At 72.7% G+C, this 57,671-nt stretch carries 35 protein-coding genes and 2 rRNA genes (2 of these 37 running past the window's edge); 25 read left to right on the top strand and 12 right to left on the bottom strand.

Annotated features, from left to right (window positions below; all coding sequences use genetic code 11):
• Both ACGH2B_RS17640 and rrf read left to right on the top strand, forming a co-directional pair.
• Positions 1 to 2,390: ribosomal RNA gene (locus ACGH2B_RS17640) — 23S ribosomal RNA — on the top strand (it extends 731 nt beyond the left edge of the window).
• Between the two features lie 73 nt (positions 2,391 to 2,463).
• Positions 2,464 to 2,580: ribosomal RNA gene (rrf, locus tag ACGH2B_RS17645) — 5S ribosomal RNA — on the top strand.
• Between the two features lie 473 nt (positions 2,581 to 3,053).
• On the opposite strand, the gene ACGH2B_RS17650 is transcribed toward rrf, so the two are convergent.
• The gene (locus ACGH2B_RS17650) at positions 3,054 to 4,340 is read right to left on the bottom strand and encodes a hypothetical protein (RefSeq protein WP_399090156.1); all 1,287 of its coding nucleotides are present in this window, start codon (positions 4,338 to 4,340) and stop codon (positions 3,054 to 3,056) included.
• 151 nt (positions 4,341 to 4,491) lie between these two features.
• Here ACGH2B_RS17650 and mtnA point away from each other — a divergent pair, with 151 nt between their 5' ends.
• The 7 genes from mtnA (at position 4,492) to ACGH2B_RS17685 (ending at position 13,055) form a co-directional block, all read left to right on the top strand.
• The gene (gene mtnA, locus ACGH2B_RS17655; RefSeq protein WP_399090159.1) at positions 4,492 to 5,640 is read left to right on the top strand and encodes an S-methyl-5-thioribose-1-phosphate isomerase; all 1,149 of its coding nucleotides are present in this window, start codon (positions 4,492 to 4,494) and stop codon (positions 5,638 to 5,640) included.
• Positions 5,637 to 6,314 (top strand): two-component system response regulator MtrA, encoded by a 678-nt coding sequence (mtrA, locus tag ACGH2B_RS17660; protein ID WP_004000747.1) that lies wholly within the window; start codon positions 5,637 to 5,639, stop codon positions 6,312 to 6,314. Before mtnA ends, mtrA begins: the two co-directional genes overlap by 4 nt.
• 1 nt (position 6,315) lies before the next feature.
• Positions 6,316 to 8,352, top strand: a complete 2,037-nt coding sequence (gene mtrB / locus ACGH2B_RS17665; protein WP_399090164.1) for an MtrAB system histidine kinase MtrB — start codon at positions 6,316 to 6,318, stop codon at positions 8,350 to 8,352.
• A 124-nt stretch (positions 8,353 to 8,476) separates the two neighbouring features.
• On the top strand, positions 8,477 to 10,258 hold the full coding sequence (locus ACGH2B_RS17670; RefSeq protein WP_399090167.1) for an LpqB family beta-propeller domain-containing protein: 1,782 nt from the start codon (positions 8,477 to 8,479) through the stop codon (positions 10,256 to 10,258).
• An 88-nt stretch (positions 10,259 to 10,346) separates the two neighbouring features.
• Positions 10,347 to 11,102 carry a ComF family protein gene (locus ACGH2B_RS17675; RefSeq protein WP_399090170.1) on the top strand — a complete coding sequence of 252 codons (756 nt, stop codon included), beginning with the start codon at positions 10,347 to 10,349 and terminating at the stop codon, positions 11,100 to 11,102.
• Positions 11,103 to 11,382: 280 nt separating this feature from the next.
• Positions 11,383 to 12,075, top strand: coding sequence for a ribosome hibernation-promoting factor, HPF/YfiA family (gene hpf / locus ACGH2B_RS17680; protein ID WP_399090172.1), 693 nt, complete (start codon positions 11,383 to 11,385; stop codon positions 12,073 to 12,075).
• Positions 12,076 to 12,299: 224 nt separating this feature from the next.
• Complete coding sequence (locus tag ACGH2B_RS17685) at positions 12,300 to 13,055, top strand: response regulator (RefSeq protein WP_399090175.1); 756 nt, start codon at positions 12,300 to 12,302, stop codon at positions 13,053 to 13,055.
• A gap of 89 nt (positions 13,056 to 13,144) precedes the next feature.
• Here the strand turns inward: ACGH2B_RS17685 and ACGH2B_RS17690 are convergent, their stop codons facing one another.
• Positions 13,145 to 14,329 (bottom strand): winged helix-turn-helix domain-containing protein, encoded by a 1,185-nt coding sequence (locus tag ACGH2B_RS17690; RefSeq protein ID WP_399090178.1) that lies wholly within the window; start codon positions 14,327 to 14,329, stop codon positions 13,145 to 13,147.
• Positions 14,330 to 14,503: 174 nt separating this feature from the next.
• Positions 14,504 to 15,106, bottom strand: a complete 603-nt coding sequence (locus ACGH2B_RS17695) for a GNAT family N-acetyltransferase (protein ID WP_399090181.1) — start codon at positions 15,104 to 15,106, stop codon at positions 14,504 to 14,506.
• A 238-nt stretch (positions 15,107 to 15,344) separates the two neighbouring features.
• On the opposite strand from ACGH2B_RS17695, the gene secA reads away from it, so the two are divergent.
• The gene (secA, locus tag ACGH2B_RS17700; protein WP_399090184.1) at positions 15,345 to 18,170 is read left to right on the top strand and encodes a preprotein translocase subunit SecA; all 2,826 of its coding nucleotides are present in this window, start codon (positions 15,345 to 15,347) and stop codon (positions 18,168 to 18,170) included.
• Between the two features lie 219 nt (positions 18,171 to 18,389).
• On the opposite strand, the gene ACGH2B_RS17705 is transcribed toward secA, so the two are convergent.
• The gene (locus ACGH2B_RS17705; RefSeq protein ID WP_399097089.1) at positions 18,390 to 18,788 is read right to left on the bottom strand and encodes an Rv3235 family protein; all 399 of its coding nucleotides are present in this window, start codon (positions 18,786 to 18,788) and stop codon (positions 18,390 to 18,392) included.
• Between the two features lie 1,038 nt (positions 18,789 to 19,826).
• Between ACGH2B_RS17705 and ACGH2B_RS17710 the strand changes: the two genes are divergently transcribed.
• From ACGH2B_RS17710 to ACGH2B_RS17720, 3 genes are all read left to right on the top strand, one after another.
• A complete protein-coding gene (locus ACGH2B_RS17710; RefSeq protein WP_399090188.1) occupies positions 19,827 to 20,321 on the top strand; it encodes a DUF6912 family protein in 495 nt (164 codons plus the stop codon).
• Positions 20,322 to 20,836: 515 nt separating this feature from the next.
• Complete coding sequence (locus ACGH2B_RS17715; RefSeq protein WP_399090191.1) at positions 20,837 to 21,499, top strand: HAD family hydrolase; 663 nt, start codon at positions 20,837 to 20,839, stop codon at positions 21,497 to 21,499.
• 476 nt (positions 21,500 to 21,975) lie between these two features.
• Positions 21,976 to 26,988, top strand: coding sequence for an NAD-glutamate dehydrogenase (locus tag ACGH2B_RS17720; protein ID WP_399090194.1), 5,013 nt, complete (start codon positions 21,976 to 21,978; stop codon positions 26,986 to 26,988).
• 124 nt (positions 26,989 to 27,112) lie between these two features.
• Here ACGH2B_RS17720 and ACGH2B_RS17725 read toward each other — a convergent pair whose 3' ends face one another.
• Together ACGH2B_RS17725 and ACGH2B_RS17730 are read right to left on the bottom strand one after the other, a co-directional pair.
• Positions 27,113 to 27,973, bottom strand: coding sequence for an ABC transporter ATP-binding protein (locus tag ACGH2B_RS17725; RefSeq protein ID WP_399090197.1), 861 nt, complete (start codon positions 27,971 to 27,973; stop codon positions 27,113 to 27,115).
• Complete coding sequence (locus tag ACGH2B_RS17730) at positions 27,966 to 28,904, bottom strand: ABC transporter permease (protein ID WP_399090200.1); 939 nt, start codon at positions 28,902 to 28,904, stop codon at positions 27,966 to 27,968. Before ACGH2B_RS17730 ends, ACGH2B_RS17725 begins: the two co-directional genes overlap by 8 nt.
• Before the next feature lie 274 nt (positions 28,905 to 29,178).
• On the opposite strand from ACGH2B_RS17730, the gene ACGH2B_RS17735 reads away from it, so the two are divergent.
• From ACGH2B_RS17735 to ACGH2B_RS17745, 3 genes are all read left to right on the top strand, one after another.
• Positions 29,179 to 29,805, top strand: a complete 627-nt coding sequence (locus ACGH2B_RS17735) for a TetR/AcrR family transcriptional regulator (protein WP_399090203.1) — start codon at positions 29,179 to 29,181, stop codon at positions 29,803 to 29,805.
• Positions 29,806 to 30,290: 485 nt separating this feature from the next.
• A complete protein-coding gene (locus ACGH2B_RS17740) occupies positions 30,291 to 33,173 on the top strand; it encodes a CDP-glycerol glycerophosphotransferase family protein (RefSeq protein WP_399090206.1) in 2,883 nt (960 codons plus the stop codon).
• Positions 33,170 to 34,318, top strand: a complete 1,149-nt coding sequence (locus ACGH2B_RS17745; protein ID WP_399090209.1) for a glycosyltransferase — start codon at positions 33,170 to 33,172, stop codon at positions 34,316 to 34,318. Before ACGH2B_RS17740 ends, ACGH2B_RS17745 begins: the two co-directional genes overlap by 4 nt.
• A gap of 68 nt (positions 34,319 to 34,386) precedes the next feature.
• Here ACGH2B_RS17745 and galE read toward each other — a convergent pair whose 3' ends face one another.
• The 3 genes from galE to ACGH2B_RS17760 form a co-directional block, all read right to left on the bottom strand.
• Positions 34,387 to 35,373, bottom strand: coding sequence for a UDP-glucose 4-epimerase GalE (gene galE, locus ACGH2B_RS17750; RefSeq protein WP_399090212.1), 987 nt, complete (start codon positions 35,371 to 35,373; stop codon positions 34,387 to 34,389).
• A 41-nt stretch (positions 35,374 to 35,414) separates the two neighbouring features.
• The gene (locus ACGH2B_RS17755) at positions 35,415 to 37,058 is read right to left on the bottom strand and encodes a glycosyltransferase family 2 protein (protein WP_399090215.1); all 1,644 of its coding nucleotides are present in this window, start codon (positions 37,056 to 37,058) and stop codon (positions 35,415 to 35,417) included.
• Positions 37,059 to 37,331: 273 nt separating this feature from the next.
• Entirely contained in the window at positions 37,332 to 41,237 is a 3,906-nt protein-coding gene (locus ACGH2B_RS17760; protein WP_399090218.1) for a CDP-glycerol glycerophosphotransferase family protein, read from the bottom strand.
• A gap of 447 nt (positions 41,238 to 41,684) precedes the next feature.
• Between ACGH2B_RS17760 and ACGH2B_RS17765 the strand changes: the two genes are divergently transcribed.
• The gene (locus tag ACGH2B_RS17765; protein ID WP_399090221.1) at positions 41,685 to 42,383 is read left to right on the top strand and encodes a class I SAM-dependent methyltransferase; all 699 of its coding nucleotides are present in this window, start codon (positions 41,685 to 41,687) and stop codon (positions 42,381 to 42,383) included.
• Positions 42,384 to 42,458: 75 nt separating this feature from the next.
• Here the strand turns inward: ACGH2B_RS17765 and ACGH2B_RS17770 are convergent, their stop codons facing one another.
• Positions 42,459 to 43,403, bottom strand: coding sequence for a class I SAM-dependent methyltransferase (locus ACGH2B_RS17770; RefSeq protein ID WP_399090224.1), 945 nt, complete (start codon positions 43,401 to 43,403; stop codon positions 42,459 to 42,461).
• Positions 43,404 to 44,447: 1,044 nt separating this feature from the next.
• Positions 44,448 to 47,696 carry an FHA domain-containing protein gene (locus tag ACGH2B_RS17775; protein WP_399097092.1) on the bottom strand — a complete coding sequence of 1,083 codons (3,249 nt, stop codon included), beginning with the start codon at positions 47,694 to 47,696 and terminating at the stop codon, positions 44,448 to 44,450.
• Between the two features lie 510 nt (positions 47,697 to 48,206).
• Between ACGH2B_RS17775 and ACGH2B_RS17780 the strand changes: the two genes are divergently transcribed.
• From ACGH2B_RS17780 to ACGH2B_RS17795, 4 genes are all read left to right on the top strand, one after another.
• Positions 48,207 to 49,838, top strand: a complete 1,632-nt coding sequence (locus tag ACGH2B_RS17780; RefSeq protein ID WP_399090227.1) for a serine/threonine-protein kinase — start codon at positions 48,207 to 48,209, stop codon at positions 49,836 to 49,838.
• 246 nt (positions 49,839 to 50,084) lie between these two features.
• Positions 50,085 to 51,392 carry a serine/threonine-protein kinase gene (locus ACGH2B_RS17785; protein WP_399090230.1) on the top strand — a complete coding sequence of 436 codons (1,308 nt, stop codon included), beginning with the start codon at positions 50,085 to 50,087 and terminating at the stop codon, positions 51,390 to 51,392.
• Positions 51,393 to 51,436: 44 nt separating this feature from the next.
• On the top strand, positions 51,437 to 52,555 hold the full coding sequence (gene prfB, locus ACGH2B_RS17790) for a peptide chain release factor 2 (RefSeq protein WP_399090233.1): 1,119 nt from the start codon (positions 51,437 to 51,439) through the stop codon (positions 52,553 to 52,555).
• A gap of 356 nt (positions 52,556 to 52,911) precedes the next feature.
• Complete coding sequence (locus ACGH2B_RS17795) at positions 52,912 to 53,802, top strand: hypothetical protein (RefSeq protein WP_399090236.1); 891 nt, start codon at positions 52,912 to 52,914, stop codon at positions 53,800 to 53,802.
• Positions 53,803 to 53,910: 108 nt separating this feature from the next.
• Here ACGH2B_RS17795 and ACGH2B_RS17800 read toward each other — a convergent pair whose 3' ends face one another.
• Positions 53,911 to 54,099 (bottom strand): hypothetical protein, encoded by a 189-nt coding sequence (locus tag ACGH2B_RS17800; RefSeq protein ID WP_399090238.1) that lies wholly within the window; start codon positions 54,097 to 54,099, stop codon positions 53,911 to 53,913.
• A gap of 251 nt (positions 54,100 to 54,350) precedes the next feature.
• Between ACGH2B_RS17800 and ftsE the strand changes: the two genes are divergently transcribed.
• The 4 genes from ftsE to smpB all read left to right on the top strand — a co-directional run.
• Positions 54,351 to 55,040 (top strand): cell division ATP-binding protein FtsE, encoded by a 690-nt coding sequence (ftsE, locus tag ACGH2B_RS17805; protein ID WP_030287586.1) that lies wholly within the window; start codon positions 54,351 to 54,353, stop codon positions 55,038 to 55,040.
• Positions 55,041 to 55,072: 32 nt separating this feature from the next.
• Entirely contained in the window at positions 55,073 to 55,984 is a 912-nt protein-coding gene (ftsX, locus tag ACGH2B_RS17810; protein ID WP_399090242.1) for a permease-like cell division protein FtsX, read from the top strand.
• 78 nt (positions 55,985 to 56,062) lie between these two features.
• A complete protein-coding gene (locus tag ACGH2B_RS17815; RefSeq protein ID WP_399090244.1) occupies positions 56,063 to 57,268 on the top strand; it encodes a S41 family peptidase in 1,206 nt (401 codons plus the stop codon).
• An 18-nt stretch (positions 57,269 to 57,286) separates the two neighbouring features.
• Positions 57,287 to 57,671: the 5' portion of an SsrA-binding protein SmpB gene (smpB, locus tag ACGH2B_RS17820; RefSeq protein WP_399090247.1), read on the top strand. It continues 116 nt past the right edge of the window; 385 of the gene's 501 nt are visible here — the first part of the coding sequence; the start codon lies at positions 57,287 to 57,289; its stop codon lies off the right edge, out of view.

The raw sequence follows: 57,671 nt of genomic DNA on the forward strand, positions 1-57,671 counted from the left end.
GAAAGCGAGTCCGAATAGGGCGTTTTAGTAGCATGCTCAAGACCCGAAGCGGAGTGATCTAGCCATGGGCAGGTTGAAGCGGAGGTAAGACTTCGTGGAGGACCGAACCCACCAGGGTTGAAAACCTGGGGGATGACCTGTGGTTAGGGGTGAAAGGCCAATCAAACTCCGTGATAGCTGGTTCTCCCCGAAATGCATTTAGGTGCAGCGTCGTGTGTTTCTTGCCGGAGGTAGAGCACTGGATAGGCGATGGGCCCTACCGGGTTACTGACCTTAGCCAAACTCCGAATGCCGGTAAGTGAGAGCGCGGCAGTGAGACTGTGGGGGATAAGCTCCATGGTCGAGAGGGAAACAGCCCAGAGCATCGACTAAGGCCCCTAAGCGTGTGCTAAGTGGGAAAGGATGTGGAGTCGCAGAGACAACCAGGAGGTTGGCTTAGAAGCAGCCATCCTTGAAAGAGTGCGTAATAGCTCACTGGTCAAGTGATTCTGCGCCGACAATGTAGCGGGGCTCAAGCACACCGCCGAAGTCGTGTCATTGCCATATGAGCCCTAACGGGTGTGGTGATGGGTAGGGGAGCGTCGTGTGCCGGGTGAAGCAGCCGTGGAAACGAGTTGTGGACGGTTCACGAGTGAGAATGCAGGCATGAGTAGCGATACACACGTGGGAAACGTGTGCGCCGATTGACTAAGGGTTCCTGGGTCAAGCTGATCTGCCCAGGGTAAGTCGGGACCTAAGGCGAGGCCGACAGGCGTAGTCGATGGACAACCGGTTGATATTCCGGTACCCGTTGTGAAGCGTCAAACATCGAATCAGGCGATGCTAAGTCCGTGAAGCCGCCCTGGATCCTTCGGGTGAAGGGGAGTGGTGGAGCCGACGGACCAGACTTGTAGTAGGTGAGTGATGGGGTGACGCAGGAAGGTAGTCCAGCCCGGGCGGTGGTTGTCCCGGGGTAAGGGTGTAGCCCGTCATCTAGGCAAATCCGGATGACATGGTGGGTGAGACCTGATGCCGAGCCGATTGTGGTGAAGTGGATGATCCTATGCTGTCGAGAAAAGCCTCTAGCGAGTTTCATGGCGGCCCGTACCCTAAACCGACTCAGGTGGTCAGGTAGAGAATACCGAGGCGTTCGGGTGAACTATGGTTAAGGAACTCGGCAAAATGCCCCCGTAACTTCGGGAGAAGGGGGGCCATTGCTGGTGATCGCATTTTCTCCGTGAGCTGGTGGTGGCCGCAGAGACCAGCGAGAAGCGACTGTTTACTAAAAACACAGGTCCGTGCGAAGCCGTAAGGCGATGTATACGGACTGACGCCTGCCCGGTGCTGGAACGTTAAGGGGACCGGTTAGTCATGATTCGTCATGGCGAAGCTGAGAACTTAAGCGCCAGTAAACGGCGGTGGTAACTATAACCATCCTAAGGTAGCGAAATTCCTTGTCGGGTAAGTTCCGACCTGCACGAATGGCGTAACGACTTCTCGACTGTCTCAACCATAGGCCCGGTGAAATTGCACTACGAGTAAAGATGCTCGTTTCGCGCAGCAGGACGGAAAGACCCCGGGACCTTTACTATAGCTTGATATTGGTGTTCGGTTCGGCTTGTGTAGGATAGGTGGGAGACTGTGAAGCGGCCACGCCAGTGGTTGTGGAGTCGTTGTTGAAATACCACTCTGGTCGTGCTGGATGTCTAACCTGGGTCCGTGATCCGGATCAGGGACAGTGTCTGGTGGGTAGTTTAACTGGGGCGGTTGCCTCCTAAAGGGTAACGGAGGCGCCCAAAGGTTCCCTCAGCCTGGTTGGCAATCAGGTGTTGAGTGTAAGTGCACAAGGGAGCTTGACTGTGAGACTGACGGGTCGAGCAGGTACGAAAGTAGGGACTAGTGATCCGGCGGTGGCTTGTGGAAGCGCCGTCGCTCAACGGATAAAAGGTACCCCGGGGATAACAGGCTGATCTTCCCCAAGAGTCCATATCGACGGGATGGTTTGGCACCTCGATGTCGGCTCGTCGCATCCTGGGGCTGGAGTCGGTCCCAAGGGTTGGGCTGTTCGCCCATTAAAGCGGTACGCGAGCTGGGTTTAGAACGTCGTGAGACAGTTCGGTCCCTATCCGCTGTGCGCGTAGGAGTCTTGAGAAGGGCTGTCCCTAGTACGAGAGGACCGGGACGGACGAACCTCTGGTGTGCCAGTTGTTCTGCCAAGGGCATGGCTGGTTGGCTACGTTCGGAAAGGATAACCGCTGAAAGCATCTAAGCGGGAAGCCTGCTTCGAGATGAGGGCTCCCTCCCACTTGATGGGGTAAGGCTCCCAGTAGACGACTGGGTTGATAGGCCAGATATGGAAGACCGGTAACGGTTGGAGTTGACTGGTACTAATAGGCCGAGGGCTTGTCCTCAGTTGCTCGCGTCCACTGTGTAGGTTCTGAAGTAACGACCTGTGTTGTGCCGGGTTGGTTAACTTCATAGTGTTTCGGTGGTCATTGCGTTAGGGAAACGCCCGGTTACATTCCGAACCCGGAAGCTAAGCCTTTCAGCGCCGATGGTACTGCAGAGGGGACTCTGTGGGAGAGTAGGACGCCGCCGAACAATTTTTGGGGAAGCCCCGCATCTTATGGTGCGGGGCTTTCCGCATTTCCGGGACCATTCGCTCCGGTCTTCGTAGCCTGTTTTGGGTTGCGGGGGCCGGAGCATTTTTGCGTTGTGCTGGTGATGGGACGGCCCTGATGGCTGTTCGGGATGCTTTTCGTGTTGCCGTGTGGGCTGGTTCTGAGGGGCTGGTTCTTCGGCCCTTGGTCCTCGCCTTCGGCCTTGTGGGAAGGCGTTGGGGCGGGTTCTCGCTGGGGTCTCAGAAGCGCAGAGGGGATGACAGGGCCGGATAGCTGGGGCCGGTGGCGTAGGGACCGGTTCGTCTGCGTACTCGGTTCGTATGTGCGAGGGAAGAGGTGGGGAAAAGGGGAGCGGATATGGCTCCGCCCCGGCTCCCTGGGAGGAGACGGGGCGGAGCTTTCTGGCGGTAGGGGGCCGGGAGAGGGGGTGCCTCCCGGGCTGTTTGGTGTGGGTCAGTTTTCCGTGGGTGAGGGGGACTGGGCGGGGACGGTGGGGGTGTCGTAGTCGGTGAGGCCGGCGGCGTGGGCGAGTTCGATGTCGAGGGACTCGCGGCGGATGCGCTGGTCCATGTAGAGGAGGGCCGTCACGCCCGCGCTGAGCGGGAAGGTGAGGGTGGAGCCGATGACGGCGCCGAGGCCCAGGAGGGTGAGGAACGTCCAGCCGGTCGTGGTGGCGGTGCCGTTCAGCCAGCCCATGAGGTTGTCGCCGTCGATGATGAAGGCGATCAGGGTGAGGGGGATCTGGACGATGAACTCGACGACGCCGACGAGCAGGTACATCAGCAGTTGGATGCCGAGGATGCGCCACCAGGAGCCGCGGACGAGTTTGGCGGAGCGGCGCATCGAGGCGATGACGCCCTGCTTCTCCAGCATCAGGGCGGGCGGGGCGAGGCAGAACCGTACCCACAGCCAGATGGCCGCGGCGCTGCCGGCCAGGAGGCCGAGCGAGGCGAGGGCGAATCCGGCGGGTGCGGAGCCGACCGCCACGAGGATCCCGCCCGGCACCGCGGCCACCAGGATCACGGCGGTGAGCAGCAGCATGAGCAGGAAGAGCAGGCCGCAGAGCCGGGGCAACTGAGACCGGGCGTCCCGCCACGCCTCCCCGGCGGTGACCGGGCGGCCGAGGACGGAGCGGCTGACGATCATGGTCAGCAGGCCGGTGGCGAGGATCGTGGCGAGCAGCCCGATCAGCGCGGTGATGCCGTTGCCGAGGACCGCCCGGCCCAGCTCGCGGAACGCCTTGGTGACGGCCTCGGTGGAGTCGATCTCCAGGACCGGGGCCCGGCCGGTGTCCGGGAACCACAGGCCCGTCACGAGAGTGATGGCGACCTGCGCCACTACGGCGATGACGAGGGAGATGCCGAGGACGGTGCGCCAGTGGAGGCGGAGCGTCGAGAGCGCGCCGTCCAGGATCTCCCCGACGCCCAGCGGGCGCAGCGGGATGACCCCGGGCTTCGCGGCGGGCGGGACCGGGGACCAGTTGCCGCCCCAGGGCGGGCCGGCGGGCGCCCGGCCGTCCGTACCGAGACCGGCGGTGGCGCGGCCGCGGGGGCCGGGGACACCGGCGGGCGTGGACCACGTACCGGCGGGTGGTTGCTGTTTCGACCACTGCGGGGGAGCCGGTGCTTCCTCGGCGGCGGGGCCGTCCGGCGGTGGGCCGTCGGGGTGCTCCCGGGCGCCGCGGTCCGGCTCGTCGGCGGGGGCGGATCCGGGCGAGGCCCAGCCCGGAGAGTTGTTCATCGTCGCTCCTTCATGCTTCCCGGCCGCCGCCGTGGCGGCCCGGGGACCGGCTTCCGCGGTGGCAGTCATCGTGTCATGGCAGGTGGTGCCCCGGGGCTGTGGCCTGGAGGGGCGGTTCTGCTCGGGCGGGGCGCGGCGGCAGACTGGGCGGATGGCCGAACGTGCTGAAGTACCCGAGACCGGCGCCGTGGCGCCCGTCGTCCCGTCGTTGCGCTGGGCGGAGCCGCCCGAAGGACCCGCTGTGGTGCTGCTCGATCAGACCCTGTTGCCCGCCGAGGAAACCGAGCTGGTCTGTGCGGAGGTGCCGGAGCTGGTGGCCGCGATACGGCGGCTGGCGGTGCGCGGTGCGCCGTTGCTGGGCATCGCGGGCGCGTACGGCGTCGCGTTGGCGGCGGCGCGCGGTGACGACGTGGGGGCGGCGGCCGACGCCTTGGCGCACGCCCGGCCGACGGCGGTCAATCTGGGCTACGGGGTGCGGCGGGTGGCCGCCGCGCACCGGGCCGCGGTGGACGCCGGTACGGGGCCGGAGGGCGCCGCGGCGGCGGCGCTGGCCGAGGCGCGCGCGGTGCATGCCGAGGACGCCGACGCAAGCGCGCGGATGGCGCGCCACGGGCTGGCGTTCCTCGACGAACTGCGGCCCGGGGGCGGACACCGGATCCTCACCCACTGCAACACGGGCGCCCTGGTGTCCGGTGGGGAGGGCACCGCGCTGGCGGTGGCGCTCGCCGCGCACCGGCGGGGCGCGCTGCGCCGGCTGTGGGTGGACGAGACCCGGCCGCTGCTCCAGGGCGCGCGGCTGACCGCGTACGAGGCGGGGCGGGCCGGGATGCCGTACACGGTGCTGGTGGACGGGGCGGCGGGTTCGCTGTTCGCGGCGGGGGAGGTGGACGCGGTGCTGATCGGGGCGGACCGGATCGCGGCGGACGGCTCGGTGGCCAACAAGGTGGGCAGCTATCCGCTGGCGGTGCTGGCCCGGTACCACCGGGTGCCGTTCGTGGTGGTGGCGCCGTTGAGTACCGTCGATCCGGTGACCGCCACGGGGGCGGACATCGTCGTGGAGCAGCGTCCGGGGCGTGAGGTGACGGAGTTCCCGGTGGCGGGCGGGCGGTCCCTTCCGGTGGCTCCGGCCGGGGCTCCGGCGTACAACCCGGCGTTCGACGTGACGCCGCCGGAGCTGGTGACGGCGATCGTCACGGAGGCGGGGGTGGTCTCGCCGGTGACCGGGGACGGGCTCGCCGAGCTGTGTTCCACGTCACGTTGGAGTACGTCACGATCAGGTAATGGGATGATGGCCGAATGAAGGGACGCGTCCTTGTCGTCGACGACGACACCGCACTGGCAGAGATGCTCGGCATCGTGCTGCGCGGCGAAGGCTTTGAACCGTCGTTCGTGGCGGACGGTGACAAGGCGCTCGCCGCCTTCCGCGAGAGCAAACCCGATCTTGTGCTGCTCGATCTGATGCTTCCCGGGCGGGACGGCATCGAGGTGTGCCGGCTGATCCGGGCCGAGTCCGGGGTGCCGATCGTGATGCTGACGGCCAAGAGCGACACCGTGGATGTGGTGGTCGGCCTCGAATCGGGGGCGGACGACTACATCGTCAAGCCGTTCAAGCCCAAGGAGCTGGTCGCCCGGATACGGGCCAGGCTGCGGCGGTCGGAGGAGCCGGCGCCGGAGCAGTTGGCCATCGGTGACCTGGTCATCGATGTCGCCGGGCACTCGGTGAAGCGGGACGGGCAGTCGATCGCGCTGACGCCGCTGGAGTTCGATCTGCTGGTGGCGCTGGCCCGTAAGCCGTGGCAGGTGTTCACCCGTGAGGTGCTGCTGGAGCAGGTGTGGGGCTACCGCCACGCCGCCGACACCCGGCTCGTCAACGTCCATGTGCAGCGGCTGCGCTCGAAGGTGGAGAAGGACCCCGAGCGGCCCGAGATCGTGGTGACCGTGCGCGGCGTCGGCTACAAGGCCGGGCCAAGCTGATATGAGCCGGACCGGTGCGGCCCCGGAGGAGAAGCGGGGGCGTTCCACCGACCCGGTACGCGGAACGTCGCTCTCGGCGCGGGTGTTCGCGCGGTTGCTGCGGGGCGGGCAGTTGCTGCCCGACGGCGCGGTCAGCGGCCCGGTGCATCCGTTGCTGCGGCTGTTCAGCCGTTGGGTGCGGCGGCCGTTGCTGCCGGCGCTGCGGCTGTGGCGGCGCAACATCCAGTTGCGGGTCGTCGCCTCGACGCTGCTGATGTCGCTGGTCGTGGTGTTGCTGCTCGGTGTGGTCGTGGTCGGGCAGGTCCGTAACGGGCTGCTCACCGCGAAGGCGCAGGCGGCGCAGAGCCAGGCGGCGGGCGGTTTCGGGGTGGCGCAGAAGCTCGCCGACGGCGCCGGTGCGGGCACCGGCGCCACGGGTGACGACGCCGCGCGCTCCGGGCGCGGCACCCAGGACTCCGCGACCTGGCTGACCGGTCTGGTCGAGCAACTGGCCAGTGGCGGCCAGGGCGTGTTCTCCGTCGTGGCGCTCAGCTCGGACTCCGACGAGCCGTTCGGCGACTCCAGCCGCGGCACCCGGGGGCCGCGCGCCTCCGGGGACGTCGATCCGGAGGCGAGCGTCCCGCCGGACCTGCGGCGGAAGCTGGACGCGCGGGCGGGCACGTTCCGTCAGTACACGCAGATCAAGCGGGTCGGGTCGGACGAGGGTCTGCCGGCGCTGATCATCGGTAAGCGGCTCAACGATGTGAACGGCAACCAGTTCCAGCTCTACTACCTCTTCCCGTTCACGCAGGAGGCGGAGACGCTGAAGCTGGTGACGGGCACGCTGGCGACGGCCGGGGTGTTCGTCGTGATCCTGCTCGGCGCGATCGCCTGGCTCGTCGTGCGGCAGGTCGTCACGCCGGTGCGGATGGCCGCGGGGATCTCCGAGCGGCTGGCGGCCGGGCTGCTCCAGGAGCGGATGAAGGTCACCGGTGAGGACGACATCGCTCGTCTGGGTGAATCGTTCAACAAGATGGCGCAGAACCTCCAGCTCAAGATCCAGCAGTTGGAGGAGTTGTCGCGGATGCAGCGCCGCTTCGTCTCGGACGTCTCGCACGAGCTGCGGACGCCGCTGACGACGGTCCGGATGGCGGCGGACATCATCCACGAGGCGCGCGAGGACTTCGATCCGGCGACGAAGCGCTCCGCTGAGCTGCTGCGCGGGCAGTTGGACCGTTTCGAGTCGCTGCTGGCCGAGCTGCTGGAGATCAGCCGGTTCGACGCCGGGGCGGCGGCGCTGGAGGCCGGGCCGGTCGATCTGCGGGATGTGGTGCAGCGCGTCATCGAGGGCGCCGAGCCGCTGGCCGAGCGGACCGGGACCCGCATCGTGGTGCGCGGCGCGGAGCAGCCGGTGATCGCCGAGGCGGACTCCCGGCGGGTCGAGCGGGTGCTGCGCAATCTCGTCGTCAACGCCGTCGAGCACGGTGAGGGCCGCGATGTGGTGGTGCGGCTGGCGTCGGCCGGCGGGCCCAGTGGCGGCGCGGTGGCGGTGGCGGTGCGCGACTACGGCGTGGGGCTGAAGCCGGGCGAGGCGTCCCGGGTGTTCAACCGTTTCTGGCGGGCGGATCCGGCGCGGGCGCGGACGACGGGCGGTACGGGCCTGGGCCTGTCCATCGCCGTCGAGGACGCCCGGCTGCACGGCGGGTGGCTCCAGGCGTGGGGGGAGCCCGGTGGCGGTTCGCAGTTCCGGCTGACCCTGCCGCGTACGGCGGGCGAGGCGCTGCGGGGCTCGCCGATCCCGCTGGAGCCGGAGGATTCGCGGCGCAATCGCGCGGCGGCCGCGGGCCGGGGGCCCGGCGGCCGTACCCCGGCGGCCCTCCCGGCGGTGTCCCGGGCGGCGCTGCCCGCCGGTCCCACCGGGCGCGGTGCGTCGGTGGCGGGCGTACGGGACGACGAGGCGGCGCGCGGGGCGCAGCCGCGCGCCGGTGAGGCAGCCCCCGGTGACGCGGCCGGGAACGGACGGGGCGGGGACCGGGAAGGTGAGCTGGGTGGGCGCTGAGCAGGGACGACGGCGGGAGGCCGCGGCCTCCCCGGCGCGCCGGGCCACGGCCGGGGGGCCGGACGGTACCGACGCTGGGGGGTCGCGCCCCCGGGCCGCGAGGGGCCGCCGGGGGGTCCGGGGCGTGGCGGTGCTGGGCAGTGCGGCGCTCCTGCTGGCCGGGTGTGCCTCGATGCCGGAGAGCGGGGACGTCAAGGCGGTCGATCCGTCGCCGCGCGCCGACGGCGATTCGCAGGTGCGGGTGTACGGCGTACCGCCGCAGGACGGTGCGCGGCCGACCAACATCGTCCGCAGCTTCCTCGACGCGACCACCAGTGATGAGGCGGATTTCCGGACGGCCACGCAGTATCTGGCGCAGTCGGCGCGGCGGACGTGGCGGCCGTTTCTGGTGACGAACGTGCTTCAGGAGCGGCCCAAGCCGGAGAGCGGGCCGCAGATCCGGGGCGACCGCGACGGATACACCGTCACGCTGTCGGGCAGTCAGGTCGCCACGGTGGACGCCGCGCACGCGTACACGCCGGAGGAGAAGCCGTACCACCGCACGATCCACCTCATCAAGGAGAAGGGGCAGTGGCGGATCGACCGGCTGCCCAACGGGCTGGTGCTGGGGCAGTCCGACTTCCAGCGCATCTACCAGTCCGTCAACAAGTTCTACTTCGCGTCCTACAAGACGGAGTCGCAGGAGCCCAAGGCGCGCCGTAACGTCCTGGTCGCCGACCCGGTCTATCTGCGGCGGCGGATAGATCCGATCACGGCGAGCGTGCAGGCGCTGCTGGACGGGCCGACGAACTGGCTGAATCAGGTCACGGTCTCGGAGTTCCCCTCCCGTACCCGGCTGGCCAGCCGCACCCTGGCGCTCGACGACTCCAACGCGCTCCAGGTGAAGCTCAGCAAGGAGGCGGTGAGCACGGACACCGGGCAGTGCCGGCGGATGGCGGCTCAGTTGTTCTTCACCGTCCAGGACATGACGCGGGCGTCGAAGATCAGCGAGGTGGAGCTGCAGGACCCCGACGGCGTCTCGCTGTGCGTCCTGAGCCAGAGCCGGGCGGAGCGGGACTTCGCGCCGCAGCAGCGTGCCGGGGGACCGGCCGATGAGTACTACCTCGACGCCGAGCACCGGCTCGTCGCGCTGTCGGACACGGCGACCGAGGCGGCGCCGGTGGGCGGTCCGTTCGGGACGGGCAAGACGCCGCTCGGCTCGGTCGCCGTCGCCCGGGACGAGCGCACCGCAGCCGGTGTGTCGACCGACGGCAGGTCGCTGTACGTCGCCGCGCTCCAGGACGGTACGGAGCGGGGCGGCCCGATGCTGACCAGCGGTGTCAGGGACGGTCTGACCGCGCCGAGTTGGGACGGTCTGGGCGATCTGTGGATCGCCGAGCGCACCGCCGGCGGGTCGCGGCTGCTGCGGATGCGGGAGGGCAAGGGCGATCCGGAGCAGGTGGCGGTGCCCGGCCTCGGTGACCGGCGGATAAAGGCGATCCGGATGGCCGCCGACGGTATCCGGATCGCGATCCTCGTGGAGGACGGTGGCCGGACGACGTTGCAGCTCGGCCGGGTGGAGCGGGGCGGTTCGTCGGCGCATCCGCTGCTGTCGGTCGAGGAGCTGCGGCCGATCGCGCCGCAGTTGGAGGACGTCGTCGCGGCGTCCTGGGCGGGCGGCAGCCGGCTGGTGGTCGTGGGCCGGGAGTCCGGCGGTGTGCAGCAGATGCAGTTCATGGAGACCGACGGGTCCGCGTCGAACGTGCCGAGCCTGCCCGGCGTCACGGGTGTCAAGGCGGTGGCCGCGTCCGAGGACGAGACCCGCCCGCTGATCGCCGACGCGGTCGACGGCATCGTCCGGTTGCCGCCGGACGCCAATTGGAAGACCGTGGCGAAGGACGGTACGGCGCCGGTCTACCCGGGGTGAGTGCGCGGCTACGCGGCCGGGGACCGGTGCGCCGGAGGGGTTTTCCACAGGGCTGGTGAGGGACCGCCCCGCGCGTGACAGTGGAGTCATGCGGGGGATGTGGCGGGAGCTGGCCGGGCTGGTGCTGCCGGTGGAGTGTGCCGGGTGCGGGCGGCCGCGTACGGAGCTGTGCGGGCCGTGCCGCCGGAAGCTGGCGCGCGGAGGGCGCGGCGCGGCCCGGGTGTGCCCGGACCCGCCGCCCGCCGGGCTGCCCGAGGTGTGGGCGGGCGCGGTCTACGCGGACGAGGTGCGGGCGGCGCTGCTCGCGCACAAGGAACGGGGCGCCCTCCGGCTGGCCGGGCCGCTCGGGGCGGCGCTGGCGGACGCGGTACGGGGGCTGTGCGGACGGCAGGGCGGCGTGGGCCCGCGGGCCGGTCCTGTGGTGCTGGTCCCGGTGCCGTCGGCGCGGCGGGCGGTGGCCGGGCGCGGCCACGACCCGGTCCGGCGGCTGGCGTACGCGGCCGCGCGTGAGCTGCGGGGTACGGGCCGGGCTGCGCGGGTGTGGGCCGGGCTGCGGCAGCGCGGGCCGGTGGCGGACCAGGCGGGTCTGGGCGCCCGGGAGCGGCTCGCCAACATCGCCGGCGCCCTGGAGATGCGGGGCGGGGCCGCCGGGCCCGTGGTGGGGCCCGTGGTGCTGGTGGACGACCTGGTGACCACAGGGGCGACGCTCGCCGAGGCGCGGCGGGCGGTGACGGCCGCGGGGTGCCGGGTGCTGGGGGCGGCGGTGGTGGCCGCTCCGGGGCTGTCGTTCGCCGTGCGTCCGCAACCGCGGCCCGGAGACGGACGTTCCAGGTGGGGGAGGTAAAACCACTCGAACGCAGCCGGTGGCCGTGAGGGGGTGCCGACAGAGGCCGGAGAGAGCTATGTTCGGTTGTGAGGACTTGGCAGACGCTTTGCCTCGTTTGTCGTGCTGGGTGCGTATGAGGCCGTTTGCAGCGACCCTGAAATCAGGAGAGTGGAGAGCCCGTCCCTGGGGGAGGAGGAGGTGAAAGTCGCCAAGTCCGAGGCTTCGGCACTCACCGGAGCCTGGTGCAAGAAGGAATCGCGCCGTCCTCGGGGCGGAGCGATCCGGAACGGAGTTCTGCGTGGACATCGTCGTCAAGGGCCGCAAGACCGAGGTGCCCGAGCGGTTCCGCAAGCACGTGGCCGAGAAGCTGAAGCTGGATAAGGTCCAGAAGCTCGACGGCAAGGTGATCAGCCTGGACGTCGAAGTGTCCAAGGAGCCGAACCCGCGGCAGGCCGACCGTTCCGACCGGGTGGAGATCACCCTTCGCTCCCGAGGTCCGGTGGTGCGGGCCGAGGCGGCGGCCGGTGATCCGTACGCCGCGCTGGATCTGGCCACCGCGAAGCTGGAGGCACGGCTGCGCAAGCAGCACGACAAGCGCTTCTCCCGTCGGGGCAGCGGCCGGATCCCGGCCAGCGATGTCGGGGCGAGCGTCCCCGACGCCGCGAGCCTGAAGCCCAACGGAGAGCTCGCCGCGGACGTGGTGTCCGAGGAGAAGGTACCCACCAAGAAGGTGGCGTCCCTGGACGTCCAGGGGGACGGTCCGCTGGTCGTCCGGGAGAAGACCCACTCCGCGGCGCCCATGGCGCTCGACCAGGCGCTCTACGAGATGGAGTTGGTCGGTCACGACTTCTATCTCTTCGTCGACGCCGAGACGAAGCAGCCCAGTGTCGTCTACCGGCGGCACGGCTACGACTACGGCGTCATCCACCTGAACCCCGATTCGTTCGGGGAGGAAGGGGCCGGGGGCGCGGGGGGCGCACTCGGCGGCTGACCTCATCCTCATGGTGCCCCGGGCGTGCGCCCGGGGCACCATCGTGCCTGCAAGGAGGAGGAGTTGAGGCCGTATAGAGTTGGTGCCGGGCCATGGCGCAGGGGCACCCGGGGGTGCCGGGGAGCGGCCGTATGGCGTTGATCGGGCTGGCCGCGGGGGCCGTTGTCAACCAGCCTTGTGTCCAAGCTCAGGCCGTCGGGCCGGGCAGCTGACGGGGAGGAACGATGGGGGACAGCTTCGGACCCGTGCGCGGCGACGCGGGCGACGGCGGGAACGGCGCCGGTGACGCGTTCGGGAGGGGAGCGGATCCGTCCCGCAAGGAGCCGATCCGGGTTCTGGTCGTGGACGACCACGCCCTCTTCCGGCGGGGGCTGGAGATCGTGCTGGCCCAGGAGGAGGACATCCAGGTCGTCGGCGAGGCCGGGGACGGCACCGAGGCGGTCGAGAAGGCCGCCGATCTGCTGCCCGACATCGTGCTGATGGACGTACGGATGCCCCGGCGCGGCGGGATCGAGGCGTGCACCGCCATCAAGGAAGTGGCCCCCAGCGCGAAGATCATCATGCTGACGATCAGCGATGAGGAGGCCGACCTCTACGAAGCGATCAAGGCCGGGGCCACGGGATATCTGCTCAAGGAGATCTCCACGGACGAGGTGGCGACCGCGATCCGGGCCGTCGCGGACGGACAGTCGCAGATCAGCCCCTCGATGGCGGCCAAACTGCTGACCGAGTTCAAGTCGATGATCCAGCGGACGGACGAGCGGCGGCTGGTGCCCGCGCCCCGCCTCACCGACCGGGAGCTTGAAGTCCTCAAGCTCGTCGCCACCGGTAAGAACAACCGCGACATCGCCAAAGAACTCTTCATCTCCGAGAACACCGTGAAGAACCACGTCCGCAACATCCTGGAGAAGCTGCAACTGCACTCCCGGATGGAAGCGGTGGTCTACGCGATGCGGGAGAAGATCCTCGAAATCCGGTGAGGCTCCGACCTCCCGCCGCTCTCCCGTGCGAGGGTGCGGGGCCGCCCGGCGTGCGGATGCCCCGGCGGCCACGCCTCTTACCCCCGCTCTCACCCGCCGAGGCGGGTCAGCTCCCGGTCCAGCGCGATGGCCAGCGCCGTGTCGTCGCAGCGCGCCACCCGGACGGTGTCGCACCCCACCCAGCCCGCCGCCTCATACAGTGCCTGGGCCATCGGGCCGACCGCCTTCGGCCCGTCCATCGACACCTGGCGGGCGACGAGGGTGGTGCCTTCGCGGGCCGGGTCGACCCGGCCGATCAGGCGGCCGCCGGACAGCAGCGGCATCGCGAAATAGCCGTGTATCCGCTTCGGGCGCGGGACGTACGCCTCCAGGCGGTGGGTGAAGCCGAAGATCCGCTCGGTGCGCGGGCGGTCCCAGATGAGGGAGTCGAACGGGGAGAGCAGCGTCGTACGGTGACGGCCGCGGGGCGGTGCCGCGAGCGCCGCCGGGTCGGCCCAGGCGGGCTTGGACCAGCCCTCGACCTCGACCGGCACCAGGCCGGAGCCGTCCAGCACGGCGTCGACCTGCGCGGACTTGAGGCGGTGGTAGTCCGCGAGGTCGGCTCGGGTGGCGACGCCCATCGCGGCGCCCGCCTGTGCCACCAGCCGGCGCAGGCACTCCTCGTCCGCCGGCTCGTCCGCCAGCAGCGGGGCGGGTATGGCGCGCTCGGCGAGGTCGTACACCCGCTTCCAGCCGCTGCGCCGGGTGCAGACCACCTCGCCGTACATGAGGGCGCGCTCCACCGCGATCTTCGACGCGCTCCAGTCCCACCACTCGCCGCCGTTCTTCGCGCCGCCGAGCTGGCTCGCGGTGAGCGGGCCGCGCTCGCGAAGCTGGGTGAGGACCGCGTCGTAGGCGGTGGGGGACAGCTCGTGGTGCCAGTGCGGGCGGGCGCGGTAGGCGCGGCGGCGGAAGGCGAAGAGCGGCCACTCCTCGACGGGCAGGATGCAGGCGGCGTGCGACCAGTACTCGAAGCTGCGGTCACCGCTCCAGTAGGCGGCCTCGATCTCCGTACGGGGGAGGGCGCCGAGTCTGCTGTACGGGACCAGCTCGTGCGAGCGGGCGAGGACCGAGATCGTGTCGAGCTGCACCGAGCCGAGGCGGCGCAGCAGCCCGCGCACCCCGGCGCGGCGGCCGTCCGCCCCCAGCAGGCCCTGGGCGCGCAGGGCCAGCCGCCGCGCCTCGTCGCGGGAGAGGGGGGTCACGGAGCGTGGTTGCCGAGTCACGGTGGTCATGTCGCACAGAGTAGGGGCGACCACTGACAACGCCCCGGCCCGGCGCCGCCCCGCGCCCCTGACCAGCGGCGGAGCGTGGCCGGACCGCACCCGCGCCGGTGGCGGAGCGGCGCCTTCCGGGCGGGCGGCGCCGTGCGGCGTCCGCCTCCGCGCGCCCCGCCGACCGAGCCCGGATCACTCCTCGTACGGCAGATACGGCGTCCGCCGCGCGCCCTCCCCGGGGGTGTCCGGCAGGTCCGAGGGGAGGAGTGAGCCGAGCCAGACGTCGCGGCGGGTGCCCTCGCGCACCAGCTCGCCGCGGAGGGTGCCCTCCCGGTGGAAGCCGGTGCGGCGGGCGACCGCCCACGAGCCGTGGTTGCCCGCCTCGGCGCGCCACTCCAGCCGCTCCACGCCCAGGTCACGGAAGGCCCAGCGGACCACCGCGGCGGCGGCCTCGGCGGTGTAGCCCTTGCCGCGCTGCTCCCGGGTGGTCCAGTACCCCAGCTCGGCCTGGCGCTCCGGGGTGCGCAGCCGGTCCAGGCGGACCAGGCCCACCGCGCCGACCAGCACCTCCGCGTCCCGGGTGAGCACGGCGAACGACAGGTCGGTGTCCTGGCTCCAGCCCTGCGGCGAGAACGCGCCCGTGAAGTGTTCGGCGTCCAGGAGCGTGTACGGGGACGGAACACTGGTCCAGCGCGGGATGTCCGGGTCCTGGCAGGCGGCGTACACCGCGGGGGCGTCCGAGGGCCGGAACGGGCGCAGCAGCAGGCGTTCCGTGGTGAGGGTGACGGGTCTCATGGGGGGATTCTCCGGTGCCCGGGGCGCCGCTGCGAAGGGATTTCACGGCCCGGCCCGGCACCTTCCCGCGGCCTCGCGCGTTCATGGGAAGAGGGGCCGGAGGGGTTCGCTGCGGCGGACCTCCCGACCGGACGGTGTCCTCCTTTACGATGGCCGTTGCGGCGGGGCCTGCCCCTTGGAAAATGCCGCGCCCGCGCACCCGACAGTGCAGGCCCGACCGGCAAGGAGACCAGCCCAAGTGTCCGTCTTCAACAAGCTCATGCGTGCAGGCGAAGGAAAGATCCTGCGCAAACTGCACCGCATCGCGGGGCAGGTCAACTCCATCGAGGAGGACTTCGCGGCCCTCTCCGACGCCGAGCTGCGGGCGCTGACCGATGAGTACAAGGAGCGCTACAAGGACGGCGAGAGCCTCGACGACCTGCTGCCCGAGGCGTTCGCCACGGTCCGCGAGGCCGCCAAGCGGGTGCTCGGCCAGCGCCATTACGACGTCCAGTTGATGGGTGGCGCGGCCCTTCACCTGGGGTACGTCGCCGAGATGAAGACCGGTGAGGGCAAGACCCTCGTCGGCACCCTCCCGGCGTATCTGAACGCCCTCTCCGGCGAAGGCGTCCACCTCATCACGGTCAACGACTACCTCGCCGAGCGCGACTCCGAGATGATGGGTCGGGTCCACAAGTTCCTGGGCCTGACGGTCGGTTGCATCCTCGCCGACATGACCCCCGCGCAGCGCCGTGAGCAGTACGGCTGCGACATCACGTACGGCACGAACAACGAGTTCGGCTTCGACTACCTCCGCGACAACATGGCCTGGTCGCAGGATGAACTCGTCCAGCGGGGCCACAACTTCGCGATCGTCGACGAGGTCGACTCCATCCTCGTCGACGAGGCCCGTACGCCGCTGATCATCTCCGGTCCGGCCGACTCCGCCACCAAGTGGTACGGCGACTTCGCCAAGTTGGTGCGCCGCCTGAAGAAGGGTGAGGCGGCCAACCCGCAGCGCGGCATCGAGGAGACCGGCGACTACGACGTCGACGAGAAGAAGCGCACCGTCGGCATCCACGAGTCCGGCGTCAGCAAGGTCGAGGACTGGCTGGGCATCGACAACCTCTACGAGTCGGTGAACACCCCGCTGGTCGGCTACCTCAACAACGCCATCAAGGCCAAGGAGCTGTTCAAGAACGACAAGGACTACGTCGTCATCGACGGCGAGGTCATGATCGTCGACGAGCACACCGGCCGTATTCTCGCCGGTCGCCGCTACAACGAGGGCATGCACCAGGCGATCGAGGCGAAGGAAGGGGTGGAGATCAAGGACGAGAACCAGACCCTCGCCACGATCACCCTCCAGAACTTCTTCCGCCTCTACAACAAGCTCTCCGGTATGACCGGTACGGCGATGACCGAGGCGGCCGAGTTCCACCAGATCTACAAGCTCGGCGTCGTCCCGATCCCGACCAACCGCCCCATGCAGCGGATGGACCAGGCCGATCTGATCTACCGCACCGAGCCCGCGAAGTTCGACGCGGTGGTCGACGACATCGTCGAGAAGCACGCGAAGGGCCAGCCGATCCTGGTCGGCACGACGTCCGTCGAGAAGTCCGAGTACCTCTCGCAGCAGCTCAAGAAGCGCGGCGTCGAGCACGAGGTGCTGAACGCCAAGCACCACGAGCGGGAGGCGTCGATCGTCGCCCAGGCCGGCCGTAAGGGCGCCGTGACGGTCGCCACGAACATGGCCGGCCGCGGTACCGACATCAAGCTCGGCGGCAACCCCGACGACCTCGCCGAGGCCGAGCTGCGCCAGCGTGGCCTCGACCCGGTCGAGCACGTCGAGGAGTGGGCGGCCGCCCTGCCGGACGCGCTGGAGCGCGCCGAGGCGGCCGTGAAGGCGGAGTTCGAGGAGGTCAAGGAGCTGGGCGGGCTCTACGTCCTGGGCACCGAGCGGCACGAGTCGCGCCGGATCGACAACCAGCTACGCGGCCGCTCCGGCCGTCAGGGCGACCCGGGCGAGTCCCGTTTCTACCTCTCCCTCGGTGACGACCTGATGCGGCTGTTCAAGGCCCAGATGGTCGAGCGCGTCATGGCCATGGCCAACGTCCCCGACGACGTCCCGATCGAGAACAAGATGGTCACCCGGGCCATCGCCTCCGCCCAGTCGCAGGTCGAGCAGCAGAACTTCGAGACGCGGAAGAACGTCCTGAAGTACGACGAGGTGCTCAACCGCCAGCGTGAGGTCATCTACGGCGAGCGCCGCCGTGTCCTGGAGGGCGAGGACCTCCAGGAGCAGATCAAGCACTTCATGGACGACACCATCGACGCCTACATCCAGGCGGAGACGGTCGAGGGCTTCGCGGAGGAGTGGGACCTGGACCGCCTGTGGGGCGCGTTCAAGCAGCTCTACCCGGTGAAGGTCACCGTCGAGGAGCTGGAGGACGAGGTCGGCGACCGCGCCGGGATCACCTCCGACTTCATCGCCGAGGCGGTCAAGGACGACATCGCCCAGCAGTACGCGGCCCGTGAGGAGCAGCTCGGCTCCGACGTCATGCGGGAGCTGGAGCGCCGCGTGGTGCTCTCCGTCCTGGACCGCAAGTGGCGTGAGCACCTCTACGAGATGGACTACCTCCAGGAGGGCATCGGCCTGCGGGCGATGGCCCAGAAGGACCCGCTGGTCGAGTACCAGCGCGAGGGCTTCGACATGTTCACCGCCATGATGGAGGGCATCAAGGAGGAGTCCGTCGGCTACCTGTTCAACCTGGAGGTCCAGGTGGAGCAGCAGGTCGAGGAGGTCCCCGTGGAGGAGGGCGCCGAGGCGCTGTCCCTGGAGAAGGAGGCCCCGGAGGCGGTGCCCGCCGGCGCGGGCCGCCCCGAGATCCACGCCAAGGGCCTGGAGGCGCCGCAGCGGCCGGACCGGCTGCACTTCTCGGCGCCGACGGTCGACGGTGAGGGCGGCGTCATCGAGGGCGACTTCACCAGCGACGACGATGCCCCGGCCCGCTCGGAGTCGGACGGCCTGACCCGCGCGGAGCGCCGCAAGGCCCAGAAGGGCGGCCGGCGCCGCAAGAAGTGACCTGAGCCGTGACGGCGGGGCCCCGGGAACGCGTTCCCGGGGCCCCGCCGTCGTCCGTGGGCGCGGCGCCTTCCGGACACGGGCGCGCGCCGGTCGCGGGTGCTCGCCGTGTGCGGTCGTCGGGTACGGCCCGCGGCCAGGGTGGCGAGTGTCCGCGTGGTCGTCGGGTACGGCCCCGGCCCGGGTGGCGGCAGTGTCCGCGCGGTCGGCGGTGGTGGGTCAGCCCGGGCCGGGGCCCCAGCCTGCCGGGGTCGGGCCGATGTCCAGGGCGGCGCACCGCCAGCGGGCGTCGGCGCCCAGCTCCAGCCGGAAGGCGAGGGCACGCAGCCGCTCCCCGTGGGCGATCCGGGCGAACGCCTCGATGACACCGTCCCGCGGCCTGCTCAGCCCGCATTCCCGGACGGTCGGTACGTCGTACGGCCGCGTCCCGGCTCCGCTCCGGGCCCGCAGCGGGGTGAGCGGCGCCAGCTCGATCAGCCGGTCGTACGCGGCGGGCAGCGCATGGCCGAGGAGGGCGTGGACGGGCAGCTCGCCGGTGAGTGTGCGCAGCAACTGCCGGGCGAACCACTGGTGCGGCCGGTGCTCCTGAGCGCGCCGCCGCGCGCCGGGCGACGGCAGCGCGGCACCGCCGGCCGCCCTCCTGCTGGCCGCGGCCGCAGTGCTCAGGGAGCGCCCCGGGAGAGCGTGTCCGGACGGCGGGGCCGAGCTTGTCCGGTCGGTCGGTGCTGAGCGTGTGCGGTCCGACGGAGCTGAGCCGGTGCGGTCGGCCGGGACCGGGGCTGTGCGGAAGGGCGGCGCGGGGTCTGCGGGGCCGGTCTGTGCCGGGCCTGGGCCGCTGGTGGGGCCGGTGCCCGCGCGGCCGGCCGGTGTCGAGCCCGCGCGGCCGGTGGGCCGGGAGCCGGCGCGTCCTCGGGGGCCGGTGCCCGGGCGGGAGCCTCCGGGGCGGCCCGGTGGCCTGCGGCCTGCGGGCGAGCGGGGTGGGGCACCGCCCGGGGCGCCGGGCGGCGGGGTGTCCGCCCCGGGTGCGGTGCGGGTGTGCGGGTGGTCGTCCGAGGAGGCCGCGACGGTGGCGGCCCGGGCCTGGTGGGCGGCCGTGCCGGAGGGGCCGGAGACCGGTGTGCCGGAGGGCGTGTGGGGCACCGGCGCGGGGAGGGCGGCGTTCCGGGCGCTGCCGGGATCAGGTGCGGGCGCGGCGCCGGTGTCCGTCGCCTGGCGGGGGCGGGGGACGGGCGGTAAGCCGCCGCGGCGGGAGCCGGGCGGAGCGGTCCGTGGTACGGGCCTCGGTACCGGCCGTGGTGGTGTGGTGGTGCGGGTCGGGCCGGTGGTCGTGGTGCTGGTCATGCGGTCGCCCCCGTTCTGCCGGGCCCGGTTTCTTACCGGGCAGTAGCTTCGGTGGGGCTCTTCTACCGACGGACCGGGACGCGGGCAACGCGCAGGCCGCGGCGGCGGGGGCTCCGGAAAGTTCACCGTTCCGGGTGGCGGGGGCCTGAACAAGCCTCGGGAAGGGGGTCCGGGCGGGGCGGAACGGCGTCGTCCGGGCTGTGGGGGCGCCCCTCGAAAGGGGACGCGCGCCCGTATGCTGGCTGGCGCCCTCCCGGGCGCCGGGTACCTCTCCGGGCTCGATGAAATTGCGTGAATTGAGTGAAAGCGGCCGTCATGCGCGTCTACGTTCCCCTGACCCTTCCCGGGCTCGCCGAGGCACACGGCAAGGGCGAGCTGGGCCCCGGCACGCTGGACGCGTACGCCGTCACCCCGGCGCTGCGGGAGTGGATCTCCGACGACATCGAGGAGCTGGAGTACACGGCGCTGGGCCAGGCGGCCCAGGCGTCGCTGCGGCAGCTCGCCGGGCTGCCGGACGCCGCCCGGCGGCGGGTGGTGGTCGCCGCGGACGTACCGGACGCCGCGGTGGCGGCCGGGCCCGACGCCGCGGAGGACCCCGCCGCGGTGCGGGTCAGCGGCCCGGTGCCGATGAAGAAGGCCGCCGCGGTCCATGTGGACGCCGCCGACGCGGAGGAGGCCGTCGCGGCCGCCGCGGACGCGCTGGCCGCCGCCGACGGGGGCGACGCGGCCGCGCGGCGGACGGTCGAGGGCGCCGAGGATCATGACCTGATGTGGTTCGGCGTGCAGGAGATCCCGGGCCTGCTGGGCTGAACCGGGCGCGGCGCCACTGGGCCGCACGGCTGCCCGTCCGCCCAGGCCCTGCCGCCTCGGGGCGCGCTGCTGGGCCCGGCGTGAGGGCGCGCCGCCGGGCAGCCCGGGTCCCGCCGTCGGGCCGCGTCGACGAGGCTGCTCAGAACCTCGCCGGGGAGCGCTGCCGGGCTGTCGGGCCGTGCCGCTGGGCCTGCCCGGACCGGGCTGTCGGGCCTGCCCAGGCCGGGCTGTCGGGCCGCGCTGCCGGGCCTGCCTGGGGGCGTACCGCCGGGGCGGCCCTGAGCGGCCGTTGGCCCTGCCCCGGCCCGGCCGCAGGGCGCCCGCCGTCCCTGCCTTTGCCGCTCGCATCCGCCGTTCGGCTCGTCATCCGCACCCGCAGCCCGCGCCCCGGGGCATGAGGCGTCGCGCCCGGCGTGTGCTTCCGGGGCGGGGCCGGGCGCGGAGGGTTTGTCAGTGGTGCCGGGTACGGTTTTTCGTGTGCCCGGCGCAGGGCCGTGAGCGGACAGGGGGCAGGTATGGGTGAGTGCACCACGCATCTCGTGTGGGACTGGAACGGCACGCTGTTCCACGACATCGACGCCGTGCTCGGCGCGACCAACGCGGCGTTCGCCGAGATCGGCCTGGAGCCCCTCACCCTGGAGCGCTACCGCGCGCTGTACCGCGTGCCCGTGCCGCTCTTCTACGAGCATCTGATGGGGCGGATGCCGACGGACGCCGAGTGGCTGGTGATGGACGAGGCGTTCCACCGCCACTACACCGACCGGCGGGCGCGCTGCGGTCTGACCGACGGCGCGGACGAGCTGCTGGCGGGGTGGTGTGCGGCCGGCGGCAGCCAGTCGATCCTCAGCATGTTCGGCCACGACGAGCTGATACCCCTGGTCCGGGGCTTCGGCATCGAGCCGCACTTCGTACGGGTGGACGGCCGTACGGGGCCCACCGGCGGCGGTAAGAGCGAGCACATGGTGCGCCATCTCGCGGCCCTGGAGTCCGTGGACCCGGGCCGTACGGTCGTGATCGGGGACGCGGTGGACGACGCGGTGGCGGCCCGGCACGCGGGGGCCCTGGCGGTGCTCTACACCGGCGGCTCGCACAGCCGCGACCGGCTCCGGGCGGCGGGCGTCCCGATCGTCGACACCCTCGCCGAGGCGGTCGAGGTGGCCGGAAACCTCACGGCGTGAGCCGGGGCGGTGCCGCGCGGCGGCGCGTCCGGAGATCCCGCTCCGGTGAGCCGCTTTCCGTCCGGAAATGACCGTCCCGTAACGGCTCGGGACCGCAGGGATACACCTGGCATAAAGGCGCCGGGAGGGCGTTGTCCGGAAGGGCTAAGTTCGGGGGAGAGATTTGGACGTGAAAGGCCGATGACGGCACCGAAGCGAAGAGCGATAGCCTTGCAGCGTGATCAGCGCGATAACCCGCGGGGGCATCGAGGTCCCCGTCGTGCGCCCGGGACACGTACGTGACCGGGCGGCCGCTGGTCTTTGCGGCCACGAGCGTGTGACGACTCCGTCAAAAGACTTCGCATGCGCCCCGGCCCTCTCTCAGCGCGGCATAGCGTCGGCAGCGACAGGACACCCCGCGTCACCGCGGCGTTGTGCAGCATCCACGGAGTTCTTCCACGACGTCACGCAACGGCGCGCGACAGGAGCCAGAGGACATGCAGAACAAGCTGGATGAAGCCAGGACCGAGCTGCTTGAGCGGGCGGCTCGGGTCGTTGAAAGCAGCCCGGCCGGGAGCAAGCAGCCGGTAAGAGGTCTCGACAAGGAGACCCTCGCGGGTTATCTCCAGCGTTACTACCTGCACACCGCCGTCGAGGACCTCGCGGACCGTGACCCGGTGGACGTGCTCGGCGCCGCGATCTCGCACTTCCGTCTCGCCGAGAAGCGCCCGCAGGGCACCGCCAACGTCCGGGTGCACACCCCGACCGTCGAGGAGAACGGCTGGACCTGCAGCCACTCCGTCGTCGAGGTCGTCACCGACGACATGCCCTTCCTCGTCGACTCGGTCACCAACGAGCTGTCCCGCCAGGGCCGCGGCATCCACCTGGTGATCCACCCGCAGGTCACCGTCCGCCGCGACGTCACCGGCAAGCTCCTGGAGGTCCTCGACCCGGGCGAGGCGAACGGCGCCGCCGCCAAGCCCGCGGCCAAGGGCAAGGGCCGGACCACCAAGGCCAAGGCCCCCGCCGCGAAGGCCGGCGCCAAGGCGGAGCTGCCGCACGACGCGGTCACCGAGTCGTGGATCCACGTCGAGATGGACCGCGAGACCGACCGCGAGGACCTCAAGCAGATCACCGCGGACCTCCTCCGGGTGCTCTCCGACGTCCGCGAGGCCGTCGAGGACTGGGAGAAGATGCGCGGCGCCGCGCTGCGGATGGCCGACGAGCTGCCGTCCGAGCCGACCGCCGACGACCTGCGCGACCAGGAGATCGACGAGGCCCGCGAGCTGCTGCGCTGGCTCGCCGACGACCACTTCACCTTCCTCGGCTACCGCGAGTACGAGCTGATCACCGCGCCCGGTGAGGGCGGCGCCGAGGAGGACGTGCTCTCCGCCGTGCCCGGCACCGGTCTCGGCATCCTGCGCGCCGACCCGGTGCACGCCGAGGACGACGGCCACCCCGTCTCGCCGTCCTTCAACCGGCTGCCCGCCGACGCCCGTGCCAAGGCCCGTGAGCACAAGCTGCTCATCCTCACCAAGGCCAACAGCCGCGCCACCGTCCACCGCCCGTCCTACCTCGACTACGTCGGCGTCAAGCGGTTCGACAAGGACGGCAACGTCATCGGCGAGCGCCGCTTCCTCGGTCTGTTCTCGTCGGCGGCGTACACCGAGTCGGTGCGCCGGGTGCCGGTGATCCGCCGGAAGGTCGCCGAGGTCCTGGAGGGCGCCGGCTTCACCCCGGACAGCCACGACGGCCGCGACCTGATGCAGATCCTGGAGACGTACCCGCGCGACGAGCTGTTCCAGACCCCCGTCGACCAGCTACGTTCCATCGCCACCAGCGTCCTCTACCTCCAGGAGCGCCGCCGGCTGCGGCTCTACCTGCGGCAGGACGAATACGGCCGCTACTACTCCGCGCTGGTCTACCTCCCGCGCGATCGCTACACCACCGGTGTCCGGCTGCGGCTGATCGACATCCTCAAGGAGGAGCTGGGCGGCACCAGCGTCGACTTCACCGCCTGGAACACCGAGTCGGTCCTCTCCCGGCTGCACTTCGTCGTCCGCGTCGCGCCCGGTGCGACGCTGCCGGACCTGACCGAGTCCGATGTGGACCGCCTGGAGGCGCGTCTGGTGGAGGCCGCCCGCTCGTGGGCCGACGGCTTCGCCGAGGCGCTGACCGCCGAGGTCGGTGAGGAGCGCGCCGCCGAACTGCTGCGCCGCTACGGCCACGCCTTCCCCGAGGGCTACAAGGCCGACAACTCCCCGCGCAGCGCCGTCGCCGACATCCAGCACCTGGAGAAGCTCGCCGCCGACCCGGGCAAGGACTTCGCGGTCAGCCTCTACCAGCCGGTCGGCGCCGCGCCCAACGAGCGCCGCTTCAAGATCTACCGCACCGGTGAGCCGGTCTCGCTCTCCAAGGTGCTGCCGGGCCTGAACCGCCTGGGCGTCGAGGTCGTCGACGAGCGCCCGTACGAGCTGCCCTGCTCCGACTCCACGCTGGCCTGGGTCTACGACTTCGGTCTGCGGATGCCGGAGAAGGTCAACGGCGACGACGCCCGCGAGCGGTTCCAGGACGCCTTCACCGCCGTGTGGACCGGCGCCGCCGAGAGCGACGGCTTCAACGAGCTGGTGCTCCGCGCCGGTCTCGACTGGCGTCAGGCGATGGTGCTGCGGGCCTACGCGAAGTACCTGCGGCAGGCCGGTTCGACCTTCAGCCAGACGTACATGGAGGACACGCTCGCCAACAACGTCCACACCACCCGGCTGCTGGTCTCGCTCTTCGAGGCGCGGATGTCGCCGGAGCGGCAGAGCGCCGGTACGGAGCTGATCGACGGTCTGCTGGAGGAGCTGGACGGCGCGCTCGACCAGGTCGCCTCGCTGGACGAGGACCGCATCCTGCGCTCGTTCCTCACCGTCATCAAGGCGACGCTGCGCACCAACCACTACCAGCGCGACGCCGAGGGCCGCCCGCACGCGTACCTCTCGATGAAGCTGGACCCGCAGGCCATCCCGGACCTCCCGGCGCCCCGCCCGGCGTTCGAGATCTGGGTGTACTCGCCGAAGGTCGAGGGTGTGCACCTGCGCTTCGGCAAGGTGGCGCGCGGTGGTCTGCGCTGGTCGGACCGGCGGGAGGACTTCCGTACGGAGATCCTCGGCCTGGTCAAGGCGCAGATGGTGAAGAACACCGTCATCGTGCCGGTCGGCTCCAAGGGCGGGTTCGTCGGCAAGCAACTGCCGGACCCGGCGCAGGGCCGGGACGCCTGGCTCGCCGAGGGCGTCGCCTGCTACCGCACCTTCATCTCCGGTCTGCTCGACATCACCGACAACCTCGTCGGCGGCGAGGTCGTGCACCCGCAGAACGTCGTCCGCCACGACGGCGACGACACCTACCTGGTGGTCGCCGCCGACAAGGGCACCGCGACCTTCTCCGACATCGCCAACGAGGTCGCCGAGTCGTACGGCTACTGGCTGGGCGACGCCTTCGCCTCCGGCGGCAGCGCGGGCTACGACCACAAGGGCATGGGCATCACCGCCCGCGGTGCCTGGGAGTCGGTCAAGCGCCACTTCCGGGAGCTGGGCCACGACACCCAGACGCAGGACTTCACCGCCGTCGGCGTCGGTGACATGTCCGGTGACGTGTTCGGCAACGGCATGCTGCTCAGCGAGCACATCCGCCTGGTCGCCGCCTTCGACCACCGGCACATCTTCATCGACCCGAAGCCGGACGCGGCCACCTCGTACGCCGAGCGCCGCCGCCTGTTCGAGCTGCCGCGGTCGTCGTGGGCGGACTACAACACCGAGCTGCTGTCGCAGGGCGGTGGCATCCACCCGCGGACGGCGAAGTCCATCCCGATCAACGCGCAGATCCGCGCGGCGCTCGGGCTGGAGGCCGGCATCAAGAAGATGACGCCCGCCGAGCTGATGAAGGCCATCCTCAAGGCACCGGTGGACCTGGTGTGGAACGGCGGCATCGGCACGTACGTGAAGTCGTCGGCCGAGTCCAACGCCGACGTCGGTGACAAGTCGAACGACGCGATCCGCGTCAACGGCGACGAGCTGCGCGCCAAGGTCGTCGGCGAGGGCGGCAACCTCGGTCTCACGCAGCTTGGCCGGATCGAGTTCGCCTCCAACGGCGGGAAGATCAACACCGACGCGATCGACAACAGCGCCGGTGTGGACACCTCCGACCACGAGGTGAACATCAAGATCCTGCTCAACGCCCTGGTCGCGGAAGGCGACATGACGGTCAAGCAGCGCAACAAGCTGCTCGCCGCGATGACCGACGAGGTCGGTGCGCTGGTGCTGCGCAACAACTACGCGCAGAACACCGCGCTGGCGCTGGCCCAGGCGCAGTCCGGCGCGATGATCCACGCCCAGCAGCGCTTCCTGCGCCGCCTGGTGCGCGACGGTCACCTCGACCGGGCGCTGGAGTTCCTGCCCACCGACCGGCAGATCCGCGAGCGGCTGAGCGCCGGCCGGGGCCTGACCCAGCCGGAGACCGCGGTCCTCCTCGCGTACACCAAGATCACGGTGGCCGACGCGCTGATCCGGACGGACCTTCCGGACGACCCGTACCTCCAGCACCTGCTGAACGCGTACTTCCCGTCCGCGCTGCACGAGAAGTTCGCCGAGCAGATCGAGGGCCACGCGCTGCGCCGCGAGATCGTCACCACGGTGATGGTCAACGACACCGTCAACACCGGTGGTACGAGCTTCCTGCACCGGATGCGGGAGGAGACCGGCGCCTCGCTGGAAGAGGTCGTGCGGGCGCACACCGCGGCCCGGGCGATCTTCCGGCTGGGCCAGGTGTGGGACGACGTCGAGGCGCTGGACAACCGCGTCGCGGCCGCCGTCCAGACCCGGATCCGGCTGCACAGCCGGCGGCTCGTCGAGCGCGGCACCCGCTGGCTGCTCAACAACCGCCCGCAGCCGCTGGCGCTGTCGGAGACCATCGACTTCTTCCGCGACCGGGTCGCCGCGGTCTGGGAGCAGCTTCCGAAGCTGCTCCAGGGCGGCGCCCGCGAGTGGTACGAGTCGAACCTCGCGGAGCTGACCGAGGCGGGTGTCCCGGAGGCGCTGGCCGTCCAGGTGTCCGGCTTCTCGTCGGTCTTCCCGGCGCTGGACATCGTCGCCATCGCGGACCGCACCGGCAAGGAGCCGCTGGCCGTCGCCGAGGTCTACTACGACCTGGCCGACCGGCTGCGGATCAACCAGCTCCTCGACCGCATCCTGGAGCTGCCGCGCGACGACCGCTGGCAGTCGATGGCGCGCGCCTCGATCCGTGAGGACCTGTTCGCCGCGCACGCCGCGCTGACCTCGGACGTGCTGGCGGAGGGCGACGCCTCCGCCACGCCGGAGCAGCGGTTCTCGGTGTGGGAGGAGAAGAACGCCGCGATCCTGGGCCGCGCCCGCGCGACCCTGGAGGAGATCCACGGTTCGGAGGGTTTCGACCTGGCGAACCTCTCCGTCGCGATGCGGACGATGCGCACCCTGATGCGGACGCACAGTTGATCCCCGGCTGACGCGGCGGGCCCGCCCCGCACGCACGGCGACGGCCCCGGAGCACCACGCTCCGGGGCCGTCGCCCGTTTCCGGGACGGGACCGGACTCACGTCACCATCCCCGTGTACGAGGACTACCTGTGCGCCTCGTACGCCCGGACGACCTCCTCCGTCGGGCCGTCCATGACGAGTTCGCCCTTCTCCAGCCAGAGGACGCGGTCGCAGGTGTCGCGGATCGACTTGTTGTTGTGGCTGACGAGGAAGACGGTGCCGGCTTCCTGGCGCAGTTCGCGGATGCGGGCCTCGGAGCGCTTCTGGAAGGCGCGGTCGCCGGTGGCCAGCGCCTCGTCGATCATCAGCACATCGTGGTTCTTGGCGGCGGCGATGGAGAACCGCAGCCGGGCGGCCATGCCGGAGGAGTACGTACGCATCGGCAGGGAGATGAAGTCGCCCTTCTCGTTGATGCCGGAGAAGTCGACGATGCCCTGGTAGCGGGCGCGGACCTCCTCGCGGCTCATGCCCATGGCGAGGCCGCCGAGGATGACGTTCTTCTCGCCGGTCAGGTCGTTCATCATGGCCGCGTTGACGCCGAGCAGGGAGGGCTGGCCGTCGGTGTAGACGCGGCCGGCGGCGGGTGGCAGCAGTCCGGCGATGGCCCGCAGCAGCGTCGACTTGCCGGAGCCGTTGGAGCCGATGAGGCCGATCGCCTCGCCTCTGTGGGCGGTGAAGGTGACGCCGCGGACGGCGTGCACCTCGCGGGTCCCGGCGGTGGTGGTGCGGCGGACGATGCGGCGCAGCGCGGAGACGGCGTTGCCGCGGCCGCTGCCGGCGCCGTGGACCTTGTAGACGATGTGGACGTCGTCGGCGATGACGGTGGGGACGCGGTCGTCGGGGGCGTCGGGGGCGTCGGGTGCGCCGGGTGCGCCGGGGGCCGGTGCGGCGTCGCCCGCCGCGGTGGTTCCGGTGGTTTCCGCGTACGCGGTGGTGTCAGCCACGGCCGTATTCCTCCTCCGCCTTCCAGAAGAAGACGTAGCCGACGGCGCCGGAGAGCAGCGCCCAGCCCAGGGCCATCGGCCAGACGTGGGCGGGCAGCGCGGTGGCGCGGACGGAGTCGATCAGGGCGTACCGCATCAGATCGATGTAGATCAGCGCGGGGTTGGCGTTCAGGGCCGCGGCGACGAGTGCCGGGGCGTGCCGGGTGAAGACCGAGAGGTTGTAGAAGACGCCCGAGACGTACATCCAGGTGCGCAGGATGAACGGCATGAGCTGGGCGGTGTCGGTGGTGCGGGCGCCGATCCTGGCCATGATCATCGCGAGTCCGGCGTTGAAGACGGACTGGAGCAGCAGCGCGGGGATCATCAGCAGCCAGTGCCAGGTCAGCGGCACCCCGCAGAGCAGCACGATGGCGGCGAGCACGCCCATGGAGAAGATGAGCTGCTGGAGCTGGATCAGGGTGTACGCGAGCGGCAGGCAGGCGCGCGGGAAGTGCAGCGCGCGGACCAGGCCGAGGCTGCCGGAGACCGCGCGGGTACCGGCGAGCACGGTGGACTGGGTGAAGGTGAAGACGAAGATCCCGGTGCACAGGAACGGGATGAAGTCCGGGATGCCGCGGTCGGTGTGGAGCAGCATGCCGAAGATCAAGTAGTAGACCCCGGCGTTGAACAGCGGCGTCATCACCTGCCAGAGCTGGCCCAGCCGCGCGGTGGTGTAGAGCGCGGTGAGCCGGGCGGTGGCGAAGGCGGTGATGAAGTGGCGCCGCGCCCAGAGTCTGCGGGTGTACTCCGGCAGGGCCGGGCGGGCGCCGCTGAGCGTCAGGCCGTGGCGCGCGGCCAGTTCCCGCAGGTGCGGATCGGGCGCGGCACCGGGTCCGGGGAGCCGGGCGGAGTCCGGCCCGGCCGGTGCGGGGGGAGCGAGGGTCTGGGTCATGGGGCCGCTTTCGTACGGGCCGACGGGCGCGGAACGGGTCCGGTGCGCACCGAGGGGCGACGGGGTCCGGCGCCGCACGGGACGCGCGGGGCGGACGGCGGAGGTCGGGGGAGACGGGCGGTCCGGGGCCAGGGCTGGGTGCGGTACGGGCTCGGTGTACGGCGGACCGCGGCGCTTGCGTCGGAACGGGACCGTTTCGTCGTGACGTCGGAGTGAGACTAGGACGAGTCGACGTCGAGACGCAACCGTAGCGTCGTGACGCTATGCTCAAGCCATGGCAAAGAACGGCAGCGACCACGCGTCCGCCACGGCACGCCGGGCCCCGGCCGGCGCCGCCGTGCTGCGGGAGGACAAGACCGCCGCGATCCGGGCCGCGGTCTTCGCGGAGCTGGCCGCGGTGGGGTTCGCCCGGATGTCCATCGAGGGCATCGCCCGGCGCGCCGGGGTCGGCAAGACGGCCGTCTACCGGCGCTGGCGCTCCAAACTCCACCTCGTCCTCGACGTGGTCTCCGCGCTCGCCGCCGAGGGGCTGCCGACGCCCGACACCGGCACCCTCCGCGGCGATGTCCGGATGCTGCTGGAGGTCGCCGCGCGGGCCCTGCGCCACCCGATGGCCTCGCAGATCATCCCGGACCTGCTGGCCGAGGCGGCCCGCAGCCCGGAGCTGGCGGACGCGCTGAAGGCCGCGCTCCACGACAGCCAGGAGGGCATGGCGGCGGCGATGGTGGCCCGCGCGGTCGACCGCGGCGAACTGCCCGCCCGCGCCGACGGCCGGCTGGCGCTGGACCTGATGACCGGCCCGCTGTACTGGCGCCTGGTGGTCGCCCGCGACGAACTGCCCGACGGCTACCTGGACGAACTGGCGGACGCGGTGACGGGGGCGCTCGGTGCGGGGCGGTAGCCGTCCGGGCACGGCGCTCGCGCCGGGCGGACCGGCCGGACGAAGCGGCCCGCGGCCGGTGCGCGGTACGCGCGGACGGCGGGGCCGCCGGCCCGTTCGCGTCGCAGGCGCCGGACGGCGGGGCCCGCGCCCGGCGCGTCCCGGCGCGGCCGCCCGGAACGCCCCGGCCGGTTCGTCCCCCTCGGCGGCGATGATGCCCGTACGCCCCGCTGTGCGCGTGGGCCACCTCACGGCGGGCGGCGGAACCGTGCGGGGGCCCGGTGCCTCTACACAGGAAAGGTGCCGGGCGTCCGGAGCGCCGCGCGCCCGCCCGCCGGGCGTGTCATCGGCGGGTGATCCCCGCGAGGGGGCATGCCACGGACGGGTGGCCCGGCGTACGAATAACCGTAGGAATCACCGCCGTTGCCCGTCCCCTGTGCCACGGCGTGAGCGGCCCGGCGCGGTAGTTTTGATGGCTCGTCCGGAAAAGGAAACAGAGGATAGGGGTGCCCGTGCCTGACGTCTCCGTAGTCGTGATCGTCTACAACGACGCAGAACGACTGCCGACCGCCGTCCGGTCCGCCGTGGACCAGACGCTGCACGGTGTCGAAGTGGTCATCGTCGACGACTGCAGCACGGACAGATCGTTCGCCGTCGCCCAGGAGCTGGCCGCGGCGCACCCCGGCAAGGTCCGCGCGCTCCAGCTACCGGAGAACAGCGGCGGCTGCGGCGCCCCGCGCAACCACGGCGTCGCGCACGCCCGCGGCACGTACGTGATGTTCCTCGACAGCGACGACGTCCTGGAGCCCAACGCCTGCCGGAACATGCTCGACGCCGCCGAGCGCACCGGCGCCGACCTCGTCTCCGGCATGTGCGTACGGGTCCACGCCGACACCCGCACCAAGAAGACCGTCGAGTGGTACCCGTGGCTCTACGCCCGCACCCGCACCCTCGAATCGATCTCCGAACTCCCCGACCTGCTGGTCTTCGACACCCTGTCGACCAACAAGTGCTACCGCCGGGAATTCCTCCGCGAGGCCGGACTGGAATTCCCCGTCGGTATCCACTACGAGGATCTGCTCTTCTCCGCGCAGGCGTATGTCGCCGCCCGCCGTATCACGCTGATCCCCAACCACGTCTATTTCTGGAACGTCTTCGAGAAGGCGGCCACGAAATCGATCAGCAACCGGCGCCATGAAATCGCGAACTTCGCGCACCGCATGGAAATCCACCGGCGCGTCGACGAACTCCTCGCCGCCGAGGGCCTGGACGACCTGAAGTTCCACAAGGACGTCAAATTCCTCAAGCACGACCTCGTCCTGCATCTGCGGGATCTGCCGCTGCTCGACGAGGGCTACCGCCGCGAATTCGCCGAAATGGCCAACGGCTATCTCGCCGGGATCGCCCCCGAGGCGTACGAGCGCGTGCAGCCGATACAGGCCATCTGCGCCTACCTCCTCGCCAAGGAGGACTGGGCGGCGCTGATGCCCGCGGTCGACACCCTCATCAACCGCGACAAGCTCTCCACCCCGCTCACCGAGCGCGACGGCCGCGTCTACTGGACCGACCGCCACCTCGACGACCCCGAGGGCCGCCGCGTCCTCGACGTCACCGACGCCGGGTACCACACCCGCCCGATCGGCAAGCTCTTCCTCCGCAACCAGCTCACCGGCTACTCCGACGACGGACTCGGCACCGTCGAACTGTCCGGTGCCGTCGTGAACCCGCTCGGCGCGCTGACCCCCGCCACCCGGCTGCGCGGCCGGATCGAGCTGAAGGCCCGCCGCCGCAGCCTGCAGACCTTCTCCTTCCCGCTGCGCGGTCTGCGGCTCGACGGCGACCAGGTCCTCTGGGACGCGGAGCTGGACCTCGCCCGGCGGCTGCGTCCGCTCGGCGTGATCGACGCGGTCTGGGACGTCCGGCTGATCCTCGACGCCGACGGCGAGATCACCCGCACCCGGCTGACCGTCGGCGGCGTCGACCTCGACACCGCGCACGCGCTGCGCGTCCGCCCCCGGCTGACCCGCCTGGTCTCCGACCGCATCGAGCCCGCCCCCTCCAAGCGCGGCCACCTCACCTTCGTGCTGCGCGCCGAGAGCCGCGCCACTCGCTCCACCCAGAAGCTGCTCGGCGAGGCGCTGCGCAGCCCCGCCGCCGCACTCGCCAAGACCGGTATCCGCAAGGCCCGCAAGGCCAAGCGGGAACTCAGCTCCGGCGAGACCAAACTCCGCGTGTACCACGAGGCGTTCAGCAAGCTCCCGGTCCGCAAGGGCCTCGTCGTCTTCGAGAGCCACCTCGGCAAGCAGTACAGCGACAGCCCCCGCGCGATCTACGAGGAGATGCGCCGCCAGGGCGTCGAATTCGAGGCGGTGTGGAGCTACGCCGGGAAGAAGCCCGACGGCTTCCCCGAGGACGCCACCCTCGTCAAGCGCTGGAGCTGGCCGTACCTGCGGGCGCTGGCCCAGGCGGAGTTCTGGATCGACAACCAGGGCTTCCCGCTCAAGCTCACCAAGCGGCCCGAGACCACGTACATCCAGACCTGGCACGGCTCGGCGCTCAAGCGGATGGGCTTCGACGAGCCCCGGCTGCGGCTCCAGCCGCGCGCCGCGAAGGACGCCTACCAGCAGGTCCTCGACCGCTTCGACCACTTCCTGCTCCGCTCCGAGCACGACGAACGCACCCTCGCCCGCGCCTTCCGGCTCCGCCCCGAGGTGCTGCTGCGCACCGGCTACCCGCGCAACGACGCGCTGGTCGCCGCCCGCCGCGCCGAGGAGGGCTCCGCCGCCCGCGCCCGCGGCCCGCTCGCCGAGGAGCTGGGCATCCCCGCCGACAAGACGGTCCTGCTCTACGCCCCGACCTTCCGCGCCGCCCCGGACGGCAAGGTCAAGGGCTTCGAGCTGCCCTTCGACGTCGACGAGTTCGCCACCCGCTTCGGCGACCGGTACGTGCTGCTGATCCGCTCGCACTACCTCAACCACGTCGTCCTGCCGCCGTCCGTCCGCGGCACCGTCATCGACGTCACCGGCCACCACGACATCACCCCGCTGATGGAGCTGTCCGACGCCCTCATCACCGACTACTCCTCGGTGATGTTCGACTACGCCCTCCTCGACCGGCCGATGGTCTTCTACGCGTACGACTACGACGAGTACGCCAACGAGGCCCGCGGCACCTACTTCGACCTCAAGGCCACCGCGCCCGGCCCGTTCGTCGAGACCGAGGACGCGCTCTTCGACGCCCTCGACCACCTCAAGTCCGCGGACGCCGAACACCGCGAGGCCCGGCATCGGTTCACCGCCACCTACGGCGAGTACGACCGGGGGGACGCGGCCCGCCGCGTCGTCGACCGGTTCTTCGGCACCGCGGAGCGCGAAGGAGACGCCAAGTGACCGGCCGCGACATCTACTTCGTCTGCAACAGCACCGATGAGCTGGGCGGGGTGACCACCTGGACCCACCAGATGGCCCGGCTCTTCGCGGAGCGCGGCCACCGGCCGCACGTCATCGGCATCGTCCCGGCCCCGGCCGAGCACCGCGCCACCCTCGGTGACCTGCCCTACCCCACCGAGACCCTCTACACCGAGCACCCGCCGAAGGTCGCCTCGGCGCGCGGCGTCAAGGGCCGGCTCAACCTCGCCGAGCGGCGCCGCCGCGCGGCCCGGGACACGGGGATGCGGGAGGCGGCCGACCGGCTCTCCGCCCGCTTCGCCACCGCCCGGCCCGGCGGCATCGTCATCTGCGCCCAGGTGTGGGCCATGGAGTGGGTGACGCTCGCCGACACCGCCGGGATGCCGGTGATCGGCATGACCCACGAGTCGTTCGCCGCCTGCCGCGCCTCCTCCCGCTTCGCCCGCGTCAAGCGGTACTACGCGGACGTCGACCGGCTCCTCGCCCTCACCCGCGAGGACGCCGACCAGTGGATCCGCGCCGGTATGGACAACGCCGACTTCATGCCGAACCCGCTGCCCGTCATGCCGGACGTCCCCTCGGCCCGTACGGAGAAGGTCGTCGCCAGCATCGGGCGGCTCTCCGACGAGAAGGGCGTCGACCTGCTCCTCGACACCTGGGCGCTGCTCGCCCCCCGCCACCCGGACTGGCTGCTGCGGATCTACGGCTCGGGCGAGGACGAGGAACTGCTGCTCAAGCAGCGTGAGGCGCTGGGCCTGGAGCGGTCGGTGGAGTTCATGGGCCGCACCGACGATGTGCCGGAGGCGCTGCGCGGCGCCTCCGTCTTCGCCCAGTCCTCCCGCGCCGAGGGCTTCCCGCTGTCGCTGATGGAGGCGATGGCGGCGGCGGTGCCGTGTGTGGCGTTCGACTGCGCGCCCGGCGTCCACGAGATCGTCAGCGACGGCGAGGACGGGCTGCTGGCCCGCCCCGGCAACATCAACGAACTCGCCGCCCACCTGGAGAGCCTCCTGACCGACCAGGAGCTGCGCGACCGGCTCGGCACCACCGCCCGGGAGAACGTCCGCCGCTACTCCACCGACCGCATCACCCGGCGCTGGGAAGACCTCTTCGCCTTCCTGGAGCGCTGACCCGGTACGACGAAGACGCCCCGCACCGGACTTCCGGTGCGGGGCGCCTTTCGCGTGAAAAGCGGGTCTCAGCGCGCCTCGGGGTGGTGGTGCTGCCACCCGGCCCACGCCGACGTGATCATCTCGCGGACGTCGTGGTGCGCCTTCCAGCCCAGCTCGGCGGCGGTCTTGTCGGCGGAGGCGACCACCCGCGCCGGGTCGCCGGGGCGCCGCGGCGTGACCTCGGCGGTGACCCCGGTGTGCCCGGTCAGCTCCGTGATCAGGTCGACCATCTCGCGCACCGACACGCCCTCACCGCGGCCGATGTTGAGCGTCAGATCCCGCACCGGGCCGTGCTCGGCGAGCTTGTGCGCGGCCACCACATGCGCGTCGGCGAGGTCCGCGACGTGGATGTAGTCGCGGATGCAGGTGCCGTCCGGGGTGTCGTAGTCGTCGCCGAAGATCCGCGGCGCGGCGCCCTCGGTGAGCTTCTCGAAGACCATCGGCACGATGTTGAAGACGCCGGTGTCGGCCAGCTCCGGGGTGGCCGCGCCCGCGACGTTGAAGTACCGCAGGCAGGCGGTGCTGATGCCGTGCGCCTTGCCCGCCGCGCGGACCATCCACTCCCCGACGAGCTTCGTCTCGCCGTACGGGTTGATCGGCACGCACGGCGTGTCCTCGGTGACGAGGTCGACGTCCGGCATGCCGTACACCGCGGCGGACGAGGAGAACACCAGGCGGCCCACGCCGCCGGCGGCCATCGCCTCCAGCAGCGTCTGGAGCCCGTGGACGTTCTCCCGGTAGTAGTGCAGCGGCATCTCCACCGACTCGCCGACCTGCTTCTTCGCCGCCAGGTGCACCACGTCCGTCACGCCGTGCTCGGCGATGGTGCGATCCAGCAGCGCCCGGTCCAGGGTCGAGCCGACGATCAGCGGCACGTCCTCGGGCAGCCGGGCGGCGACGCCCGTCGTCAGGTCGTCCAGGACGACCACCCGCGGCGCCTCGGCGGACTGCCGCAGGGCCCGTACGACGTGGGAGCCGATGTAGCCGGCACCGCCCGTGATCAAGTAAGTCATGCGCCCATCCTAGGGTTGGAGGTGGGGGAGTCCGGGTGAGTTCAGCGGCGGCGCAGCCGGGCCGCCGCGATCCGCCACACGCTGCGCACCCCGGCCGCGATCCGTACCGCCAGCGCCCCGCCGGTCGTCGCGTACGGCTGGACCAGCAGGACGGCGTGGCGGCGGCTGGGCAGGACCCGGCGGCGCAGCCCCGGGCCGCTCGCGCGCAGCGAGGCACGGAAGCCGGTTCCGTCGGTGCACTGCACCCGCGTCATCAGGTCCCAGGCCACCGGTCCGCCGTCGGGGGCCGGACCGTGGTCGGCGAGGGCCGTGAGGTCCATGGCGACCTCGGCGGTCCAGGTCTCCGTGGGTCCCGGCGTCAGCGCGGCGGTCTGCACCGGGCCGCGCCGGTCGTCGGCGCGCCGCCGCCACTCGATGTCGACGGAGACCGGACCGGCTTCGGCGAGCCGCCCGTACATGTCGTGCACCCGCAGCCGCAGCACCCCGCGGCGGCCGATGACCGGCTCCGCGTCGATGGTCACCGGCAGCCGGTGGGTGGGCTTGGAGTCCAGTGCGTCCAGTTCGACCTGGGGCAGTTCGGGCGACCAGACCGGGCGTCCGGCGTCGTCCCGGGCGTACGGCGGCAGCAGCCGGCCGGGCCGGGCGGCGAGCTGGGTCAGCCGGTCCAGGTCGGCGGGCGGCTCGGGCGAGGCCAGCACCACCCGGGCCAGCCAGCGGGCGGGGGCGCGGGCGGCCAGCAGCTCGGCCTCGTCGAAACCGTCCAGGTAGGCGCGGGTCAGCCGCCACCACTCGGCGCGGTAGGCGGCGTCGCGGGTGTGCAGTTCGCGCAGGTACATCCGCAGGTCGTGGTCGAGGAACTTGGTCCGCGCGGCCCGCGCCAGCTCCGCGCGGCCGGAGTCGCGCAGGATCGCCACGCTGTCGCGGTGCGCGTCGATCCGCGCCTGCCAGTTGCTGACGGCCTTGCGGTCCAGGGAGATCGACTGGCGGGCGGCGGCGCGGCGGACGTGCCAGATGTAGACGCTGTCGGGGATCGTCACCATCCGTGGCGCGGCGGCCAGGACCCGGGCGGTGAAGACGAAGTCCTCGTAGGTGAAGCGGCCCTCGGGGAAGGCGATGGCGTGTTCGGCCAGGAACGCCCGGTCGTAGAGCTTGTTGACGCACAGGGTGTCGCGCACGAGCTGGGGGCTGGCGCCCGGCGCGGTGTGCACGGCGCGGTCGCGGTAGAGCGCCGGCTGCCAGGGCACGTCGCGGCGGGCGGGCAGCTCCCGGCGGACGCAGGCGCCGGACGCCACCGGCGCGTCCTCGGCGAGCGCGGCGCGCAGCAGTGCCGGGGCGGCGCCCGGCGGCAGCACGTCGTCGCTGTCCAGGAACATCACGAAGCGGCCGGTGGCGGCGCGCAGCCCGTCGTTGCGGGGGGTGCCGCAGCCGCCGCTGTTCTCGGCGCGGTGCACCACCCGCAGCCGCGGGTGCTCGTCGGCCAGGGCGTCCAGTGCGGCGCCGGTGCCGTCGGTGGAGGCGTCGTCCACCGCGATCACCTCGACGGCCGAGCCGTCCGTCTCCTGGGCCAGCGCGGAACGCACCGCCTCGGCGACGTGGGTGACGTCGTTGAAGGCGATGACGATGATGCTGATCTGCGCGGCCGGAGTGAGGATGGGCCCCGGCGATGGCTCTAGGGCTTCTTTCACAGTCACTACATCTACATTCCGTGTCGACGGCATCTCTTTGCGCGGCGGGCTCCGGTCTCCCCTGTCTCTGCTTCAGAGGGGGATTCCCGCCCCGCGGTTGCGCCCGCCGCCGTGGTTTTCCGTGTCATTGCCGTCCGTTAACGGATACGACATTCCGCGTTGGCGGGTGCTTGGCCGCGGGCCACGCCCGTACCAGATGTAACGACGCGGCCGCCGCCCGATGCCGATGTCCGCCGAACCTTCATCGGCCCGACCACCGCCGGACATCTGCGCTCACCGCAGCAGCACCTCCGCGACGCGCGCCGCGGCCGCCCCGTCGTCGCGGTGGCAGAACGTCTCCCGGAAGCGCCGGTACGCCCCGGCGCTCGCCCGGACGACCGCGGGCAGATCGCGCAGCGCGTCGATCAGCTCACCGGTGGCGGTGAGCTGCGGGCCCGGCGCCACCGCCTCGAAGTCCACGGTGAACCCGCGCAGCGTGTCGCGGTAGTACGGCAGGTCGGGGGTGAGGAAGAGCATCGGGCGGCCGGTGTCGGCGAAGTCGGCGGCGAGCGCCGAGTAGTCGGTGACCAGCACATCCGCGGCGAGCAGCAGCTCGGTGGCGTCCGGGTACGCGGTGACGTCGACCGCGAAGGGCGCGTGCCGGGCCGGGAGCCGGTCGGCGACCAGCGGGTGCCCGCGGACCAGCAGCGCGTGGTCGTCGCCGAGCGCCCGCCGCGCGGCGTCCAGGTCCAGCGGCAGGTGCAGCCGGTGGTGGCGGCGGTCGTAGGCGAGGTGGCCGCGGACGGTCGGGGCGTACAGGACGACGGTGCGGCCGTCGTCGACGCCGAGCCGGGCGCGGACCGCGGCGGCGCGTGCGGCGCGGTCCGGTGCGAAGAACGCGTCGGTGCGCGGCAGCCCGCTCTCCAGCGGCTCCCCGGGGAAGCCGAGCGCCCGGCGCAGGACGGGCGTGCTGTGCGCGTTGGGCGACAGCAGCACGCTCCACTGGCGGGCCGCCTCCGGGTCCGACGGCCCGCGGCCGCCCGGCGCGTCCGCCCCGATCCGCTTCAGCGGCGTCCCGTGCCAGGTCTGGACGACGAGCTGGCCCTGCCGGCGGCGGAAGAAGCCCGGCAGCGGGGTGTTGGCGACCACCCAGCGGCTGTGCGCCAGCGCGCCGTGCCACTCGGCGCTGCCCACGACGACGGCGCGCGCGGTGTCCGGTACGGCGGTCTGCCCGTCGCGTACCGCCCACAGGTGCTCCGCGTCGGAGCCCCGGCGCACCAGCTCCTCGTGGACGGCGCGCGGCGAGTCGCCGTAGGCGCGGCCGCCGAAGCTGCTGTAGAGGACGGTGTCGCGCAGCGGCCGCCCGCGGTGCAGCGGGTAGTGCGTCTCGCGCAGCACCCGCCGCCGGTACGGTCCCCGGTCGGTGACCGGCAGCGTCGCCCCGGCGGCCAGGAACGCCTCGTCGTGGTCGCGCCGGTCGAGGGTGAACGGTTTGCCGCGGACCGCCCGGGAGGCGGGCAGCCCGTCGAGGACGGACGGCGCGAAGCGGACCGGTACGTCCGGCGCGGCCGAGCCCGCCGCCCGCAGCCGCAGCGCCCAGCGTCCGGCGGGCAGCGGCAGCGGTCCGCCGGGCGAGGGCAGGGCGGCCAGCGGCAGCGCGCAGTGGAACCGCTCGCCGTCGTGGGTGGCGGGGAAGGCCCACTCGGCGGCGTGCGCGGTGTGGGCGAGCACCAGCTCGGTGGCGGGCGGCGCGGCGGCGGGCAGCGTCCCGGCCAGCAGCAGGGTGCCGTCGATCCGCCACACGACGCGGTCCGCGTACGGCTGCGGGACCCGGTCGTGCACCACCAGATGTCCGGCGGCGGTGGCCGCGGCGATCAGTTGCCGTCCGCGCACCGGCGCGAGCGCGAGCGGTGCCAGCGCGGGCGAACAGGCGATGGGCGCGGTGGCCCCGCCGGGGAGGACGAGGGCGGCGGTCCAGGTGGCGGAGCGGGGGGCGCTGCTTCCGGGCGCGTCCCCGGTGGCGGGTGCGGCGCTTACGGGTGCGCCGGAGCGGGGTGCGCCGGTGGCGCTGCCGTGGGGTGCGTCGCCCCCGGTGGCGCCGCTCGCGCCGTCCGGGGCGGGGCGGGCCGCCGCGAGCGCGCCGGGCAGGATCCGGACGGTGTGACCGGGAGCCGGACGGCGGGGCTTCCAGGGAGGCGGCGGAACGGGGTTCGGGGGCCCGGGCTCCCCACCGGTCTCAGCCACAGGTTCCTCGTGGGGCCCCGGCTTCCCGTTCGGCGCGTGCGCCGTGCCGGGTGCGGGCTCCGGCTTCCCGTTCGGCGCGGGCTCCGTGCCGGGTGCGGGCTCCGGCTTCCCGTTCGGCGCGGGCTCCGTGCCGGGTGCGGGCCTCGGCTCCCCGTTCGCCGCGTGCGCCTTGCCAGGCGCGGGCTCCGGCTCCCCGCCCGGGGCGGGATCCCCGCCGTGCGCGGGCTCCCCGCCGTGCGCGGGCTCCCCCTCCGGCGGCCGTGCCGGGAAGGACACCACCGTGCCGCTCTCCGTATCGGTCAGCCGCAGCGCGGTGGGGGTGGCGGCGCCGGGCGGGGCGGCGACCGTCAGGCGCAGTGCGCCGCCGGTCGCCTCCCGGGCGGTCAGCCGGTACCCGATCCGTTCGACGGTCAGCCGCAGCAGTCCGTCCACGTACCGGGGGGTGACGCGTACGCCTTCCCCGGTGTCGTGGGTGCGCGGCGAGGTGCCGGAGCCGGACTCCGGCGGGCGTAGTCCGGCGGTGCGCACCACGCCCGCCGCGGTGCGGGTGACGGTCACCCGCCAGTCGCCGTCCGGCCACCGGCCGAGCCGCCGCAGCCGCTGCGGATCGAGCACCGCCGTGAAGCCCGACCAGTCGTAACAGTGCAGGTCCTGGCCGGATTCGGCGGTCGCCGCGGCCGACTCCGCGGGCCGCAGCGGCAGCACGATCCGGCGCCGCCCCTGCGCCAGCGTCAACGTCCCCAGATAGCTGTGCCGGTGCGGTGCGCCGAGGTTGCGGAGATAGGCGTAACCCCGCAGGAACAGCAGGTCGTCCCGCCAGAGGGCCTCCTGGAGGTGTGCCCGCAGGGGGAAGTCGTCGCGGCCCAGCCGGGTGACGGCGGACGGCAGCCGCAGCGGCGGGTCCAGCGGCAGCGCGGCCCGGCGGCGCAGCGGCACCCCCGTCACCAGGAACGCCGTCGCCTGCCGCCGCTGGTACGCCAGCAGCCGCAGCAGATCCTCCGGCGGCCCGGTCCGGACGAGGTACCAGCGCATCCGTGTCTGCACCGGCAGCGCGGCGAGCAGCCGCGGATCGACACCGGCGAGGTAGGCGCGGGCGTGCTCCAAGAACGCGTCGAGGACCTCGGGACCGGCGTCGGGAACCGCCGCGACGAGGTCGTCCAGCCCCTCGGTGAGCTGCGCCCGGTCGTACTCCGCGCGGCAGGGCACCCCGCGGGTGCGCTCCGGGTCGGCCAGGAACTCCGCGGTCCGGCCGAGCGCCGCGAACCGCTCGGCGACCGCCCGTACGCCGAGCGGCGGCCGGTCCCCGTCGCCCGGTGTCCGCAGCCGGCAGACGGGCGCGCGCAGCACGTCCACGGCGTCGGCGAGGAAGTGGGCGGGCAGCGTCAGCGCCGCGTCGTCGCAGGTGGTGCCCTCGGGAAAGGCCAGGCGGTGGCGGTCCCAGAAGGCGCGCCGGAACACCTTGTTGGCCGCGGGCGTGTCCGACAGCAGCGTCCGGTCCTCGGCGATGTGGGTGCGTGACGCGCCGGTCCGGGCGGCCGGCTGCCGCGCCGCGGGCCGCCCGTCCGGCCCGAGCACCTGCGCACCGCCGGTCGCCAGATCCGCGCCGGACGCGTCGAGCAGCGCCGTCAGCTCCTCGTACGCGCGCGGCAGCAGGACGTCGTCGGGCCCAGGGAAGGCGAGGTACGGCGTGTCCGGGTAGGCGTGCCGGGCCCCGGCGTTCCGGGCCGCACCCGGGCCCGCCCCGGCGGCGCGGACCAGCCGGAAGCGCGGATCGCGGGCGGTGAAGCGGCGGGCCAGCGCGGCTCCCGGCCCGTCCGCCTCCGGCCCGCCGTCCACCATCACCACATCCAGCGCGGCCGAGGTCTGCGCCGCGACCGACTCCAGGCACTCCTCGGTGTGCCGCGGGGGCCCTGCGGTGCGGTGCACCGGGACGACGACGGTGAGCCGTGGCTTCATGCGCGCGACCAAGCCTTTCCGAACGGGGTACCCGGACGGCCCGGCCCGCGGAACCGGACGCCCGGGACGGAAGCCCGGACCGGAACCGGGGCGGGAACCTCCGGGGCGGGGAACTGAGGTGGACAACTCACCCGCCCCCGCCCCGGTCACCGGATCTGCGCTGAAAGGGTGAGAGGACGGGGCGGGGCCGGGCCGGTGCGGGCGTGTCCGGCTGCGGGCCCGGGCCGCGGTACGGCTCCGGGCGCCGGGGACCGGCCGGGCGTTTGGCGCCGGACCCCGGCCCCGGCACACGCCTCCGCCGTGGCCCCGCCCCGACACCTCCGTGCCGGGGAGCCGCGCCGGGCGGTCGGCGTGGTGTGCGTCGTGGCCCGGGGGGATGCCGTAGACCGGAGCCGATGCCGTAGCGGGCCCGGCCGGTCGCCGGGCCCCCAGGGAAAGGTGACCTCGATGCCCGGGATGTCCGGACGGACCGAAACCCCCGCCGCCCCCACCGCTCCCGCCGCCCGCCGCACACCGGTCTCCCGCCGTACCGCGGCCGCCGCCCCGCCGGTCCGCACCGGCCCGCCGGCCGGCGCGCAGGACCCGCCCCGGCCGCTGCTGCCCTGGCTGCGTCCGCCGCGTACGCCCTACCGCCGGGCGCTGCGCCGCATCGGCGCCGGGCGGGTGCTGGACATCGGCTGCGGCACCGGCGACACCCTGGCCGGCTGCGCGCCGGGCAGTGTCGGGATCGCCCACGACACGCACTCCGCCGACATCTGCCGCGCCCGGGGCCTGACCGCGTACACCGCCGACGCCTTCCTGACCAGCGCCCACGCCCGGCCCGGCGGCTTCGACACCCTGCTGTCCGCGCAGGTCCTCCAGCACCTCGACGACGAGCAGGTCGAGGGCCTGCTGCGGGCCTATCTGCCGTACGTGCGGCCGGGCGGCGGTGTCGTCCTGATCACCCCGCAGGAGGCGGGCCACCGCGCCGCCCCCGCGCCCGGCCGCTTCACCGACTTCCGTCTGCTGCGCGCCTACGCCGAATCCGCCGGTCTGTCGGTCCGCCGCACCTACTCCTGCCCGCTGCCGCGACCCGCCGGGAAGGTCCTGGGCGCCAACGCGTTCGTCCTGGCCGCGCGGGTGCCGATGGAGCGGCTGCCCGGCTGACCCGGGCACGCCCCGGGCCCGCCGGGGCGCGCGGGTGCCCGCGTGCGCCGGGCCGGTTCAGGGGCGCGCCGGGGTTCAGCGGCGTGCGGCGCGCGCCCGCCGGGCCTCCACGAGCGCCCGGGTGACGGCCGGGGGCAGCCAGTCCGCCGCCAGCCGCCGCAGCGGTCCCCGCGCCGGACGCGCCGGACGCCGTCCGCCGGCCCCCGGGACGTGCTCCGGCGCCCGCGCCGCCGTTGCCCCGCCGGCCGGGCGGTGCCGGGAGACCGGATGCGCCGGTTCCGTCGCGCCCTTCGCGCTGATCCGGATCAGCGGCGCGCCGTTGACCTGCTGCACCTCGTGCCAGACACCGTCCCGCCCGGCCAGCCACGCCAGCAGCGCGCTCCGCAGCGGCTCCGGGTCGCCCCAGGTCCCGTAGAACTTGGTGCCGGTGATGCACACCGGGTGCAGCCCCTCGTTGGCCACCGCCTGCCAGGTCGCCGCGGCCACCCCCGGGCAGTGCTCGGCGCGGAAGTCGTCCAGGACGACCACACCGGTGCCGGTCAGCAGCTCCCGTACGGCCAGGATGTCGCCGTGGACGTGCTCGTACAGGTGCGAGGCGTCGATGTGCGCGAAGCGGACGCTGTCCGCCGTGACGTGCTCGCGCACCCGGGAGCTGAGGCCCTGGACGATGTCCGGCAACGTGTCGTGGAAGGCGAGGTAGTTGGCCTCGAAGGCGCGCCGGGTCAGCGTCGCGTAGGACTTCGCCATCTCCTTGGTGTTCGACGCGTCCTCGGCGGGCGAGTCGAACAGATCGCAGACGGTGAACCGTTCCCCCTCCCCGAGCCGCGCGCCCAGGAAGATCGCGCTCTTGCCCAGATAGGCGCCGAGTTCGAGCAGGTCACCGCGGTGTCCCGCGCTCCGCTGGTACGCCAGGAACCAGTCGAAGAGCAGTTGATCCGCGGTGAAGAACCACCCCTTGACCTCGGAGAGCCGGGTGGGGCGCGGCAGCGGTGCACGGGGGTCCGCGAGGGGAGCAGTCATGGCGGTCCGTCTCCAGACGGTCGGAATCCGACGGCTTTACGGCAGCGGTCTGACGGCGCGCGACGTGCGGCACAGGACGTACGGCACACGCCCCCAAGGGCCCGCCACCTCGCACGGCGCCGTCATCGTAGGCGGCCAGAAGTGAACGGAAGGTGGCGAAAAACGGGTCGTACGGAACCGGAAGAGGAGAGGCGCCTGGTGAAGGAGGTGCGCGGCCACGCGGGCAAACAGAAGGCCCCGGATTCCGATTCCTCCTCAACTCCCGTGAAATGAAGGCGTGTTGATGATCGATGGCCGTAATGTCCGTCCGTCGCCCGGTGGTTGTGTACGAGTCGGGTGGCGGACGGCCGTGCGCGGCCCGGGGCCAGCGGGGATCGGACGCGGGCGGGCGGGGGCGGGCCCGTACGAGCCCGGGGAGGGCCCACGCCGGGACCACCTCGGCGGGCCCGGCCCGGGCAGGGGTGGGTGAGGCTCGGTGGACGGGACGGGCCCGCTCCGGGCAGGGAGGGATGAGTGCCCGGGCCGGGGAGAGGCGGATGAGTGCCCGGGCCCCGGGCAGGGGTGGGCGAGGTCCGGCGGACAGGGCTGGACGGGTCCGCTCCACGCAGGGAGGGATGAGCGCCCGGCCCCGGGCAGGAAGACGGGCTACGGCCCGGCGCCGGACAAGCCGGGCCGGGCCCGACGGTCTGGGGGGATCAGCGCCCGGCTTGTACTCGACCCGGGACAACCGGGCCGACTCGCTCAGGCGGGAAGGGGGAAGTCGCCCGGCCCGTGCCCGGGCGGGGAAGCCGGCCCGGCGCCGGACAAGCCGGGCCGGGCCCGACGGCCTGGGGAGATCAGGGCTCGGCCTGTACCCGACTCGGGACAACCGGGCCGACTCGCTCAGGCGGGGAGGGGGAAGTCGCCCGGCCCGTGCCCGGGCGGGGAAGCCGGCCCGGCGCCGGACAGCCCGGCACCCGGCAGCCAAGCCAGGACGGCCGGGGCCCGCGCCCCGCACCGCCCGGCACCCCGCACCCAAGCCGGGACGGCCGACCCCCGCGCCCCTCACACCAGCGGTGGTCCCGCCGCCGCCCCCGACGACTGGGCGGCGCGTTGCAGGGCGCTGGCCAGGAGCGCCAGGTCCGTCGGGCCGTTGCCCAGCTCGCGCAGCGGGCGGCGGGTCGGCGGGTCGCCCATCCGCGGCCATTCCAAGGGGACGACCGTCGGGCGGAGGGTGGCCGTACGCGGTATCCGGCCGGTCACCCGGCCCGCCTGGAACGGGGCCGACGAGCCGTCACGGGTGCGGTACAGCCGCCCCCGGCCCGGCGGGACCGGCTCCGCCGGATCGTCCGGCTCGCCCAGTACGGCCCGCAGTGCGGCCCGCTCGCCGGTGGCGGTCTCCGCGGTCCGCTCCGGGTGGCCGGTCGCGGCGATCAGATGGACGCCCAGCTCCGCACCGCCCCGCGCCACCGCCTCCAGGGCCCGTACGACCGAACCCGCCGACGGGCGGCCCGTGCTGCCCAGCGCGGGCGCGACCAGCGCGTCGAAGTCGTCGACCAGCACGAACAGCCGTGGCATCGGTGGCACGTCCGCCGCCTCCCCGGGAGCGGAACCGGCCCCGCCCCGCGTGCGCAGCCGGAGCGTGCCCGTGGCCGACGGGTCCGGCTCGGCGGCGCCCTCGGGCGTGCGCCGCTGCGCGACGATCCGCGGCGCGGGCAGATGCTTCGCCCGCCACTCGGCGAACGGCGTCCCGCCCAGCACCTCCGCGCGCCGCTTCAGCTCCGACGACAGCGCCTGCGCGAACTCCCGCATCCGTACCGGGTCCGACGCCGCCAGATACGTCGTGACGTGCGGCAGGTCGGTGCAGAGCCGCAACCCCTCACCGCGCTCGCTGCCCCCGCCGTCCACCAGCACCAGCGACAGCAGATCGGGCCGGTCGGCGGCGGCCAGCGAGGCGGCCAGCGACCGCAGCAGCTCCGTCTTGCCCGAGCCCGGCGCGCCCTCCAGCAGCAGCGGACCACCGCCGTCGGCGGCGAGATCGGCGGCGAGCGGACCGCGCGGCCCGGCGCCCAGCACCGCCGCCGCCCCGGACGCCCCGCCGTCCAGCGCCGCCGCCCACCGGGCCATCAGCGACGCCGGGGTGGCACGGGCCAGCCCCAACTCGTCCAGCAGCCGCGCGGAACCGGGCAGCGGGGCCGACACCCGGGGCGCCGCCCGTCCGCCCTCCGCCGTCTCCGCCTCCCGCAGCGGCGCCAGCGCCCGCGCGCACCGCTCCGCCCACGCGCCCGAGACCGCGTCCAGCGTGGCGACCGTGCCGTTGGGCCCCGAACCGGGCTGGACCACCCGCAGCGCCGTCGCCACATCGCCGCTGAGCACCGCGACCGCCCCGCACTCCCCGAACGCGGGCGACGCCACCCGGGCCGCCTCGTACGTCGCGGCCAGCGGGAACGCCGGGGACGCCGCGGGCGTCTCGGCCAGGCACAGCAGATGGACACCGGCCGCCGGACCACCCGCCGCCAGCCGCGCCGCGGTCTCCCGCAGCGCCGACGAACCGAGATCCCCGTCGACCAGCACGACCGTGAACGGCCCCTGGTGCTGCGCCGCCGCCGCGGCGATCTCCGCCCGCTCGGCGCTCGCCCAGCCCGGACCCAGCGGCCCGTCGTCGAGCCGCCGCACCAGCTCCGCGGTGCGCGCCGCGGCCTGCTCCCTGTCGTACGCCAGCAGCAGCCGGCAGTCCTGGCCGTGGGCCGGGCGGACGTGCGGCAGCCAGCCCAGCCACGACCAGTCGGCGACCCGCTCCTCGGCGGGTCGCGCGCGGTCCGTGCTGAGCAGCACGATCTCCAGGGTGCCGGGGGAGTGCCAGGTGGCGAGCTGGGCGAGGACCGAGCGGGCCAGCCCCGTCAGCCGCTCCCGCGGCCCGGCCAGCCCCAGGGAACCGGCCCGCCGCAACTCCACGGCGACCGGCTCCGCCACCCGGCCACCGGCGCGCGAGGCCGTCCCCAGGCGGACCGCCAGCGCGTCCGGATGCGCGCGGTCGCGCTCCCACAGGCGCGGCCCGGGGCCGAGCGCCGTCAGCAGCACCGCGGCGGCGTCCGGCCACCGCTCCGCCTCCGCCCCGGACACCGGCGGCACCGGGGCGGCCGGGGCCTCGGCGCCCGCGAGCGCCTCCGGGGCGGCGGGCTCCTCCGGCCCGTCCACCGGCCGGCCGCCCGCCAGCCGCCGCGCCCAGGCACCGATCCCGCCGCGCCGCCCGGACCGCCGCGCCGCCTCGTCGGGCGGGGCCAGCGACACCTGCCCGCCGTGCGTCCCCGCCCCGGACGAGGTGGCGTCCGACGGCCCGAAGGCGTCCGGCGAGGTGCCGTGCAGCGGGGTGTCCCGCCGCTGCCGGGAACGCTCCGGCCCGTCCGCCGCCGCGCCGTAGGGGTGGTGCACGCCGTACGCGTCGTAGTCGTACGCGGAGGTCGCCCCGGGGGCGTCGCCCGCCACGGCGGCGGGCGGCTCCGGCTCCGGGCGGCGGCTGCCGGGGACGAACGGCACCGGGCCGCCCGGGGCGCCGTGCCCGGACGCGGCCGTGCCCCGGCCGTACACCGTCGGGGCCGCGCCGCCCCCGGGGAGGACGGGACCCTGCCCGCCCGGGGCGGAACCGGCGGGCCCGGACGGCGCGCCCGGACGCAGCCGCAGATGGCCCTCGCCGTCCGGGGTCGTCGCCAGCGCCGGATCGGGGGCGGCGGTCGGCGGCCGCAGCCGCAGCGCCGACTCGCCGACGCGCAGCAGAGCACCGGGGGCCAGCCGCGCGGGCCCGGCGGTGACCTCGGCGCCGTCCACGGTCGTGCCGTTGGTGGAGCGCAGATCGGCGACGAAGACGGAACCGTCCGGCTCGACCGTCACCGCGCAGTGCATCCGCGAGACGTCCGGATCGTCCAGCGGCACATCGGCGTCGGCGGACCGGCCCACGCGGATCTGGCCGCCGTGCAGCAGATGAACGCCGCCCGCGTCCGGCCCGGAGATCACCCGCAGCCGCGCCGGGCCGTGCGGCAGACCGTGCGCGGGATCGGGGCCGGGGGACTGGAGGGAGAGGACCGCGCCGTCGATCAGCGGCGGCTCGCCGAGCGCCGCCCGCTGCGGGTCGAGCCGCTCGGCCCCGGCGTACAGCACGACCGGGCCGCCGGTGTCCGCGCCGGGCCCGGCGACCGCCGCGGCGAGCGAGGTGGCCACCGCCGCGAGCGCGGTCCCGGCGGGGGCCGTCACGAGCACGTCGCAGGCGCGCGCGGGGTGGCCGCCGCGCGGCCCCAGGACGGTCAGCCGGATCTGCATCGCCGTCAACGGTCCCTTCTGCCCGGGGAGTTCGGCGACGGGTCCGCTCAACCCCCCACCGCGCCCGAGCGCATCGGCTCGTACAAGTCCCACCAGCACGCCGCGGACGGGAACATCCACCACGGCATGTGTGCTGTGTGCATCCTCGCACCTGCCACCGACAACCCGTCCGCCGACCGGGGCCCAACGATCTTGCTCGGGGCCCGCGGTACGGCGGGCCGCGGGCGAACGGCGGGCCCCGGCCGCACCCCGCCCGCCCGGTCCGGCCGAAAACCGCCCCCCGCCGCGCAGCCCGCGCCCCGGCGCGGCCCCCGCCGACGGCCCCCGGCCCCGCCGCGCAACCAACCGCGGGCGCCTCGCGTCTTCCCACGAGCCACCACGGGTGACCGGGCCCTTCGGGCGACGCGGCAGCGCGCCGGCGGCGGGATCCGCGGCACTACAGTGGGGCGACGGGCCGCGGACGACCCAGCGGACCGGCAACAGTTGATCACCGACCAGGGAGCGCATGACGTGCGGCCGGTAGGCAGCAAGTACCTGCTCGACGAGCCGCTGGGACGCGGCGCCACGGGCACCGTCTGGCGTGCGCGCCAGAGGGAGACGGCAGGCGCCGAGGCGGCCGTCGCCGGTGAGCCCGGCGAGACGGTCGCGATCAAGGTCCTCAAGGAGGAGCTGGCGAACGACGCGGACGTGGTGATGCGCTTCCTACGGGAGCGCTCCGTCCTGCTGCGCCTGACCCACCCCAACATCGTCCGCACCCGCGACCTCGTGGTCGAAGGCGATCTGCTGGCCCTGGTCATGGACCTCGTCGACGGCCCCGACCTGCACCGTTACCTCCGGGACAACGGCCCGCTCAGCCCGGTGGCCGCCTCCTTGCTCACCGCGCAGATCGCCGACGCCCTCGCCGCCAGCCACGCCGACGGCGTCGTCCACCGCGACCTCAAGCCCGCCAACGTCCTGCTCTCCGGGGCCGACGGCGACGGCGAGATGCACCCGATGCTGACCGACTTCGGCATCGCCCGCCTCGCCGACTCCCCGGGCCTGACCCGCACCCACGAGTTCGTCGGCACCCCCGCCTACGTCGCCCCGGAGTCCGCCGAGGGCCGCCCGCAGACCTCCGCCGTCGACATCTACGGCGCCGGAATCCTGCTGTACGAGCTGGTCACCGGCCGTCCGCCGTTCGCCGGCTCGACCGCCCTGGAAGTGCTCCACCGCCACCTCAGCGAGGAGCCGCAGCGCCCCGGATCCGTCCCCGAGCCCCTCTGGACGGTCATCGAGCGCTGTCTGCGCAAGCGCCCCGAGGAGCGGCCGAGCGCCGAGAACCTCGCCCGCGCGCTGCGCACCGTCGCCGCCGGTGTCGGCGTCCACGCCACCCCGCAGCAGGCCGAGGCGGCGCTCGGCGTCGCCGCGCTGCTCGCCCCCGACCCGTCCCCGGCGCAGGTCCCCGGCACCGAAGGCGGCAGCGGCGACGCCGAGCCGACCCAGGTGCTGCCCACCGGATCCGCCGTCGACCCGGCCGCCGCCACCAGCGTGCTGCCCGCGACCGGCGCCCCCGGCGGGCCCGCCCCGACCCGCGCCATGCCGCCCGTGCCGCCGATGCCGGGCGGCCCGCCCGCGGGCGGACCCCAGGAGCCCGACGGGCCGCACCCCTGGGAGTCCCAGATGCGGGCCGCGCGCGACCGCAACGACCAGACGCAGGTCCAGTACCTCGACCCCGCCGAGGACCCGCTGCGCCGCCGCCCGCAGCGCCGCCCGTCCCCGCAGCAGCAGCCGCCGCAGCCCCAGCAGCCGTACCACCCGCAGCCCGCGCCCGTGCCGTACGCCCAGCAGCAGCCCCCGCAGCAGCGTCCCCAACAACAGCGCCCCCCGCAGCGCCGCCAGGAGCCGCCGCCGCAGCGCTACGAACCGGAGCGCCCCCCGGCCCGCGAGCCCCGGGAGCCGCGCCGCCGCAGCGCCAACCCGATGCGGATCCCGGGCCTCGGCTGCCTCAAGGGCTGCCTGTTCACGCTGGTGATCCTCGTCGTGGCCGGCTGGCTGATCTGGCAGATGATCCCCCAGGAGTGGATCGGCACCACCCAGAGCTTCTTCGACTGGATCGGCTCGGCCTACCGCGACGTCAAGCACTTCATCAACAACCTCGGCTAGCGACGGCGGCCGGCAGCGGACCGCGTGCCCCGGGTGACACACCCGGGGCACCGCGCTGTCCACGGCGCCCTTCCCGGACGCCACACCCCGGTCAGCCAGTGGATTTATCGACTTCCGGCGGTGATTTCTCCCCCAGAACGGAAGGTTGCCGCCGTCCCGGGCACGGAACGCCCCGCCGTCCGCGTAGCTTTGACGTCAACCTCAGCCCCCGCAGGACGCTCGGGGGCCCGACACGTCGGAGCAGTCTTGGCACGGAAGATCGGCAGCCGGTACACCGCCCACCAGATCCTGGGGCGCGGCAGTGCGGGCACGGTATGGCTGGGCGAGGGCCCCGACGGGGCCGTGGCCATCAAGCTGTTGCGTGAGGACCTCGCCTCCGACCAGGAGCTGGTCGGCCGCTTCGTCCAGGAGCGGACGGCGCTGCTGAGCCTGGACCACCCGAGGGTCGTCGGCGTACGCGACCTGGTGGTCGACGGCAACGACCTGGCACTGGTCATGGACCTGGTCCGCGGCACCGACCTGCGCACCCGCCTGGAGCGCGAACGGCGGCTGGCCCCGGAGGCGGCCGTCGCCATCGCCGCCGACGTCGCCGACGCGCTCGCCGCCGCGCACGCCGCCCGGATCGTCCACCGCGACGTCAAGCCGGAGAACGTCCTCCTGGACATGCAGGGCCCCCTCGGCCCCGGAGGCGCGCACCCCGCGCTCCTGACCGACTTCGGCATCGCCCGCCTCGTCGACACCCCGCGCCGCCTGCCCCAGCCCGCGTCCGGCTCCGGCCCCGCCACCCTCCGCTCGGCCAAGGTCATCGGCACCCCCGACTACCTCGCCCCCGAGATCATCGAGGGCCTCCCGCCGCGCGCCTCCGTCGACGTCTACGCGCTGGCCACCGTCCTGTACGAGCTGCTCGCCGGGTTCACACCGTTCGGCGGCGGCCACCCCGGAGCCGTACTGCGCCGCCATGTCACCGAGCGGGTGGCGCCGCTGCCCGGCATCCCGGACGAGCTGTGGCAGCTTCTCGTCCAGTGCCTCGCCAAGGCGCCCGCCTCCCGGCTGCGCGCCCCCGAACTGGCCGCCCGCCTGCGCGAGCTGCTCCCGGGGCTGGCCGGGATGCCGCCCCTCGACATCGACGAGCCGGACGACGAGGAGGGCCCGGACGGCGCCGCCGAGGACGAGGCCGCCGCCCGGACCGCCGACGCCGGTACGGCCACCGTGGGCGAGGCCACCCCGGCGCGCGGCTCCGTGGCGCTCGTCCAGGGCGCGGCGCCCGACTCGAACCGCGAGACGCACACCAGCATGCGGGTCCCCGGCCCGGACGAGCTGGCCGGCGGCGCGCACGGCACCGCCCGCGCCCCCCGGGCGCCGGGCGAGCGCCGCGCGGGGTCGGCCCGTCACCGGTCGTCACCGGAGGCGGTGCGCCGCCGCCGTATCCGGCTCGGCGCCGCGGCCGTCGCGCTGCTCGCCGCGGTGGGCCTGGGCACCTGGCTGACCTCGGGCGACGGCGATACGGGAGACACCGGCCCCGGTATCGAGCAGTCCGGTCCGGCGGCGCCCTGACGGGGCCGGGGCACACTGTCGGCGTCAGCCGTTAGGCTGGGTGCGTGGCAGTCGTCGATGTTTCCGAAGAGCTGAAGTCCCTCTCCTCGACCATGGGGTCGATCGAGGCCGTCCTGGACCTCGACAAGATGAGGGCCGATATCGCCGTGCTCGAGGAGCAGGCCGCGGCCCCGTCCCTGTGGGACGACCCGGAGAGCGCCCAGAAGATCACCAGCCGCCTCTCGTACCTCCAGGGCCAGCTACGCCGCGCCGAGGAGCTGCGCGGCCGCGTCGACGACCTGGAGGTCCTCTTCGAGCTGGCCGAGGACGAGGGCGACGAGGACACCCGTGCCGAGGCCGAGAGCGAGCTGACCGCCGTCCGCAAGGCGGTCGACGAGCTGGAGGTCCGCACCCTCCTCTCCGGCGAGTACGACTCCCGCGAGGCGGTCGTCAACATCCGCGCCGAGGCCGGTGGCGTCGACGCCGCCGACTTCGCCGAGAAGCTCCAGCGGATGTACCTCCGCTGGGCCGAGCGCCACGGCTACAAGACCGAGCTGTACGAGACGTCGTACGCCGAAGAGGCCGGCATCAAGTCGACCACCTTCGCCGTCAACGTCCCGTACGCCTACGGCACCCTCTCGGTCGAGCAGGGCACCCACCGCCTGGTGCGCATCTCGCCCTTCGACAACCAGGGCCGCCGCCAGACGTCGTTCGCCGGTGTCGAGGTGCTCCCGGTCGTCGAGCAGACCGACCACATCGAGATCGACGAGTCCGAGCTGCGGGTCGACGTCTACCGCTCCTCCGGCCCCGGCGGCCAGGGCGTCAACACCACGGACTCCGCGGTCCGCCTGACGCACCTCCCCACCGGCATCGTCGTCTCCTGCCAGAACGAGCGCTCGCAGATCCAGAACAAGGCGACCGCGATGAACGTCCTCCAGGCCAAGCTCCTCGAGCGCCGCCGCCAGGAGGAGCAGGCGAAGATGGACGCGCTCAAGGGCGACGGCGGCAACTCCTGGGGCAACCAGATGCGTTCGTACGTCCTGCACCCGTACCAGATGGTCAAGGACCTGCGGACGGACTTCGAGGTCGGCAACCCGACGGCTGTCCTCGACGGCGACATCGACGGCTTCCTGGAGGCGGGCATCCGCTGGCGCAAGCAGCAGGAGCAGGGCGCGGGGGAGTAGTTCCCCGCGCGCACGGCCCGGCGGCCTGTCCGCTTCCTCCCGTTCGCACCTTTCTGACGTAGAAACAACTGCTCCTCCCCGGAGGGCAGTTGTTTTTGCTTTCGGCGGTTAGGTCACAGTCGTACGTCCATGTAACGCCCAATTCCTACTCTTTCGGACGTCGGGACTTTATTCGACCTTGACGTTGCGGGGAGAACTGGGAAGGCTGTGCGCGGCATGCGTCTGTCCGGGGTGCGCGTGTGAACGGGGAGATGAGGGGCCCGCCCGAGAGCGGCGCCAGGACTCGTGTAGACCCCGGTCCACACCCCCGTACGGCATGCTCCATGACGAGTTCAGCTACTGGGGGTAGCAGACATATGACCAAGAAGACGCGGCTGCGCGTGGCGCGCATTGCGGCCGGTGCGGTGATCGCGGCCGGTGCGTCGCTCACCGCGGCCGGCGCGGCCTCCGCGGCGACGCCTCAGTCCAGCAGCAGCGAGTGCGGCCTGCTGGACCTGTTCTGCCACGACGACGACGGTGGCACCACCGGTGGTGAGGACAACGGCGGCACCACCGGCGGCGAGGACGGCGGCCAGGACGACGGCGGCTCCATCGCGGGCACCGACGGCGGCAGCTCCATCGCCGGTACCGACGGTGGCAGCGATGACGGCGGCGACGACGGCGGCTGGATCGGCGGCAGCGACGACGGCGGCTCCACGGACGGTGGCTCCACCGATGGCGGCAGCACCGACGGTGGCTCCACCGACGGCGGCTCCACGGACGGTGGCAGCACCGACGGTGGCTCGACCGATGGCGGCTCCACCGACGGCGGTTCCACGGACGGCGGTTCCACCGACGGCGGCCAGGACAACGGCGGCACCGACGGCGGTCACGAGAACGGTGGCAACACCGGTGGCCACGGCAACGGCGGTAACACCGGCGGTCACGGCAACGGTGGCAACACCGGTGGCCACGGCGACGGCGGTTCCACCGGCGGTCACGGCACCGGCGGCTCCACCGGCGACGGCACCGGCACCGACAACGCCGGCAGCAAGCCGATCGAGCAGCCGGGCCAGGCCAACGAGCAGATCGGGGACACCCCCGGCCCCGCCAAGCAGCAGCCCAAGGGCGGCGAGCTGGCGGAGACCGGTGCCTCCGGCACGACCTTCCTGCTCGTGGGCGCCGCGACGATGATCGCCGGTGGTATCGGCTTCCGCCTGATGCCCCGCCTGATCAACAAGAACGGTGGCGGCGCGGCCGCGGCCTGACGCCGATCCGTCGCACCACGACCGAGGGCCCGGAGCGCACCCGCGCTCCGGGCCCTCGGGCCGTACCGGACACCTCACCCGCTGTTACCGCGCGGGCGCGCCGCCGGCTCAGACGGCCTGGTGCAGCAGCAGCGCCACCGCGATGACGGCCACCAGCAGCGCCACCAGCAAAGCCGGGTTGACCTGGGCGAACGGGCTCTGCTGCTGGAGCCGCTCCCGGCTGGCGCGGCACACCGGGCAGCGGCCCTCGTTCACAGGGGCCGCGCAGTTGGCGCACACCAATCGGTCGTACGTCATGCGACCTCCTTCTCCTCCGCCCCCAACGTTCAGGGGGACGTGAGTGTTCCTCTACCACTGTGCCAGCTCGGTCACGGAACGGCGCGTCCCGCCGGAATGGACTGGTTTTGTCCCGTAGCCGCCGTGAGCAAACGCACCAACCAGGACCACCGGCTACGTCGCCGTGTGAGGTTCGCGTAGGGTCACGCACACCGACGGGAGCCGCGACCCGGCAACCCGTGTCCCTATCCAGGTCGACCGTGGTGTCTTAAGTGATCCGATTCGACAACGTCTCCAAGACTTACCCGAAGCAGAACCGCCCCGCCCTCAGGGATGTGTCCCTGGAGATCGAGCGCGGCGAGTTCGTCTTCCTGGTGGGCTCCTCGGGCTCCGGTAAGTCCACCTTCCTGCGACTGCTGCTGCGCGAGGAGCGCGCCAGCCACGGTGCCGTGCATGTCCTGGGGAAGGACCTCGCGAAGCTGTCCAACTGGAAGGTGCCGCAGATGCGCCGCCAGTTGGGCACCGTCTTCCAGGACTTCCGGCTCCTCCCCAACAAAACGGTCGGCCAGAACGTCGCGTTCGCCCTCGAAGTCATCGGCAAGCCGCGCGGCCAGATCCGTAAGACGGTCCCCGAGGTCCTCGAACTCGTCGGTCTGGGCGGCAAGGAGGACCGGATGCCGGGCGAGCTGTCCGGTGGTGAGCAGCAGCGCGTCGCCATCGCGCGCGCCTTCGTCAACCGCCCCATGCTCCTCATCGCGGACGAGCCGACCGGCAACCTCGACCCGCAGACCTCCGTCGGCATCATGAAGCTGCTGGACCGGATCAACAGGACCGGTACGACGGTGGTCATGGCCACCCACGATCAGCAGATCGTCGACCAGATGCGCAAGCGGGTCATGGAACTCGAAAAGGGCCGGCTCGTCCGCGACCAGTCGCGCGGTGTGTACGGCTACCAGCACTAAGCGTGTACGGCCCCCAGTACTGAAAGGACGCCATGCGCGCCCAGTTCGTCCTGTCGGAGATCGGCGTCGGTCTCCGCCGTAACCTCACGATGACCTTCGCCGTCATCGTCTCCGTAGCCCTCTCGCTCGGCCTGTTCGGCGCCTCGCTGCTGATGAGCGACCAGGTCGACACCATGAAGGGCTACTGGTACGACAAGGTCAACGTCTCCATCTTCTTCTGCAACAAGAACGACACCTCCGGCGCGAACTGCGCCAAGGGTGCCGCGACCGAGCAGCAGAAGGCGGAGATCAAAGCGGACCTGGAGCGGCTGCCGATCGTGCAGAAGCCGGTCCTGTTCGAATCCAGCGACCAGGCGTACAAGCACTACAAGGAGCAGTTCGGCGACACGCCCGTCGCCGGTCTGGTCACGCCCGACCAGTTGCCGGAGTCCTTCCGGGTCAAGCTGAAGGACCCGACGAAGTACGAGGTCATCAAGTCGGCGTTCTCCGAGCGGCCCGGTGTCCAGGAGGTCCAGGACCAACGTGACACCGTCGAGCCGCTGTTCAACCTCCTCGACGGCATGCGGATCGCGGCGCTCTGCGTCATGGGACTGATGCTGGTCGTGGCGCTGCTGCTGATCGTCAACACCGTCCGGGTGTCGGCGTTCAGCCGCCGCCGGGAGACCGGCATCATGCGGCTGGTCGGCGCGTCCAGCTTCTACATCCAGATGCCGTTCATCATGGAGGCGGCGATCGCGGGTCTGATCGGTGCCGCGTTCGCCTGTGTGCTGATCGTCGGCGGCAAGTACGCCCTGATCAACAACTGGCTGGCGGAGAAGATCAAGGTCGTCGACTTCATCGGTTGGGATTCGGTCGTTTCCGTGCTGCCGCTGATCCTCCTCATCGGTCTGGTCATGCCCGCCTTCGCCGCGTTCTTCGCCTTGCGCAAGTACCTCAAGGTGTGACATCCGCCAACCGCTGACACCAGGCGCCGTACGGTCAACTCACCGTGCGGCGCCTTTGTCTCGCCTAGACTCACCGCCATGCCGGGCCCGTGTCTGTTCGTCAGCTCCCGCCGCGTCCGCCGCGGGGCGGTGCCGGCGTTGACGCTCGCCGCCGTGCTGGCGACCGGCGCCGCGGTGGGTAGCTGGCACTCCGGCCGCACCCCGCACCCCCGCCCCGCCCCGTCCGCCGCGTCCGGGAGCCGTACGGCCGACCGGGCGGCGGTCGAGAAGGCGGCGGCGGAGGCGATGGCCGCCGGGAAGTCCGGGGCGCAGGCGGCGGCCGAGGTGGTCAGCCGCAGCGGGGACCGCTGGTCGACGATCTACACCGCCGGAGAGTTCGAGGACTTCCAGCGGCAGCTCGACGGGGACTACGTCGGCGTCGGGCTCTGGCTGCGGCAGGTGCGTGGCGGCCGGATGGAGGTCTCGCGGGTGCAGTCCGGCGGTCCGGCCGCCCGCGCCGGGACCGCCCGGGGCGATGAGCTGACGGCGATCGACGGACGGCCGGTCCGGGGCCGCCCGGTCACCGAGGTCGTCGCGATGCTGCGCGGTGACCGTGACGGCCGGGGCGGCGCCGAGGCCGGGCGGGGCCGGGCCGGTACTCCGGTGAAGCTGGCGCTGCGGCGCGGCGCCCGGAAGTGGAGCACCACCGTCCACCGCGCCCGGCTGCGCAGCCAGGACGTCACCACCGACCGCCCGGCCGGGGCGTCGGGCCCGGTCCGGATCAGGGCCGAGGCGTTCACCAAGGGCAGCGGCGCGGCGATCCGGGACGCGGTGCGCGCCGCGCCGACCGGCGCCGGTCTCCTGCTGGACCTGCGCGGCAACACCGGCGGCCTGGTCGACGAGGCCACCACCGCCGCCTCCGCGTTCCTGAACGGCGGGCTGGTCGCCACGTACGACGTGCACGGCCGCCAGCGGGCGCTGTACGCGGGCGGTGGCGGGAACACCCGGGCGCCGCTGGTGGTGCTGGTCGACGGCGGCACGATGAGCGCCGCCGAGCTGCTGGCCGGGGCGCTCCAGGACCGGGGCCGGGCGGTGGTCGTCGGCTCGCCGACCTTCGGGAAGGGGTCGGTGCAGATGCCCAGCACGCTGCCGGACGGGTCGGTCGCGGAGCTGACCGTCGGCCATTACCGCACCCCGGCCGGGCGGGCGGTCGACGGGCACGGCATCACCCCGGACCTCACCGTCGAGGACGGCGCGACCGCGCGGGCGGTCACGGTATTGAGTGGCCTCGGCACCGGGGCGTAGTGCGAAAATGGCCGCACTATGGCTAAGCAAAAGGGCAAGGACAAGGATCCCGGGCGCAAGCTCGTCGCACAGCACAAGAAAGCGCGCCACGATTACCACATTCTGGACACCTACGAGTGCGGTCTGGTGCTCAGCGGTACCGAGGTGAAGTCGCTGCGGCAGGGCCGCGCGTCGCTCGTCGACGGTTTCGTCCACATCGACGGCAACGAGGCGTGGCTGCACAACGTGCACATTCCCGAATACGCGCAGGGCACCTGGACCAACCACGCGGCCCGCCGGAAGCGGAAGCTGCTGATGCACCGCGCGGAGATCGACAAGCTGGAGATGAAGAGCCAGGAATCCGGTCATACGGTCGTGCCGCTGGCGCTCTACTTCAACAAGGACGGCCGGGCGAAGGTCGAGA

It is taken from the genome of Streptomyces sp. BBFR2, from assembly GCF_044497305.1.
Taxonomy (GTDB): Bacteria; Actinomycetota; Actinomycetes; order Streptomycetales; family Streptomycetaceae; genus Streptomyces.

Coding starts and splice junctions, on each gene's coding strand:
- ACGH2B_RS17650 (WP_399090156.1), bottom strand. CDS start 4,340: ATGAACAACTCTCCGGGCTGGGCCTCGCCCGGATCCGCCCCCGCCGAC.
- mtnA (WP_399090159.1), top strand. CDS start 4,492: ATGGCCGAACGTGCTGAAGTACCCGAGACCGGCGCCGTGGCGCCCGTC.
- mtrA (WP_004000747.1), top strand. CDS start 5,637: ATGAAGGGACGCGTCCTTGTCGTCGACGACGACACCGCACTGGCAGAG.
- mtrB (WP_399090164.1), top strand. CDS start 6,316: ATGAGCCGGACCGGTGCGGCCCCGGAGGAGAAGCGGGGGCGTTCCACC.
- ACGH2B_RS17675 (WP_399090170.1), top strand. CDS start 10,347: ATGCGGGGGATGTGGCGGGAGCTGGCCGGGCTGGTGCTGCCGGTGGAG.
- ACGH2B_RS17685 (WP_399090175.1), top strand. CDS start 12,300: ATGGGGGACAGCTTCGGACCCGTGCGCGGCGACGCGGGCGACGGCGGG.
- ACGH2B_RS17690 (WP_399090178.1), bottom strand. CDS start 14,329: ATGACCACCGTGACTCGGCAACCACGCTCCGTGACCCCCCTCTCCCGC.
- ACGH2B_RS17695 (WP_399090181.1), bottom strand. CDS start 15,106: ATGAGACCCGTCACCCTCACCACGGAACGCCTGCTGCTGCGCCCGTTC.
- ACGH2B_RS17710 (WP_399090188.1), top strand. CDS start 19,827: ATGCGCGTCTACGTTCCCCTGACCCTTCCCGGGCTCGCCGAGGCACAC.
- ACGH2B_RS17715 (WP_399090191.1), top strand. CDS start 20,837: ATGGGTGAGTGCACCACGCATCTCGTGTGGGACTGGAACGGCACGCTG.
- ACGH2B_RS17720 (WP_399090194.1), top strand. CDS start 21,976: ATGCAGAACAAGCTGGATGAAGCCAGGACCGAGCTGCTTGAGCGGGCG.
- ACGH2B_RS17730 (WP_399090200.1), bottom strand. CDS start 28,904: ATGACCCAGACCCTCGCTCCCCCCGCACCGGCCGGGCCGGACTCCGCC.
- ACGH2B_RS17735 (WP_399090203.1), top strand. CDS start 29,179: ATGGCAAAGAACGGCAGCGACCACGCGTCCGCCACGGCACGCCGGGCC.
- galE (WP_399090212.1), bottom strand. CDS start 35,373: ATGACTTACTTGATCACGGGCGGTGCCGGCTACATCGGCTCCCACGTC.
- ACGH2B_RS17760 (WP_399090218.1), bottom strand. CDS start 41,237: ATGAAGCCACGGCTCACCGTCGTCGTCCCGGTGCACCGCACCGCAGGG.
- ACGH2B_RS17765 (WP_399090221.1), top strand. CDS start 41,685: ATGCCCGGGATGTCCGGACGGACCGAAACCCCCGCCGCCCCCACCGCT.
- ACGH2B_RS17770 (WP_399090224.1), bottom strand. CDS start 43,403: ATGACTGCTCCCCTCGCGGACCCCCGTGCACCGCTGCCGCGCCCCACC.
- ACGH2B_RS17775 (WP_399097092.1), bottom strand. CDS start 47,696: ATGCAGATCCGGCTGACCGTCCTGGGGCCGCGCGGCGGCCACCCCGCG.
- ACGH2B_RS17795 (WP_399090236.1), top strand. CDS start 52,912: ATGACCAAGAAGACGCGGCTGCGCGTGGCGCGCATTGCGGCCGGTGCG.
- ACGH2B_RS17800 (WP_399090238.1), bottom strand. CDS start 54,099: ATGACGTACGACCGATTGGTGTGCGCCAACTGCGCGGCCCCTGTGAAC.
- ftsX (WP_399090242.1), top strand. CDS start 55,073: ATGCGCGCCCAGTTCGTCCTGTCGGAGATCGGCGTCGGTCTCCGCCGT.
- ACGH2B_RS17815 (WP_399090244.1), top strand. CDS start 56,063: ATGCCGGGCCCGTGTCTGTTCGTCAGCTCCCGCCGCGTCCGCCGCGGG.